57 protein-coding genes, 2 tRNA genes, 2 pseudogenes and 1 other annotated feature (1 of these 62 running past the window's edge) are annotated in these 57,671 nt (G+C 41.8%); of the genes and pseudogenes, 51 read left to right on the plus strand and 10 right to left on the minus strand.

Annotated features, from left to right (window positions below):
- Positions 1–69: 69 nt before the first annotated feature.
- Both KTE19_RS01065 and KTE19_RS01070 read left to right on the plus strand, forming a co-directional pair.
- Positions 70–249 (plus strand): annotated as a pseudogene (locus KTE19_RS01065) (ATP-binding protein); the annotation flags it as partial.
- Positions 250–287: 38 nt separating this feature from the next.
- A complete protein-coding gene (locus KTE19_RS01070; protein ID WP_217341416.1) occupies positions 288–1,622 on the plus strand; it encodes a glucose-6-phosphate isomerase in 1,335 nt (444 codons plus the stop codon).
- Positions 1,623–1,832: 210 nt separating this feature from the next.
- Here the strand turns inward: KTE19_RS01070 and KTE19_RS01075 are convergent.
- A tRNA-Glu gene (locus tag KTE19_RS01075) sits at positions 1,833–1,906 on the minus strand.
- Positions 1,907–2,027: 121 nt separating this feature from the next.
- Here KTE19_RS01075 and KTE19_RS01080 point away from each other — a divergent pair.
- Positions 2,028–2,099 (plus strand) — tRNA-Gln (locus KTE19_RS01080).
- 80 nt (positions 2,100–2,179) lie between these two features.
- Here the strand turns inward: KTE19_RS01080 and KTE19_RS01085 are convergent.
- Both KTE19_RS01085 and KTE19_RS01090 read right to left on the minus strand, forming a co-directional pair.
- Entirely contained in the window at positions 2,180–3,535 is a 1,356-nt protein-coding gene (locus tag KTE19_RS01085; protein ID WP_217341417.1) for a matrixin family metalloprotease, read from the minus strand.
- Between the two features lie 134 nt (positions 3,536–3,669).
- On the minus strand, positions 3,670–3,999 hold the full coding sequence (locus KTE19_RS01090) for a hypothetical protein (protein ID WP_054746521.1): 330 nt from the start codon (positions 3,997–3,999) through the stop codon (positions 3,670–3,672).
- A gap of 195 nt (positions 4,000–4,194) precedes the next feature.
- Here KTE19_RS01090 and KTE19_RS01095 point away from each other — a divergent pair, with 195 nt between their 5' ends.
- Positions 4,195–5,202 (plus strand): serine hydrolase domain-containing protein, encoded by a 1,008-nt coding sequence (locus KTE19_RS01095; protein ID WP_217161860.1) that lies wholly within the window; start codon positions 4,195–4,197, stop codon positions 5,200–5,202.
- A 138-nt stretch (positions 5,203–5,340) separates the two neighbouring features.
- On the opposite strand, the gene KTE19_RS01100 is transcribed toward KTE19_RS01095, so the two are convergent.
- Together KTE19_RS01100 and KTE19_RS01105 are read right to left on the minus strand one after the other, a co-directional pair.
- Positions 5,341–6,045, minus strand: coding sequence for a type 1 glutamine amidotransferase (locus KTE19_RS01100; RefSeq protein ID WP_217161862.1), 705 nt, complete (start codon positions 6,043–6,045; stop codon positions 5,341–5,343).
- A complete protein-coding gene (locus KTE19_RS01105; protein WP_217161863.1) occupies positions 6,045–7,391 on the minus strand; it encodes a Mur ligase family protein in 1,347 nt (448 codons plus the stop codon). Before KTE19_RS01105 ends, KTE19_RS01100 begins: the two co-directional genes overlap by 1 nt.
- A 176-nt stretch (positions 7,392–7,567) precedes the next feature.
- Between KTE19_RS01105 and KTE19_RS01110 the strand changes: the two genes are divergently transcribed.
- The 34 genes from KTE19_RS01110 (at position 7,568) to KTE19_RS01275 (ending at position 38,679) form a co-directional block, all read left to right on the plus strand.
- Positions 7,568–8,140 carry a thymidine kinase gene (locus KTE19_RS01110; RefSeq protein WP_054746524.1) on the plus strand — a complete coding sequence of 191 codons (573 nt, stop codon included), beginning with the start codon at positions 7,568–7,570 and terminating at the stop codon, positions 8,138–8,140.
- A gap of 19 nt (positions 8,141–8,159) precedes the next feature.
- Positions 8,160–9,245 (plus strand): peptide chain release factor 1, encoded by a 1,086-nt coding sequence (prfA, locus tag KTE19_RS01115; RefSeq protein WP_217161865.1) that lies wholly within the window; start codon positions 8,160–8,162, stop codon positions 9,243–9,245.
- A complete protein-coding gene (gene prmC, locus KTE19_RS01120; protein WP_217161870.1) occupies positions 9,238–10,092 on the plus strand; it encodes a peptide chain release factor N(5)-glutamine methyltransferase in 855 nt (284 codons plus the stop codon). The genes prfA and prmC overlap by 8 nt, the downstream gene beginning before the upstream one ends.
- Positions 10,093–10,102: 10 nt before the next feature.
- Positions 10,103–11,125, plus strand: a complete 1,023-nt coding sequence (locus KTE19_RS01125) for an L-threonylcarbamoyladenylate synthase (RefSeq protein WP_217161872.1) — start codon at positions 10,103–10,105, stop codon at positions 11,123–11,125.
- A 28-nt stretch (positions 11,126–11,153) separates the two neighbouring features.
- Positions 11,154–12,404 carry a serine hydroxymethyltransferase gene (gene glyA / locus KTE19_RS01130; protein WP_217341418.1) on the plus strand — a complete coding sequence of 417 codons (1,251 nt, stop codon included), beginning with the start codon at positions 11,154–11,156 and terminating at the stop codon, positions 12,402–12,404.
- A gap of 104 nt (positions 12,405–12,508) precedes the next feature.
- Positions 12,509–13,138, plus strand: a complete 630-nt coding sequence (gene upp / locus KTE19_RS01135; protein WP_056982980.1) for a uracil phosphoribosyltransferase — start codon at positions 12,509–12,511, stop codon at positions 13,136–13,138.
- A gap of 393 nt (positions 13,139–13,531) precedes the next feature.
- Entirely contained in the window at positions 13,532–14,245 is a 714-nt protein-coding gene (gene atpB / locus KTE19_RS01140; protein WP_217161877.1) for a F0F1 ATP synthase subunit A, read from the plus strand.
- Between the two features lie 37 nt (positions 14,246–14,282).
- Entirely contained in the window at positions 14,283–14,495 is a 213-nt protein-coding gene (gene atpE / locus KTE19_RS01145) for a F0F1 ATP synthase subunit C (protein ID WP_008858078.1), read from the plus strand.
- Positions 14,496–14,537: 42 nt separating this feature from the next.
- Entirely contained in the window at positions 14,538–15,047 is a 510-nt protein-coding gene (atpF, locus tag KTE19_RS01150; RefSeq protein ID WP_217161879.1) for a F0F1 ATP synthase subunit B, read from the plus strand.
- On the plus strand, positions 15,044–15,586 hold the full coding sequence (gene atpH / locus KTE19_RS01155; RefSeq protein ID WP_217161881.1) for an ATP synthase F1 subunit delta: 543 nt from the start codon (positions 15,044–15,046) through the stop codon (positions 15,584–15,586). The genes atpF and atpH overlap by 4 nt, the downstream gene beginning before the upstream one ends.
- A gap of 27 nt (positions 15,587–15,613) precedes the next feature.
- Positions 15,614–17,179: a F0F1 ATP synthase subunit alpha gene (gene atpA / locus KTE19_RS01160; protein ID WP_054746529.1), complete on the plus strand. Its 1,566-nt coding sequence runs from the start codon at positions 15,614–15,616 to the stop codon at positions 17,177–17,179.
- 19 nt (positions 17,180–17,198) lie between these two features.
- Entirely contained in the window at positions 17,199–18,113 is a 915-nt protein-coding gene (locus tag KTE19_RS01165; RefSeq protein ID WP_054746530.1) for a F0F1 ATP synthase subunit gamma, read from the plus strand.
- A 25-nt stretch (positions 18,114–18,138) separates the two neighbouring features.
- Complete coding sequence (atpD, locus tag KTE19_RS01170) at positions 18,139–19,572, plus strand: F0F1 ATP synthase subunit beta (RefSeq protein WP_217161886.1); 1,434 nt, start codon at positions 18,139–18,141, stop codon at positions 19,570–19,572.
- Positions 19,573–19,588: 16 nt separating this feature from the next.
- Positions 19,589–20,005 (plus strand): F0F1 ATP synthase subunit epsilon, encoded by a 417-nt coding sequence (locus KTE19_RS01175; RefSeq protein ID WP_054746532.1) that lies wholly within the window; start codon positions 19,589–19,591, stop codon positions 20,003–20,005.
- A gap of 613 nt (positions 20,006–20,618) precedes the next feature.
- Positions 20,619–20,849, plus strand: a complete 231-nt coding sequence (locus KTE19_RS01180; RefSeq protein ID WP_056982976.1) for a DUF1146 family protein — start codon at positions 20,619–20,621, stop codon at positions 20,847–20,849.
- A gap of 16 nt (positions 20,850–20,865) precedes the next feature.
- The gene (gene murA / locus KTE19_RS01185) at positions 20,866–22,179 is read left to right on the plus strand and encodes a UDP-N-acetylglucosamine 1-carboxyvinyltransferase (RefSeq protein ID WP_217161887.1); all 1,314 of its coding nucleotides are present in this window, start codon (positions 20,866–20,868) and stop codon (positions 22,177–22,179) included.
- A 126-nt stretch (positions 22,180–22,305) separates the two neighbouring features.
- Entirely contained in the window at positions 22,306–23,310 is a 1,005-nt protein-coding gene (mreB, locus tag KTE19_RS01190) for a rod shape-determining protein (protein WP_217341419.1), read from the plus strand.
- A gap of 15 nt (positions 23,311–23,325) precedes the next feature.
- Positions 23,326–23,601, plus strand: a complete 276-nt coding sequence (yidD, locus tag KTE19_RS01195) for a membrane protein insertion efficiency factor YidD (RefSeq protein ID WP_082622239.1) — start codon at positions 23,326–23,328, stop codon at positions 23,599–23,601.
- 22 nt (positions 23,602–23,623) lie between these two features.
- Positions 23,624–23,848: a DUF2969 domain-containing protein gene (locus tag KTE19_RS01200; RefSeq protein ID WP_217161891.1), complete on the plus strand. Its 225-nt coding sequence runs from the start codon at positions 23,624–23,626 to the stop codon at positions 23,846–23,848.
- A gap of 26 nt (positions 23,849–23,874) precedes the next feature.
- Positions 23,875–25,077, plus strand: a complete 1,203-nt coding sequence (locus tag KTE19_RS01205) for an FtsW/RodA/SpoVE family cell cycle protein (protein ID WP_217161893.1) — start codon at positions 23,875–23,877, stop codon at positions 25,075–25,077.
- Positions 25,078–25,090: 13 nt separating this feature from the next.
- Complete coding sequence (locus KTE19_RS01210; protein WP_217161894.1) at positions 25,091–25,387, plus strand: glycine cleavage system H family protein; 297 nt, start codon at positions 25,091–25,093, stop codon at positions 25,385–25,387.
- Positions 25,388–25,733: 346 nt separating this feature from the next.
- The gene (locus KTE19_RS01215) at positions 25,734–26,768 is read left to right on the plus strand and encodes a methionine ABC transporter ATP-binding protein (RefSeq protein WP_217341420.1); all 1,035 of its coding nucleotides are present in this window, start codon (positions 25,734–25,736) and stop codon (positions 26,766–26,768) included.
- Entirely contained in the window at positions 26,761–27,456 is a 696-nt protein-coding gene (locus KTE19_RS01220; protein WP_217161897.1) for a methionine ABC transporter permease, read from the plus strand. Before KTE19_RS01215 ends, KTE19_RS01220 begins: the two co-directional genes overlap by 8 nt.
- A 15-nt stretch (positions 27,457–27,471) precedes the next feature.
- Positions 27,472–28,302: a MetQ/NlpA family ABC transporter substrate-binding protein gene (locus KTE19_RS01225; RefSeq protein WP_217341421.1), complete on the plus strand. Its 831-nt coding sequence runs from the start codon at positions 27,472–27,474 to the stop codon at positions 28,300–28,302.
- A gap of 75 nt (positions 28,303–28,377) precedes the next feature.
- Positions 28,378–29,247, plus strand: coding sequence for an SPFH domain-containing protein (locus tag KTE19_RS01230; RefSeq protein WP_217341422.1), 870 nt, complete (start codon positions 28,378–28,380; stop codon positions 29,245–29,247).
- A 352-nt stretch (positions 29,248–29,599) separates the two neighbouring features.
- Positions 29,600–30,352, plus strand: coding sequence for an ABC transporter ATP-binding protein (locus tag KTE19_RS01235; RefSeq protein WP_217161903.1), 753 nt, complete (start codon positions 29,600–29,602; stop codon positions 30,350–30,352).
- Between the two features lie 21 nt (positions 30,353–30,373).
- A complete protein-coding gene (locus KTE19_RS01240) occupies positions 30,374–32,203 on the plus strand; it encodes an FtsX-like permease family protein (RefSeq protein WP_217341423.1) in 1,830 nt (609 codons plus the stop codon).
- Positions 32,204–32,235: 32 nt separating this feature from the next.
- Complete coding sequence (locus KTE19_RS01245) at positions 32,236–32,604, plus strand: GntR family transcriptional regulator (RefSeq protein WP_217341424.1); 369 nt, start codon at positions 32,236–32,238, stop codon at positions 32,602–32,604.
- Complete coding sequence (locus KTE19_RS01250; protein ID WP_217161908.1) at positions 32,601–33,479, plus strand: ATP-binding cassette domain-containing protein; 879 nt, start codon at positions 32,601–32,603, stop codon at positions 33,477–33,479. The genes KTE19_RS01245 and KTE19_RS01250 overlap by 4 nt, the downstream gene beginning before the upstream one ends.
- Positions 33,469–34,239, plus strand: coding sequence for an ABC transporter permease (locus KTE19_RS01255; protein WP_217161910.1), 771 nt, complete (start codon positions 33,469–33,471; stop codon positions 34,237–34,239). The genes KTE19_RS01250 and KTE19_RS01255 overlap by 11 nt, the downstream gene beginning before the upstream one ends.
- Before the next feature lie 108 nt (positions 34,240–34,347).
- Positions 34,348–35,481 (plus strand): D-alanine--D-alanine ligase family protein, encoded by a 1,134-nt coding sequence (locus KTE19_RS01260; RefSeq protein ID WP_217341425.1) that lies wholly within the window; start codon positions 34,348–34,350, stop codon positions 35,479–35,481.
- A gap of 78 nt (positions 35,482–35,559) precedes the next feature.
- A complete protein-coding gene (locus KTE19_RS01265) occupies positions 35,560–37,065 on the plus strand; it encodes a glycerophosphodiester phosphodiesterase family protein (protein ID WP_217341426.1) in 1,506 nt (501 codons plus the stop codon).
- Positions 37,066–37,112: 47 nt separating this feature from the next.
- On the plus strand, positions 37,113–37,658 hold the full coding sequence (locus KTE19_RS01270) for a DNA-3-methyladenine glycosylase I (protein ID WP_217341427.1): 546 nt from the start codon (positions 37,113–37,115) through the stop codon (positions 37,656–37,658).
- 109 nt (positions 37,659–37,767) lie between these two features.
- Positions 37,768–38,679 (plus strand): helix-turn-helix domain-containing protein, encoded by a 912-nt coding sequence (locus tag KTE19_RS01275; protein ID WP_217341428.1) that lies wholly within the window; start codon positions 37,768–37,770, stop codon positions 38,677–38,679.
- A 319-nt stretch (positions 38,680–38,998) separates the two neighbouring features.
- On the opposite strand, the gene KTE19_RS01280 is transcribed toward KTE19_RS01275, so the two are convergent.
- The 5 genes and pseudogenes from KTE19_RS01280 to KTE19_RS01300 all read right to left on the minus strand — a co-directional run bounded on the left by KTE19_RS01280 (position 38,999) and on the right by KTE19_RS01300 (position 42,505).
- Positions 38,999–39,478 carry a universal stress protein gene (locus KTE19_RS01280; protein WP_217341429.1) on the minus strand — a complete coding sequence of 160 codons (480 nt, stop codon included), beginning with the start codon at positions 39,476–39,478 and terminating at the stop codon, positions 38,999–39,001.
- A gap of 73 nt (positions 39,479–39,551) precedes the next feature.
- A complete protein-coding gene (locus tag KTE19_RS01285) occupies positions 39,552–39,845 on the minus strand; it encodes a hypothetical protein (RefSeq protein ID WP_217161920.1) in 294 nt (97 codons plus the stop codon).
- Between the two features lie 13 nt (positions 39,846–39,858).
- On the minus strand, positions 39,859–41,136 hold the full coding sequence (locus KTE19_RS01290; RefSeq protein ID WP_056982956.1) for a replication-associated recombination protein A: 1,278 nt from the start codon (positions 41,134–41,136) through the stop codon (positions 39,859–39,861).
- Between the two features lie 102 nt (positions 41,137–41,238).
- Positions 41,239–41,850, minus strand: coding sequence for a 30S ribosomal protein S4 (gene rpsD, locus KTE19_RS01295; RefSeq protein ID WP_040471928.1), 612 nt, complete (start codon positions 41,848–41,850; stop codon positions 41,239–41,241).
- A 191-nt stretch (positions 41,851–42,041) separates the two neighbouring features.
- Positions 42,042–42,505 (minus strand): annotated as a pseudogene (locus KTE19_RS01300) (GAF domain-containing protein).
- Positions 42,506–42,668: 163 nt separating this feature from the next.
- Here KTE19_RS01300 and ezrA point away from each other — a divergent pair.
- The 13 genes from ezrA to KTE19_RS01365 form a co-directional block, all read left to right on the plus strand.
- Positions 42,669–44,402 carry a septation ring formation regulator EzrA gene (ezrA, locus tag KTE19_RS01305; protein WP_217341430.1) on the plus strand — a complete coding sequence of 578 codons (1,734 nt, stop codon included), beginning with the start codon at positions 42,669–42,671 and terminating at the stop codon, positions 44,400–44,402.
- A 201-nt stretch (positions 44,403–44,603) separates the two neighbouring features.
- Positions 44,604–45,749, plus strand: coding sequence for a cysteine desulfurase family protein (locus KTE19_RS01310; RefSeq protein ID WP_217341431.1), 1,146 nt, complete (start codon positions 44,604–44,606; stop codon positions 45,747–45,749).
- A gap of 8 nt (positions 45,750–45,757) precedes the next feature.
- Entirely contained in the window at positions 45,758–46,975 is a 1,218-nt protein-coding gene (thiI, locus tag KTE19_RS01315; protein ID WP_217341432.1) for a tRNA uracil 4-sulfurtransferase ThiI, read from the plus strand.
- An 81-nt stretch (positions 46,976–47,056) separates the two neighbouring features.
- A complete protein-coding gene (gene tpx / locus KTE19_RS01320; protein WP_217341433.1) occupies positions 47,057–47,566 on the plus strand; it encodes a thiol peroxidase in 510 nt (169 codons plus the stop codon).
- Between the two features lie 27 nt (positions 47,567–47,593).
- Positions 47,594–47,802 (plus strand) — a binding site (T-box leader).
- Positions 47,803–47,862: 60 nt separating this feature from the next.
- Positions 47,863–50,544, plus strand: coding sequence for a valine--tRNA ligase (locus KTE19_RS01325; RefSeq protein WP_217161933.1), 2,682 nt, complete (start codon positions 47,863–47,865; stop codon positions 50,542–50,544).
- Between the two features lie 94 nt (positions 50,545–50,638).
- The gene (locus KTE19_RS01330) at positions 50,639–51,961 is read left to right on the plus strand and encodes a bifunctional folylpolyglutamate synthase/dihydrofolate synthase (RefSeq protein ID WP_217161936.1); all 1,323 of its coding nucleotides are present in this window, start codon (positions 50,639–50,641) and stop codon (positions 51,959–51,961) included.
- A gap of 146 nt (positions 51,962–52,107) precedes the next feature.
- A complete protein-coding gene (locus KTE19_RS01335; RefSeq protein WP_347339388.1) occupies positions 52,108–53,115 on the plus strand; it encodes a rod shape-determining protein in 1,008 nt (335 codons plus the stop codon).
- 58 nt (positions 53,116–53,173) lie between these two features.
- A complete protein-coding gene (gene mreC, locus KTE19_RS01340; RefSeq protein ID WP_217161939.1) occupies positions 53,174–54,022 on the plus strand; it encodes a rod shape-determining protein MreC in 849 nt (282 codons plus the stop codon).
- A 14-nt stretch (positions 54,023–54,036) separates the two neighbouring features.
- Positions 54,037–54,561, plus strand: coding sequence for a rod shape-determining protein MreD (gene mreD / locus KTE19_RS01345; RefSeq protein ID WP_217341435.1), 525 nt, complete (start codon positions 54,037–54,039; stop codon positions 54,559–54,561).
- A 14-nt stretch (positions 54,562–54,575) separates the two neighbouring features.
- Entirely contained in the window at positions 54,576–55,259 is a 684-nt protein-coding gene (locus tag KTE19_RS01350) for a septum site-determining protein MinC (protein WP_217161943.1), read from the plus strand.
- Positions 55,252–56,058, plus strand: coding sequence for a septum site-determining protein MinD (gene minD, locus KTE19_RS01355; protein WP_054746552.1), 807 nt, complete (start codon positions 55,252–55,254; stop codon positions 56,056–56,058). The genes KTE19_RS01350 and minD overlap by 8 nt, the downstream gene beginning before the upstream one ends.
- 445 nt (positions 56,059–56,503) lie before the next feature.
- The gene (locus KTE19_RS01360) at positions 56,504–57,148 is read left to right on the plus strand and encodes an amino acid ABC transporter permease (RefSeq protein ID WP_217161944.1); all 645 of its coding nucleotides are present in this window, start codon (positions 56,504–56,506) and stop codon (positions 57,146–57,148) included.
- Between the two features lie 18 nt (positions 57,149–57,166).
- On the plus strand, positions 57,167–57,671 hold the 5' portion of the coding sequence (locus tag KTE19_RS01365; protein WP_217161946.1) for an amino acid ABC transporter ATP-binding protein. 131 nt of this gene lie beyond the right edge of the window; the window shows 505 of its 636 coding nt (coding positions 1–505); its start codon is at positions 57,167–57,169; the stop codon falls past the right edge of the window.

The raw sequence follows: 57,671 nt of genomic DNA on the forward strand, positions 1-57,671 counted from the left end.
GCTGGGATAATTTTTCATAGCTTAAACTCGCTTTTTACATAGAAGTATATCAAAAATCATAGATCTTGGACAGCTTCTAAGTACGGCGAATCTGGTTTAGGATTAGCGATCGTTCATCAGCTGGTTAAGTCACATGGTGGTAAAATTTCAGTAGCATCCAAAAAGGGGAAGGGGTCGACATTTACGATTATTTTCTTTGACCAGACGGCTGCTGAAAAGAAAAAACACACGTCTGGGAGCAGTGATTAATTAGGTATCATATTTTATTAAAAAGGTGAGGTTTTACAATGTCTTATATTAAATTTGATAGCTCTAAACTTTCCAAGTTTGTCCATGAGAATGAATTACCTGAATTGCAAGCAATGATCAATGCTGCAAACGACGAACTTCGTCAGGGAACCGGAGCCGGAAGTGACTTCCGCGATTGGCTGGAGCTGCCAACCAAGTACGATCATGAAGAAGTTGATCGGATTCAAAAGGACGCTAAAAAGATTCAAAGTGATTCAAAGTATCTCATCACTATCGGAATTGGTGGGTCATATTTAGGCGCCCAAATGGCCGTTAACTTTTTACACAAGAACTTTTATGAACGTAAAAATCAAGCTACTCAAGTTGAATTTGTTGGTAACTCTCTGAGCTCATTGTATATGAACGATTTGCTGGAATTAGTTGGTGACGATGATTTCTCCATTAACATGATCTCTAAGTCTGGAACGACCACAGAATCAGCAATTGCTTTTCGGGTTTTCAGAGAGAAACTGATTGAAAAGTATGGAGAAAAAGAAGCCAATCAACGAATTTATGTAACAACTGATAAAGCTCATGGGGCATTGCGTCACGAAGCTGATGTGAATGGCTGGGAGTCATTTATCATTCCAGATGGTGTTGGTGGCCGTTATTCTGTTTTGACGCCGGTTGGCTTGCTACCAATTGCCGTTTCAGGCGGTAACATTGTTGATATCCTAAATGGGGCTGCTGATGCTCAAAATGCGTATACAGATCCTGATTTGAAGAAGAATGATGCGTATCGTTATGCGGCTTTACGAAACATTTTGTATCGCAAAGGCTTCACAACGGAGATTCTTGAGAATTATGAACCGAATCTGCGGATGTTTGCCGAATGGTGGAAGCAACTTGCTGGTGAATCAGAAGGCAAAGACAATAAAGGGATTTATCCGTCATCAGCTAACTTTACGACCGATCTGCATTCATTTGGTCAATACATCCAAGAAGGTCTGCGTAACTTATTTGAAACTGTCGTTAAATTGGATTCGCCGGTTAGCGATGTTACGATTCCAAGCGCAGAGAAGGATCTTGACGGTTTGAAGTACCTAGAGGGTAAGGATCTCGATTGGGTTAACACAAAGGCCTATGAGGGCGTTGTATTGGCTCATACAGACGGTGGTGTGCCAGTGATGACTGTTCATCTGCCTGATGAGAGTGAATATTCCCTTGGTTACTTGATTTACTTCTTCGAGGTCGCCATCGCTATTTCTGGTTATTTGAATGGCATTAATCCATTTAATCAACCCGGTGTGGAAGCTTACAAGACTAATATGTTTGGCTTGCTGGGTAAACCTGGATTTGAAGAAATTGGGAAGAAATTGAATAAACGGCTTTAATCGAAAGGCACTGATGAGAAATCATTGGTGTTTTTTCAATTTGGAAAAAAATAGACCCAAACTAGACCTGGACTTTTGATTGGAAAATTCTATCTGGATTTGGCCCGATCGTTTTGCATATGAAAGGTTTTTGAGTGCATAAATATAGCCACCAAACATTGAACTATCAACGTTTGGTGGCTTCTCTGTACTTGCATATTCATCAATCTATCACCCGCACGGGGCTCGAACCCGTAACTCCGCCTTGAGAGGGCGACGTCTTAAACCAGTTTGACCAGCGGGCAATGCTATCAAACTCACTTAAATAGTTTATCTAAATTGGCGGGGTTTGTCAACTAAGAAAGAATAAATATAATGTTGACAAAAAGCCAAAAAATCGATAAACTATTTAGTTGTGATGTTCATTGGGTATTCGCCAAATGGTAAGGCAACGGACTCTGAATCCGTAATTTACTGGTTCGACCCCAGTATACCCAATAAGTGCTTTAGCTCGAATTTCATCTAAGCAGTGTAAAATAACGCCAACCCAATTTGGGAAGGCGTTATTTTTATGCCGCTTACCAATAACCTAATAACTTGGTCAACTTTGCCCGGTTGATATCTCGTGATGACAACTCGGCGGTTTCGTAAGACCTGGCTGCATCCGGATCCTTGGGCTCGCTCCAAGAGTACTTGACTGGACTGGGCGTTGACTCAGATTCGTTGTCTGTTGGGGCATACATGATATCGCTCTGATAAGGGGTGTGGTATAGGCCCAATGCATGACCCAACTCATGGGTGACAACCGTTGTCCAATAATTAGTTTCCAAGCTTGTTGAGGTGGATTCTTGTTCAGTATTGTAGTCGTCTTTAATTTGCTGGCGAATTTGATCAAGTTGCGTGTTGTAGTCATTTCGAATTTGTTGATCGGTGGTATGGTGATGATTCTTCAAATCATTTATTTGTTGATTAATTTGATCTCGTTGGCTATCAGAATTTGCATTGTCCAACTGGGAAGTAAGTTGTTGCAGTTGATCTTCATATTGTTTCCGGTTAGCCTTCAGGTCTGCGTTCGTAGTTGCAAGAAGTTGGCTGGCTTGATCAGAGAGTGCTTTGATCTTCTGCTGGAACGCTGGGCTGAGGGTATTTGCACTCACGTAAGACTGATCATTGAAATGGCTTTGATCCACTTGTATCGAGGTACTGTTGAACAAGCCGTCCCAACCTGCCGCTGTGCCGTCACCAAATCCAACGGTCAGGGTGTTATTAGTTTTGCTGCCAATTGAAAATACGTCGGCGCCTAAAGCACTATTCCATTTATCAATTGCTGAGTTGACATTGCTTTGAAGGGCACTATCCTCAACGTAAATCGTTGCGTGATCGTGGAAAAAAACACCAGGAGCCGCAAAATTACCAACATTGTACTGCTTATTAAAAATAGTGGCATATTTACTGTAAGCATCTTTATTGAGACTTAACACCTGCTTGTCTGGTTGCAGATCCGGGGTAGCTGAGATGAGTTGGTTCAGCTTTGATTTAGAAATCAAATTTGTTTGTTTGTTGCTGACTTTGGTTAAGTAGCCGCGCCAAACCCAGCCAGAGATTTTATGGTTAACGGTATTTTTGGCATAGTAATAAACCCGATATTTGCCGTGAACCTTAACTTTCTGTTGATAGGTGACCGTAAATTGTTTGTGGGCATATTTTAATAACCGAAACTTCTTATGAGCGAGTTTGGCTGAGTATGCATACGATCGTTTTGACTTGATCCCTTTCATTTGATAGGTGGCGGCGGGCCGAACCTTATGGCGCCAAACGATTTTGACGCTCGTTTTTGCCTCGGCAGTCGTTGAATGGATGCTCGTTGCCGCAAAACCCATTGTGAACAAGGCTGTCAATAGCGTTGTTGAAATGAATTTAGTCCTGATTATCAACTTGATACCTCCTATTGTTAGATTAATACGGATTATTTTATCGCTCATCATAGCAAAAGCAATGTATCTGATTTGCCAGTTAAGTGTGGCCATTGGTTTTGAGTAAAAAAATATTCGCTATTCGCGGACAGTGATTATTCAAACGACAGATCAACTAAAAACTTATTTCGTTTCGCCAAGTGAGAAGTTGTAATCCATAACTCATGATAACTGGAATCCTTAACCCTGGTTTGATCATGAAAATAATCGAGCAGTTCATTATTCATTGACATGAACTCTGGGGCCATTCGATTAACCATCAGTTTGTGGGATGGAAAATAAATTTCAGGGTTGCCCAGCTTAACGTCATCATCTAAATACATAACAATTGCATTGTCATACTGGCCAGGTTCGACGATCACCTTGTCAGGGTGGGCTTTGATATATGAAAGAACGTGGTAAAGTGTATCAGAATTGCTTGCCACAGTGGGGTGCCTCCAATTCGATTGGGATTTCTAATTCCATTGTATCAAATCTGATCGGTTCATGATGAATTTGTTTTGATTTTTTAAAGCCCTGCGTTGTTAACGGCATTTTCTGATATGATTGGGTTATTAAAGTTCGATCTACCAGCTATTTCTAATTTAGAATGGCGAAATGGTCTTGAAAGGATAATGTCGATGAAATACAACGAAACAATTGCGAAAATGCATCAATTTGTCGATGATCAAATTGTGCCCGGGGTAACCTATGGCATTATCAATCAACACTCAGTTCTTTCCAGCTACTTTGGTAATCAGGAGCTGGTCCCCGAAACACTCCCCTTGGAACAGGGGGAACTGTACGATTTGGCATCTTTAACAAAAGTAGTCGGGACGACCAATTTGATTATCAGACTGTTGGCACTGGGAAAATTGTCATTGGACGATTCATTGAGTCAGTATTTACCGCAATGGCAGTCACCACAGGTTACGGTCAGACACTTGCTCACGCACACTTCAGATATTGTTGGGTACATTCCCAACCGCAATCAGTTACCGAAAGATGAACTTATTCCAGCATTATTGAATCTTAAGAGTGGGCCCGATATCGGCAAAGTCGTTCACTATCAGGATTACAATTTTATCTTCTTGGGGTGGATTGCATCTACAATTATGGGCGAACCGGTGCAGCAATTGGTTTCAGAATACGTCTTGCGGCCTTTAGAATTACGACAAGCAACTTTTCATCCCCAAAATCCATTGGAGGTCGTTCCAACTGAGAAGTTACCTCAAGAAGGCCTGTTAAGGGGAAGCGTCCATGATCCAAAAGCTCGGATATTAGGCGCTGATTGTGGATCAGCCGGGTTGTTTGCAACATTAACCGACTTGGTTCACTTTTCGAAATGGTTACTGGGTCAAATTCGTTACCCGGATTTCTTGTCAAAGACGTGGCTGGATCAATTGTTTGTCGATCAAACTCCAGACCACACCAAGAACCGCTCGTTTGGGTGGATTTTACGTGAGTATAATGGGCATCCATATATTTTGCATACCGGCTTTACAGGGACGCTGATTGTGATTGATCGAACCGCCCAACAGGCACTTGTGTTTCTATCAAATCGAGTTCATCCAAACGCCCTCAATAAGGCTTTTTTCCCATATCGCAGTGAGTTGATTCGGACATTCATCAGGGAAGCAAATGCATGACGCCGTGATTGCCGCTAACTGGTATTTAGAACGGTTCTTGCAATATCGATTGCGAAAACAGGGGCCATTACCATAGCCCAAGATCAGGCTGTAGTAATGAACCCCTTATATTAATCACATCAGAATGTTTTTCGGGTGCTAGAATGTTTCGGCTACCTTCAACTGTTCTTGCTTGGAAATGTCAGCGTCCGGATACTTTCGTTTCAGCGCGTTAATCAAAACGTGTTTTGCAATTTGATTGTTTCTGGCTAAGATTGGTCCGTGGAAGTAAGTGCAATAAACGTTTTTATAGATCGCACCCTCGGTTTTATCCTGACCATTATTCCCATGGCCTTCCAACACTTTTCCGAGTGGCCGTTCATCTTGGCCTAGGAAGGTGATACCTTGATGGTTTTCGAAGCCGTGGTATTGTTCACCGGTTTCTTCGTTTTCAATGACAACGTTTCCGATAAATCGATGGTCTTTTTGCTTGTCTGTGTAATGGTCCAAAGCGCCAATGCCCAGCAGTTTTTCACCATTTGCGCCAATGTAGTAGTGTCCCAATAGTTGATAACCACCACAAATTGCGACAACTGAGCCATTGTCCTCAATGAAGTCAGTCAGGCCAGCTTTCTTTGTTTGGATGTCTTTTGAAACAATTGACTGTTCAAAATCTTGACCACCACCGAACACGATGATGTCATATTTGTCAGGATCAAATGCTTGATCCAAACTGATTACTTCGGAAGTGAGCTCAACGCCCATCTTTTCAGCTAAATAATTGAGTACCAAGATGTTTCCCAGATCGCCGTAAGTATTCATCAAGTCACCATAGAGATGGCAAACATTCAGTGTATAAGCCATTAGTCAAGACCTCCTTTGATAAAACCTTTTGTAGCAAAGACTTTTCGCAAGTGCAGCATAGCCGTATAAGTGGCTAAAATATAGACTTTCTCGGTTGGGGCATTTGGAATCATCTCAACGACCTTGTCCAGATCTGGTTCAACCAAGTGTTTAGCCGGATCTACCCCAGCAACTTGAAGCCGGTAGGTGATGTCTTTGTAGCGCTCGCCACCTGTAATGAATTGTTTGATGTTCATTTTGGGAAGTCGTTCGAAGTCGCCATCCCAAATCCAACTGGTATCAATTCCGTCTGCGTAATTGGCATTCAGTAGACCAATAAACGTGAAAGGATCTTTATCGGTCGAAATCATGTCGATCACTTGATTTAAACCAACAGGATTTTTAACTAGAATTAAAGTAACTTTCTTGCCGTCGACGTTGATCTCTTCTTGGCGGCCAAAAATGCTTTTTCCTTGGTGGAAGGCCTGCTGGGTTTGAGCAGGAGTGACCCCCATGAATCGGCCGACCGTGTATGCGGCTAATGCGTTATAGATGTTGTAGACCCCGCCAATCTCAATTTTGATTGGCTCGCCATCGATTTCGAATTTTGACGACTTTGGGGTGAGTTCTACAATTTTATTGAGCGCGAAGTTTAATTCTGGCCGTTGATACCCGCAATTTGGGCAGAAATACTTGCCCAAGTTTGAATAACTGATGTAGCGATAGTGCAAAATGTGTTGGCACTGGGGACAAAGTACACCATCAGTGTTTGGGGTCGCCTTAATGTCGCCCTCGGGCTGATTAGCAAATCCATAATAGATCATGGGATTTGGGAGTTGTTTTGAATGGAAAATTGGGGCGTCACCATTGGCAATAATCGTGGCATTTGGCGCCAACGCAACCCCGTTTAAAATCTTTTGGTAAGTCGTGTAGATTTCACCATAACGATCCATTTGGTCTCTGAAAATATTGGTGAAGACGAATGCTTTTGGTTTAATGTATTTTGTTACCATGATCACGTTGGCTTCATCAACCTCTAGAACTGCCAGCGGGCGCTTGTTTTTTGTCCGGGGCGCATGAAGAAAGGTCGTGATAATTCCCTGTTCCATGTTTGATCCAGTCGGATTAGTCAGAATGTTTTCATACTTTTCCTTGAGAACTTGAACAGTCAAAGCGGTGGTTAGTGTTTTGCCGTTGGTTCCTGTGATGACGATCACATCGTAATTTCGAGCAAGATTTTGTAAAATATTTGGATCAATTTTTTTGGTGATTTTTCCAGGAAGCGAACTGCCACCCTTTAAGAACGTGTGTAAGAACCAGTAAGAAGACTTGCCGGCTGCAGTTGCAATTGAACTTTTCAATGACATAAGATTTACTCCTTAAACTAAGTACATATCGTACTAATCAAAGACTAAGTTTATCATACGGATGGCGGTTTGAACACGGTTTGGCTCTTTGTGGCTGAAAATTTTGATTAATATCGATATTCAAAGGGAATTTCTGTATAATGGAATAGAAGCTTTCAAGGAAAAAGGTGGAAATATTGGCTCAATTATTTTATCGTTATGGTGCTATGAATAGTGGCAAAACGATCGAAATCATTAAAGTTGCTCACAATTATGAGGAGCAAAATAAAAGTGTTATTATTATGACTAGTGCCTTGGACACACGTGAGAAACAGGGGATGATTGAATCTCGAATTGGCCTGGAACGAAAGGCGGATCCAATTTCTGAAAAGACAAATATTTTCGAACGGGTTCAAGAACTCGATCCCCATGCCAGTTGCGTCCTAATTGACGAAGCCCAATTTCTAACAAAGAAGCATGTGTTTCAATTGGCAGAAATTGTTGACGAATTGAACATACCAGTCATTGCATTTGGCCTCAAGAACGACTTTCAGAACCATTTGTTTGAAGGATCCGAATACTTATTGCTATATGCAGATAAAATAGAGGAAATGAAGACAATTTGCTGGTTCTGCGGCAAAAAGGCCATTATGAATCTCAGATTTCACGATGGTAAGCCTGTGTATGAAGGCGAACAAATTCAAATGGGTGGTAATGAATCTTACTATCCAGTGTGCCGAAAGCACTATTACAATCCACCGATTAAGTAACAAAGTGAGGAATTATTAAATGGATGAAATTTTCGACAAATTACAAGCTGTAGTTGATCGTTATGATGAACTGAATGAATTGATCAGTGATCCAGAAGTGATTGCGGATACTCAAAAGTTCATGAAACTGTCAAAAGAAGAGGCAGATCTGCGGGACACCGTGGCGGCCTTCAAGAAGTATCAAAAAGTGACGGGTCAATTAAACGACGACAAAGAGATGCTGCGAGAAAAGATCGATGATTCTGACCTGGAATCAATGGTTAAAGATGAAATTTCCGATTATACAGAACAGAAGGAAAAGCTTGAGAGTGAATTAAAGGTTATGCTGCTTCCAAAGGACCCCAATGATGACAAGAATATCATCATGGAGATCCATGGAGCCGCTGGTGGGGATGAAGCCAGCTTATTTGCAGCCGATTTGTTTAGCATGTATTCCAAGTATGCTGAGCGCCAGGGTTGGCAAGTTGAAGTGGTTGATAAGAATGAAACCGAAGTCGGCGGATTCAAAGAAATTGCCTTGATGATTACCGGCGACAAGGTTTATTCAAAGCTGAAGTACGAAAATGGTGCCCACCGGGTTCAACGGGTGCCAGTGACTGAATCAGCCGGCCGAGTTCATACTTCCACCGCGACTGTTGGGGTGATGCCTGAAGAAGAGGACGTTGATATTGATATTGACCCTAAAGATATTCGAGTGGATGTTTATCGTTCATCTGGTGCTGGTGGTCAGCATATCAACAAGACGTCATCTGCGGTTCGAATGACCCATTTGCCCACAGGAATTGTTGTTGCCATGCAAGACGAGCGTTCGCAACAGCAGAACCGTGCCAAGGCAATGAAAATTTTGAAGGCCCGGGTTTACGACTACTATTCACAACAAGAACAAGATCAATACAATGCTGAACGAAAGTCTGCTGTGGGAACGGGTGACCGCTCTGAACGAATTCGGACTTATAATTATCCTCAAAACCGGGTAACCGATCATCGAATTGGATTGACCCTTAACAAATTGGATCGAATCATGAACGGTGAACTTGGTGAAATCATTGATGCGTTAATTTTGTCTGATCAAGCCAAGAAACTTGAGAATTTGACCAATGAATAATGCAGATAATGTGACTTATTTTGAAGCCCGGAAATGGGCTTCTTTTCGTGTTAAAGGGAATTCAAATATCGATATGTACGATGTGGATTTCATTCTTCGCCACCGCGCACACTTATCTGCGACCCAATTGTTAATTGATTATCAGCACAAAATGCCAAATGATCTGTGGCACACATTCCAAGAGGATATCAGTAAACTGATTGCAGGAATGCCACCTCAATATATTGTTGGCCAGGCAGCCTTTTATGGACTTACACTCACAGTTGGCCCAGCAGTGCTGATTCCCCGAGTTGAAACCGAAGAGTTGGTTGACTGGATTTTAGCCGAAACTCAGCAGAAATCTGGTCAACTTTCTGTGTTGGATATTGGAACTGGAAGTGGGGCAATTGCCCTTGCGCTTAAAAAGGAACGATCCCAGTGGCAAATGACTGCTAGCGATGTCTCTGATGCCGCATTGCAAGTCGCCAAAAGCAATGCTGATCGGTTGAGCTTAAAGGTGAAATTTATTAACAGTGATGTGTTTGAGCAGATTGATTCACAATTTGACGTGATCGTCTCAAACCCACCGTATATTTCCCACAGTGAGACCAATTATATGGATCAAAGTGTCATCCATAATGAGCCGGATTTGGCTTTGTATGCTGAGGAAAACGGTTTGGCGATTTACAAGCAGATCGCTGCCGGTGCTGCCGCCCATCTAAAACCAGGTGGCCGACTTTTTGTCGAGATCGGGTTTCACCAAGAGGATGCAGTGGTCGCGATTTTTTCTGAAGCGATGCCAACCGCGACAATCAGTGTTAAGCATGATGCAGCTGGGCATCAGCGAATGGTTCAAGTAAGGAAATGAGGTTAATAAAATGGAAACTTTAATGTTGAACGGCGATCAATTGGATACCGCCGCCAAAATCATTCAGCAAGGTGAATTGGTCGCTTTCCCAACCGAAACGGTATATGGGTTGGGAGCAGACGCAACCAATGAATCAGCCGTTAAAAAAGTTTATCAGGCAAAGGGCCGGCCAAGCGATAACCCATTAATTGTGACCGTGACAAGTGTTTCAATGGTGGGAACATATGTGGCTGGTTTTAGCGATGATGCCAAAAAGCTGATCAAACAATTCTGGCCAGGTTCCTTGACAATGATTTTTAAGCTCAAACCGCATGCTCTTTCCAAAACGGTGACGGGTGGTCTTGACACTGCAGCTTTCCGTTTTCCGAATAACCAACTCACCTTGGATTTGATCACCAAAGCGGGGGTGCCAATCGTTGGCCCCTCAGCCAATACTTCCGGCAAGCCAAGCCCAACAACTGCCCAGCATGTTTATCATGATTTGAACGGTAAAATTGCAGCTATTTTGGATGATGGCCCAACAACGGTCGGAGTTGAGTCAACCGTCTTGGACATGTCAGTTGACACGCCATCAATTTTACGACCAGGGGCGGTCACTAAAGGAGATATTGAAGCGGTGATTCAACGGCCAGTGATGGATGAATTGCATCATGTGGGCATGAGCCAGACGCCTAAAGCACCTGGGATGAAATATAAGCACTATGCCCCTGATGCTCAGGTCTATATCGTGGACCCGGACGATAACTGGCAGGAGGTTGCCGACTGGATTGGTGCCCATCATCAGCCAGTCGGTGTGATGGCGTTCAATGATGTGATCAATTCGATTGATTGGCCGAAAAACACCGATGTCATTTCGTTAGGGGATGACGCAAAATCCGCTGCCCACGATCTTTTTGCAGAGTTGAGGGATTTTGATAATCACAAACAATATAAAACTGTATTTGCGCAAGGCCTTAAACCAACTGGGATTGCGGAGGCCTACATGAATCGATTGAATAAATCAGCTGGGCAAATGCATTTTAAGCAGTTATAATCAATCTGTACCACAATAAAATAGTGAGGTGTTGCAGTTGAATTACGATTACAAACAGCAGGATCCTGAACTTTGGGATGCATTTGCGAACGAAGAAAACCGTCAGGAACATAACATTGAACTGATTGCTTCCGAGAACATCGTATCAAACGCCGTTCGGGCAGCTCAGGGATCAGTGTTGACCAACAAGTATGCTGAGGGTTATCCGGGCCGTCGGTATTATGGTGGCTGTGAATACATTGACATCGTTGAGCAGTTAGCCATTGATCGGGCTAAGGAACTGTTTGGTGCTGAATACGCCAATGTTCAACCTCACTCAGGCTCTCAAGCCAACCAGGAAGTTTACGCTGCTTTATTGAAGCCTGGTGACAAGATTTTGGGAATGGGATTAGATGCTGGTGGTCATTTAAGTCATGGGGCCAAGGTCAGTTTTTGTGGTAAGTTGTACGATTCTTATTCGTATGGACTCGATCCGAAGACCCAATTAATTGATTATGACGAGGTTGCTAAAATTGCCAAGGATGTTCAACCTCAATTGATCATTGCCGGTGCTTCAGCATATAGCCGAATTATTGATTGGCAGAAGTTCCGCGACATTGCCGATTCCGTTGGTGCCTACTTGATGGTTGATATGGCACATATTGCCGGTCTTGTAGCAACTGGTTTGCATCCAAGTCCAGTTCCTGTAGCCGATGTTGTGACCACAACGACTCATAAAACATTACGGGGCCCTCGTGGCGGTATGATCCTTGCCAAAGCTAAGTATGCTAAAAAGCTCAACTCAGCCGTATTCCCCGGCAGCCAAGGTGGACCGTTGGAACATGTCATCGCTGGTAAAGCTGCTGCTTTTTACGAAGATCTGCAACCCTCATTTAAGCAGTATGGTGAACAAGTTATTAAAAATGCGAAGGCGATGGCTGATGAACTTCAAAGTTCAGCCAAAGTGTCAGTATTGACGGGTGGTACTGATAATCATTTGATGACGATTAATCTCACTCAAACTTCTTTAAATGGAAGAGATTTACAAAATATCTTGGATTCGGTCCACATTACGACCAATAAAGAGTCCATTCCAAATGATCCATTGCCACCTTCAAAAACAAGTGGTCTTCGTTTAGGAACGCCCGCCATAACAACTCGTGGATTTGATGAAGAAGATGCCCGTCAAGTTGCCAAGTTGATTCTTCAAGTGATCGATAATCCAGAAGATGAAAGTAATTTACAAGATGTTGCTAATAAAGTAGAAGCATTAACTCAAAAACATCCAATTGAATCGTGATTTAGTGAAGCTCGAAACTAATTGTGGTTTCGGGCTTTTTTGTGAATTTAGCGACCACATGTGTGATACAATTATTTAGAAATATAAATAAGGAGTGGGAAATAATGGGTAAGTTTCAAGTTATGGATCATCCACTGATTCAGCATAAGTTATCAATGATTCGGGATAAAAATTGTGGGACGAAGGAATTTCGTGAAATTGTGAATGAAATCGCAACTTTGATGGCGTTTGAAGTCTCGCGTGACATGCCCCTTGAAGATATTGATATTCAGACTCCTGAAGGCATTGCACATGCCAAACAAATTTCAGGCAAGAAGGTTGCCATCGTGCCAATTCTTCGGGCTGGAATCGGAATGGTCGACGGCATTCTGGACTTAATTCCTGCAGCTAAGGTTGGTCACATTGGGATGTATCGAGACGAGAAGACACTGGAACCTCACGAATACTTTGTCAAATTACCTTCTGATATTGAGCAGCGCCAAATTTTTGTTGTTGATCCGATGCTTGCAACCGGTGGTTCTTCCATCATGGCCATTGATGCCCTCAAAAAACGTGGTGCCTCAAATATCAAGTTTGTTTGTTTAGTTGCCGCTCCAGAAGGGGTAAAAGCATTGCAGAAAGCTCACCCCGATGTTGACATTTACACGGCAGCCTTAGACGAGAAGCTAAACGATAAAGGCTATATTGTACCTGGCTTGGGCGATGCAGGTGACCGGTTATTTGGTACTAAGTAATTCGAAAATGATGATTGTTGTGGTGGAGCGAATGTAATCGCTCCATTTTGTATTATCCAGGATTTAATTTAGTAAAAAGCTGGCAAATATGATTCAAAGTCGTTTGATTTTATTAATGTTTTGTCAGCTCTTCGAGTTTGGTCGGTTGTGATTTCACGTTCATAAACCTGACATGAGGTTGATAATTGTGTTAAGGGCGCGCTTTAAAAGGTGCGAAGATTACTAATATTGTTTTGAATTTTGTGATGATTGGTGGTATAGTTTCAATTGTATTTGGACAATATTGTGTGTCCATTACCATCGCAAAGTTTCACTTTGGTAATCATGTCTTCTTGACCAATAACCAGATTGATTTACTTGCGTATACTGTATCTTGGAAAGAGGTGAGATTTTGTGAGTGGAGGAACTCCTTCGACTTTTGAATTTTTGGGTCTGACGTTTAACGTGGGGAACATGATCTCCATTTTAATCGCTTGTGCAGTTGTATTAGGCCTTGTGTATGCATTGTCAAGGCACCTTACTATGAAACCGGGTAAGGGTCAGAACGTTCTAGAATATGCTGTTGACTTCACTAATGGAATCGTGAATAGTTCGATTCCGGGTGCCACAAGCAAGTTTTTAGGGCTCTGGGGGTTTACCTTGTTTATGTTCATCATAATTGCGAATTTAGAGGGTCTATTTTTGCATATTGATGTATCAGGTGTAGCATATGTCAAAAGTCCAACTTCCGATCCGGTGGTGACGATGACTTTGTCTCTGATGACGATGACGCTTGCACAATTCTTAGGAATTCGAAAGCTGGGTTATAAGGGACATTTTGAGAATTACTTGAAGCCATTTGTATTTTTCTTACCAATTAATCTGTTCGAGGAGTTTACTAATTTCTTGACGTTAGGTTTGCGACTATTTGGTAACATTCTTTCAGGTGAAATGCTTCTTGGCATCATCGTTGGCATGGCTCATGGTGGGCCGGTCATTTGGATCGGTGCATTCATCCTGGAATTGGTTTGGACTGGTTTTTCAGTCTTTATTGGATGTATTCAGGCCTATGTTTTTGTAACATTGTCCTCAGTTTACATTTCTCGAAAGATAGAACTAGAAGATTAACAAAATTTTTTTAGATTATTAAGGAGGATTTATTATTATGGGAGCAATTGCTGCAGGTATTGCAATGGCTGGTGCCGCTATTGGTGGAGCTATTGGTGATGGTATTTTAATTTCTAAGATGTTGGAAGGTATGGCACGACAACCAGAATTGTCAGGTCAACTTCGTAGTAACATGTTCATTGGTGTTGGTTTGGTTGAAGCTATGCCTATCATCGCCTTCGTTGTTGCTTTGCTGGTTATGAACAAGTAGTGACTAGTATCGCTAAATATACAAAGAAGGAGGTGCCAATTGATGTTTTCATATTCGATAGTTGGAGCTCAGCTTTATGTTGGTGACATGCTGTTTGTGATGCTTAGTTTTCTTGTTTTAATGTGGTTGATCAAAATCATTGCATGGAAGCCAATCACTAAGATGATGCAAAACCGTTCAGATAAAATTGCCAGTGATATTGATTCTGCAAAAGAGTCACGGACTAAGGCTGCTGAATTAGCAGCAACCCGTCAAGCTGAATTGCAGAAAACCCGTGAAGATGCAAACAGAATTATTAACACCGCAAAGCAAAATGGACAACAACAACGTGAAAAGATCGTTGAAGATGCACGAAATGAAGCATCTAATCTTAAGAGTTCTGCTGAGAAGGATATTGAACAACAACGACAAGAAGCTTTGGCTAATTCTCGAAAAGATGTGGCAAGCCTGTCTATTGAAATTGCAACTAAGATTATTTCAAAAGAATTAAACGCAGATGATCAAAAAGGGCTTGTTGATTCTTATATTGAAGGGTTGGGTAAGCAGAAATGACATTAGATAGTATGACAGCTTCAAAAAAATACGCTAAAGCCATGTTCGAAGTTTTGACGAATACGAATGAACTCGAATCTGGTTACGCTGATTTGCAAGAGCTCAGAAAAGTGTTTGCTGCTAATCCTAAGTTGATTGATATTCTTGATGATATTCGAGTTGCCGATAAGGACAAACAGTCCCTCCTCGCTCCTATCACCGAAAATGCTTCAGATTTTATTAAAAACTTTTTAAAAGTCGTTGCTGATTATCGTCGCTTTCCACAAATTTTGGATATTATTGATCAATTCCAAAAAGTATATGAAGATGATAAAAAGATCGTCAGGGCAGAAGTTGTTTCAGCAACTGAACTCAGTGATGATCAACGTGATCGATTAGCAAAGGCGTTTGAAAAACGGGTTGGAGCTGCCAAGGTTATTTTTGATACGAAAGTCGATTCATCACTCATTGGTGGTGTTATGATTAAGTCTTCTGATATGACAATTGATGGCAGTGTTAAGACACGAATTAATAAAGTTAAGGAATTATTGTTAAATTAACGATATCTATTTAAAGAGGTGAAACTTATGAGCATTAAAGCTGAGGAAATCAGTGCTCTTATTAAGCAACAGTTACAAGGCTATAAGAACGAGCTCGACGTTCAAGAAACAGGTATCGTTACATATGTTGGTGATGGTATTGCTCGCGCTCATGGGCTCGAAAATGCGTTGTCTGGAGAGTTGCTCGACTTCGGCCACGGCGTTTATGGAATGGTACAAAACCTTGAAACCAATGATGTTGGTATCATGATTTTGGGTGATGACACAAATATCCGTGAAGGTGACTCTGTAAAGAGAACCGGCCGAATTATGGAAGTTCCCGTTGGGGACGATTTGATTGGACGAGTTGTTAACTCACTCGGTCAACCAGTAGATGGTAAAGGCCCAATTAAAGCCGCAGATCACAAGGCGATTGAACACAAAGCGCCTGGTGTTATGGATCGACAATCAGTTTTTGAACCATTACAAACAGGTATCAAAGCGATTGATTCATTGATTCCAATTGGTCGTGGACAGCGTGAGTTGATTATCGGTGACCGTAAAACCGGTAAGACTTCAATCGCCATTGACACGATCTTGAATCAAAAAGGTCAAAATATGAAATGTATTTACGTTGCCATTGGACAGAAACAATCAACTGTTCGAACGGCCGTAAGTACACTTGAAAAGTATGGTGCCATGGATTATACAACAGTTATTTCAGCTGGACCTTCTGAACCAGCATCACTGTTGTACATTGCACCATATGCTGGCGCTACTATGGGTGAATACTTCATGCATAATGGTGAGCATGTCTTAATTGTGTATGATGATTTATCAAAGCAAGCTGACGCTTACCGTGAATTATCACTTATTCTTCGTCGTCCTCCTGGTCGTGAAGCTTATCCTGGTGATATTTTCTATACCCACTCACGTTTGTTGGAACGTGCCGCTAAGTTGAGCGATAAGTTGGGTGGCGGTTCAATGACTGCTCTTCCTATCGTTGAAACCCAAGCCGGTGACGTTTCAGCTTATATCCCTACCAACGTTATTTCCATTACTGATGGACAGATCTTCTTGGATGCCGATAGTTTCTATTCTGGTGTTCGTCCAGCCGTTGATGCTGGTACTTCTGTTTCTCGTGTTGGTGGTGATGCGCAGGTTAAGGCAATGAAGAAAGTTTCTGGTACCTTACGACTTGATTTGGCTTCTTATCACGAACTGGAATCATTTGCACAATTTGGTTCTGATCTTGATGAAGCAACACAAGCCAAGTTGAATCGTGGTGCTCGAACGGTTGAGGTCTTAAAACAACCACTTCATTCTCCAATTCCTGTCGAAAAGCAAGTTGTGATTCTGTATTGCTTGACTCACGGATTCTTGGATAAGATTGCCATTGATGACATTTTACGTTATCAGAACGAAATTTTTGATTTCTTCGACCATTCACACAAAGATTTGCTTGATGAAATTACAAAGACTGGTCAATTACCTGATACCGGCAAATTAGATGCTGCAATTAAGGAATTCGAACAGACATTCCAACCAAGTAAATCAGACGACCAACAAGCCGCACCAAAGAATGATCAAAATTCAGCTGCTTCAAATGACTAGTTAAGGAGGGTGAGATTACATGGGTGCTTCGCTAAACGATGTTAAACATCGGATTACTTCTACAAAGAAGACGCGTCAAATTACGAATGCTATGGAAATGGTCTCACAAGCTAAGCTTAACCAGATTCAGAAGCATACGAAGAGTTATGCGGAATATGCAAGCCAAATCAAATCTGTTGTATTACATTTAGCCCAGTCTCACATTTTGGATGGGTTAAGTCAGTCCTCAGGTCATGCAGCCGAAAATGATCAGTCTAAAGCTAAGAGAACGGCGTATTTGATTATAACTTCCGATCGAGGAATGGTTGGCAGTTATAACAGTAACGTTATTCGAGAAACCAACCAATTTATTGACGGCCATTCGGGTTCGAATGACTATCAGATATTAGCCGTTGGTGGAACCGGTTCTGACTTTTATCGGAAACGGGGAACTAACGTTGCATACGAATATCGTGGTGTGAGTGACGTGCCGACGTTTAATGAAGTTCGCCAAATTGTAAAAATGGTTACAACCATGTATAACAAAGGTGAATTTGATGAATTATACGTTTGTTACGAACATTTCGTTAACCGTTTGATATCTCGGTTTAGAGCTGAAAAGATGCTTCCAATTGATGATGAAGCTATTCAAAGCCAAGCTAGCCAGGATATCGAGGTTAAGCCAATGACTGCTGAGTATGATGTTGAACCATCCGAAAAGGAAGTTTTAAATGTAATTCTTCCTCAGTATTCTGAAAGCTTGGTATATGGGGCAATTCTAGATGCCAAGACGTCAGAACACGCTTCTAGTTCAACTGCCATGAAGTCTGCATCTGATAATGCGGATGATTTGATTTCGTCACTGGAATTACAGTATAACCGGGCTCGGCAAGCTGCAATTACCACTGAAATTACCGAAATTACCGGTGGTCAAGAAGCTCTTAGTCAACAATAAAATTTAGATGGAGGAATTAACTAACATGAGTACTGGTAAAGTTATACAAGTTATCGGACCTGTTGTTGATGTTGAGTTCTCCTTGGACGATAAATTACCTGAAATTAACACCGCTTTGAATATTCACGTCACCGACGACAAATTCCTTGTCGTTGAAGTTGCCCTTGATTTAGGTGACGGTGTTGTGCGTACAATTGCGATGGATGGAACCGACGGTCTTCGTCGAGGGATGGTTGTAGATAATACTGAATCATCTATCAGTGTTCCAGTTGGTAAAGATACTCTTGGTCGAGTATTTAATGTTCTCGGAGATCCAATTGACGGTGGTCCAGAATTTGGACCAGATGCAGAACGCTGGCCAATTCACCGTGATGCACCGAAGTATGAAGATTTAAATCCATCAACTGAAATTCTTGAAACTGGAATTAAAGTGATCGATTTATTGGAACCATACACGCGTGGTGGAAAAGTTGGATTGTTTGGTGGTGCCGGAGTTGGTAAAACCGTTCTAATTCAAGAGTTAATTCACAATATTGCGCAAGGACACAATGGTATTTCTGTATTTACCGGTGTTGGTGAGCGTACTCGTGAAGGTAACGATATGTACTTTGAAATGAAGGGTTCAGGAGTTCTCGCCAAAACGGCCATGGTTTATGGTCAAATGAACGAACCTCCTGGTGCTCGTATGCGGGTTGCTTTGACTGGTTTGACAATCGCTGAATACTTCCGTGATCGTGAAGGTCAAGATGTTTTGCTGTTTATTGATAACATCTTCCGATTCACACAAGCTGGTTCAGAAGTTTCCGCCTTGCTTGGCCGGATTCCATCAGCCGTTGGTTATCAGCCAACTTTGGCTACTGAAATGGGTCAATTGCAAGAACGAATTACTTCAACAAAGAAGGGCGCTATTACATCTATCCAGGCTGTTTACGTGCCTGCCGATGATTATACCGACCCTGCTCCTGCAACGACATTTGCCCATTTGGATGCGACTACTAACTTGGAACGTTCATTGACTCAACAAGGAATCTATCCAGCCGTTGATCCATTAGCATCAACATCATCAGCTTTGGATCCCGCAATTGTTGGTCAAGAACATTACGAAGTTGCTACTGAAGTTCAACACGTTTTGCAACGTTACCGTGAACTTCAAGATATCATTTCTATCCTTGGTATGGATGAACTGTCTGACGAAGAAAAGACGATTGTTAACCGTGCCCGTCGAATTCAGTTCTTCTTATCTCAAAGTTTCTCAGTTGCTGAACAGTTTACTGGTTTACCTGGTAAATATGTGCCAGTTGCTGAAACTGTTAAGGGATTCAAAGATATCCTTGCTGGTAAGTACGATGACATTCCTGAAGATGCTTTCAGAAACTGTGGCCCAATCGAGGATGTTTTGGAAAATGCCAAGAAGATTAATCAAACAACAGACAATGAAAAGCAGAGTGCAGCAAACTAAAGGAGGAGGATTCTAATTGGCTGATAATTCAGTTCTTACCGTTAGTATCGTTACTCCTGATGGAAATGTTTATGAGCATACTGCAAATATGTTAGTGGTTTCAACAAAGTCAGGACAAATCGGAATCATGGCTAACCATGTCCCGATCATCGCAACCTTGGCTGTTGATGAAGCTCGAGTTAAGTATGATGATACTGAAGACAATATTGCTGTTAACGGTGGATTCCTTGAGTTTTCCAATAACATGGCAACCATTGTCGCTGATAGTGCCGAGAATCAACAAGATATCGATATTGCACGGGCTCAAAAGGCTAAGCAAAACGCTGAACAGCGGATTGCTGCCGCTCGTCAACGCCAAGACAAAGCTGCTTTGGATCGTGCCCAAGTTGCTTTGCGGCGAGCAATTAATCGAATCAATGTTGCTAAAAAGTAATTTTGAAAGACTGTGTTCAAGTTTAGGCTTGATGGCGGTCTTTTTTTGTTGTTTAAAGAATTAGAGATTGGAACAATAGACGTTTTGATCCCAGAATTTATCTAAGTGGCTATGGCGATCTATGCGAATGATTACAAATTGGCAATTCATATATGTCCAAGCTGTTCGCATAAGGTGCTTGGTCAATGCAATTTTGGCTTTACATAATGGATGTGAGCAGTCCGTTGTAAGCAGCAGTTGGAGGAACATAGCCAACGGTACCCCTACTGGCATCGATTGAACAGAGAAGAGAAACTCACGTTATCTGATCATTTAGGACAAACAAGCCACTCTCAGCATTAACGCCGGGGTACGAAAATAGTCAAATTTTAGCCGTAAATTCTTCGTATTGATTTGATATTATTTGGGACATCAGTTTTAGAAACATGGGGCTTATTGATATTGTGGATTCTATAACATAGTTTGCGGTTGATTGAAAATATGATTTCCGGGTTCTCCTAATTATGTCGGTGATTTGTAGGCGTTAATTGACTTTTTTTTCTAAAAGGAACCGAAAAGTTAAGACAAGTTTGCGTCTTTATGATATAGTTGACTTTGAATTGGGGGAAGATGCATGAGAACAATTGGAATTCAAGCTGTAATTACACTTGTTACATATTTTCTTTTTATTGCGATGGCATTTTGGAGTGTTCAAGAAATCCACATCGAACGATATATCCCAATGAGAGCTTTACCCGGCAAACTCCTGATCGTTTTACTTGCAGTCGCGATTGGGTATGGAGCCAGCTCTTTTTTCCTTTCTTTTATTGATAATATTCGTAATTTAATATACTTAGTAAAGTGATGTAGGAGGCGTTCTTGTGGAAAAGATTATTGTGCATGGTGGTAATCCACTGAAGGGAACTGTACATATTGATGGTGCTAAAAATGCGGTATTACCGATTCAAGCAGCTACTATTTTAGCAAGCGAAGGTCAGACAACCATTTCAAATGTACCGTTGTTATCCGACGTTTATACGATGAACAAGGTATTGCGATTCTTGAATGTTAAGACGCATTTTAATGAAGATGCCAATGACATTACGTTTGATGCATCTTCTCAACTTTCAAGTGAAGCACCTTTCGAATATGTTTCAAAGATGCGAGCATCGATTGTGGTGATGGGTCCGTTGTTGGCCCGGCTTGGCAAGGCAAAGGTTGCTTTACCAGGTGGGTGCGCGATTGGTTCGCGACCAATTGATTTACATCTGAAGGGATTTGAAGCATTAGGTGCTCAAATTGAACAACATGATGGTTACGTTGAGGCATGCGCTCCCAACGGACTTGTTGGTACAGATATCTATCTTGATTTTCCAAGTGTTGGTGCTACTCAAAACATCATGATGGCTGCAACCCTTGCAAAGGGTAAGACGGTGATTCAAAACGCCGCCCGCGAACCAGAAATTGTTGATTTGGCAAACGTCTTAAACAAGATGGGGGCAACCGTCATTGGTGCTGGAACTGAGCAGATTCGAGTTCAAGGAGTGGCTAAGCTCCATGGGACTGAGCATGCAGTTGTCCAAGATCGCATTGAGGCTGGGACCTTTATGATTGCAGCCGCTGTGACTAAAGGTGACGTCATGGTTGATGGCGCGATTGCAGAGCATAACAAGCCGTTGATCTTGAAAATGCGTGAGATGGGTGTTCAAGTGATCGAAACTGATGAGGGTGTTCGGATTATTGGACCAGATCAACTTAAACCGGTTGACGTTAAGACCTTACCTCACCCAGGCTTCCCAACCGATATGCAGCCACAAATGACTATCCTTCAGCTCTGTGCCAATGGTAGTAGTTCAATGACCGAAACGGTGTTTGAGAATCGTTTCATGCACATGGAAGAATTACGCCGGATGAATGCGCAATACACAATTTCCGGGCGAACAGTTGTGATGCAGGGTCCAACCGACTTCAATGGCGCCGAAGTGGCAGCCAGTGATTTGAGAGCCGCTGCTGCCTTGGTGATTGCCGGATTGGTTGCATCAGGCTACACACAAGTTCGCAATTTACAATACTTAGATCGTGGATATCACGATTTCCACAAAAAATTAGCAAGTCTTGGCGCTGAAATCAAACGGGTTGACGTTCAAGATGACGACTCAATTATTCTTAATCAATCATTAAAGAATCGCTTATAATTAATCAAATGGGGTTGAGATCGTTATTGATCTCAACCCTTTATTGCCTGAGATGGCATTCGAATCGTCATTTTTATGTGGTATAATGTTTTTTTGAGATAAAAGTTTTCAGGAGGAAGTACACAGATGGCAAAAGACATTGGAATCGATTTAGGAACTGCCAACGTTTTAATTTACGTTGCAGGAAAGGGTATTGTATTAAATGAACCATCAGTTGTCGCGATTGACACACGGACCGGAAAAGTTCTTGCGGTCGGCTCCGAAGCCTATCGAATGGTCGGTAGAACCCCAAGTAACATTCGCGCAATCCGGCCACTCAAGGATGGGGTAATCTCTGATTTTGACATTACTGAAGAAATGCTGACTTACTTCATCAACAAACTGGATGTAAAGGGATTCATGTCTAAGCCAAAGATTATGATCTGTGCGCCGACTAACGTTACTGAAATTGAACGAAACGCCATTATTCAAGCAGCAGAGAAGGCCGGTGGCGGCCAAGTTTATCTTGAAGAAGAACCCAAAGTTGCCGCAGTTGGTGCCGGAATGGATATTTTTCAGCCCCGTGGCAACATGGTGATCGATATGGGTGGTGGTACCAGTGATATTGCGATTATTTCTCTCGGTGATATCGTTGCCAGCAAGTCAATCCGGGTAGCCGGTGATCGGATGAACGTTGAAATCGCCAACTATATTAAACAGAAGCATAACTTGATTATTGGTGAACATACTGCTGAAAAAATTAAGATTGAAATTGGAACTGCCAAGAAAGACAAAGATGACGTTAAGAAGATGGAAGTTCGTGGCCGTGATGCCGTTTCTGGCATGCCTCGCGCAATCACCATCGACAGCAATGAGATTGCTGAAGCCATTCATGACACCGTTCAATTAATCGTAGACGGTGCAAAAGAGGTCTTGGAAGTTATTCCACCCGAATTAGCTTCTGACATCGTTGACCGTGGCATCATGTTGACTGGTGGCGGCGCATTATTACGCAAGATTGATCAAGTGATTTCTGATGCGCTGACGGTCCCAGTGATCATTTCTGAAAAGCCACTTGATAATGTGGCTAAAGGAGCGGGGGTTCTGTTGGAACATTACATCAAGAATCCGAAGTTAAAGAGCAAAGAATAGATTTTAGGTGTCGCATTGAAAAAAATTCTGATTGTTATTGTTCATGGTTATCAGCGCTTTATATCACCTTTATTTCCCCCTACATGCCGTTATTACCCAACTTGCAGTAGTTATATGGTGACGGCGCTACAAAAGCATGGGGCACTCAAGGGAGCCATTATGGGGATTGCACGGATTCTTCGCTGCCATCCTTTTGTTAAAGGTGGATATGATCCCGTGCCAGATCATTTCACAATTTTTAGGAATAAAGCTGCTCGGGACGAGTATCGTAAATCAATGCACTTAAAGTAATCTGTGAACAAGGAGAATAGAATTGAGCAAAGCTAACAAGAGTATTAATGTTGAAATTAAAGATCACGCAGATTCAACTGGTCAAAACATCTCTGAGTTATTTATTGGCAAAAAGTTGATTGGGACACTTAAAGAAGTGAGTGCCAATAAATTTGAAGCAGTTAATACCCATCAAGAACAATTCCACGTGAAAAGTTTCGAAGAGGGCGTGACGCTGTTAATTAAAGAATTCCATCTTCATCATTAAAGTTTTAAATTTAAGGAGGGTCTATTTTGGATACCAGTCGTAGGACGTCAAAAGACGATCAATCCCGGATAGACTGGGGAATAATCTTCTGTGTTTTAATGTTGGCCTGTATTGGGTTGGCTTCTATTTATGTTGCCGCAACTCATGATTCCAGTGCTACCAGCGTTTTAAGACAAGTGGTTTCCCAATTAGTTTGGTATGTGATCGGAATTGTGGCCGTTGTTGTCATTATGCAGTTTGATTCCGAGCAGTTATGGAAAGTGGCCCCAATTGTGTATTGGGGTGGGATTGTCCTTTTAGCCAGTGTTTTAGTTTTGTATAGCCGGGCCTATTACGCTAATACTGGGGCAAAAAGTTGGTTCTCCATTTTTGGGTTAACATTTCAGCCTTCAGAAGTCATGAAGCCAGCATACATTTTGATGATGGCGAGGGTTATTGTTCAGCATAATGATAATTATCCCATCAGAACGGTCCGAAGTGATTGGTTGCTGTTGGGCAAAATGATCCTCTGGACAATTCCAGTTGCGGTTTTATTAAAACTGCAAAATGATTTCGGAACGATGCTGGTCTTCTTTGCAATTTTAGGTGGGCTGATCATCGTTTCTGGAATTACCTGGCGGATTATTCTACCGTCAATGATTGCGATTTTTGGCGTTGCCGGAACGGCACTGGCGCTCGTTATTCCTGAAGCTGGTCGCAGAATTCTTGAAAAAGTCGGTTTCCAAGCTTACCAATTCTCGCGGGTCGATACCTGGCTTCATCCATCCGCTGATACGAGTAATCAAGGGTATCAGCTGTGGCAAAGTATGAAAGCTATCGGGTCGGGTGGTATTTTTGGCACGGGGTTCAACCAATCCCATGTATATGTACCAGTTCGTGAATCAGATATGATTTTTTCAGTAATTGGTGAAAACTTCGGCTTTATCGGTAGTTGTATTTTAATTCTACTGTATTTCTTACTGATTTATCAGATGATTAAAGTCACTTTTGACACGAGAAACGTTTTTTATGCGTACATTTCAACCGGTGTCATTATGATGATCCTCTTCCATGTTTTTGAAAATGTGGGAATGAGTGTTGGCTTACTTCCGTTGACTGGTATTCCACTTCCATTTGTCAGTGCCGGGGGATCAGCGTTGATCGGAAACATGATTGGGATTGGATTGATCATGTCGATGCAATATCACAATAAGAGTTATATGTTTGGTGAAGATAAAGAATTTTCTTAAGGGGCGAATTATCATGGATAAGAATTATTATTGGACAGAAGAAGATAAGAGTGGGGTTGTAACAATTGGTTTAACTGATGAAGGCCGAAATGAGCTTGGCAACATTACGTTTGTTTCTTTGCCAAAGGTTAACGCCCAATTGACAACTAGCGATACCTTGCTGAATGTTGAAGCAGATAAAGCTGTTTCGGATATTGAGAGTCCAGTTGCCGGAACCGTTGTCGCCGTGAATAAACAGGCTGAAGACAACCCAGCACTTTTGAATGAATCTGCTAAGGACAAATCGTGGATTGTTAAAGTTCAGAAATAATTTCCTTGACGGTTAATGTTTTTCTAGGTAAACTAGGATTCAATGAGTAAGAGATTAGATCCAAGATGAGTAATTAATCGAAGCTGCAAAGAGAGCTCCTAATGGTGAGACGGAGTCAGTGAAGATTTTTGAAGATGGTCTTGGCAAAATAATTGTTGGTGAGCGTCAGTGAACCAATAATGGGTGACGTCCATTATTTCGTTGAGTATGAATCATACTCGTAGAGATTATCGTTGAGAAGCGATAATGAACTAAGGTGGTACCGCGAAAAGCTTTTCGTCCTTGTTAGCAATTAGTTAATTGCTAATGTGGACGGAAAGCTTTTTTATATTTAGGAGTGAAAACGATGATTCGATTTAAAGATGTATCTAAACAATATAGTACAAAAGACGGTGGGTTAACGGCCGTTAATGATGTAAACATCGAGATTAATGACGGTGAGATTTTTGGGATTGTCGGATACTCCGGAGCAGGTAAAAGCACATTAGTCCGAATGCTGGATGGACTGGAAGCCCCCTCGACAGGTGAGATCGATATCGATGGGACTGATATTGCCAAGTTAAATGGCAGTGCCCTTCGAAAACAACGTCAAAAAATTGGCATGATCTTCCAGCATTTTAATCTGTTATGGTCACGGACGGTAATCGATAACGTTGCCTTGCCACTAGAGATTGCTAAGGTTCCCAAAGCCAAGCGGGTTCAACGCGCTGAGGAGTTAATCAAGTTGGTCGGTTTAGAGGGCCGCGAGCATTCTTATCCCTCTGAATTATCAGGTGGACAAAAACAACGGGTTGGCATTGCCCGGGCGCTGGCCAATGAACCGACAATTCTAATTTCTGACGAAGCCACGAGTGCTCTGGATCCTGATACGACAAACGAGGTATTGGAATTGTTGTTGAAGATCAACAAAGAAATGAACTTAACCATCCTTTTGATTACCCATGAGATGCATGCGATTGCGAAGACATGTGACAAAGTGGCAGTGATGGATAGCGGCCGAGTCGTTGAAAGCGGGACAGTGTTTGAAGTCTTCCGTCATCCACAGCAACAGGTTACCAAAAACTTTGTCAGCGAAGAATTTACAACCCAAAAGGGTGACACAACGATGACTTTGGAAGAATTGGTAAAGAAGTATCCTGAAGGGCAGTTGATCCGGTTAGTCTTTCACGGGCCGCAAGCAGAGCTGCCAATCGTGTCAGATGTTATCAAACGTTACCCGGATCTCACAATCAGTATTATTTCTGGTGCCATCCATCAAACTCAAGAAGGGGCACTAGGATCGTTGGATCTCCAATTTGTTGGGGACGAGACCAAAATTAATGATGCGCTTGAGTACCTTAAAAAAATGAGAGTTGGAACCGAGGTGATTCATCATGAGTAATACAACCGGCCTTAAGTCATATTTTCAATTCCATAATGTGGATTGGTCGGCAATGATGTCAGCCACTTGGGAAACAATTTGGATGACATTGTTATCGATGGTTGCCGTGGTTATTTTTGGTATTATTTTAGGCCTCATTCTCTATGAAACCCGTAGCAAATCAGGTTGGGGCTTTAAAGTTATTAATTGGGTCGTTGGTTTACTGGTTAATATTTTTAGGTCAATTCCATATATTATTTTGATTATTTTGCTGTTGCCGGTATCCAAGACCCTGGTTGGGACAATCATCGGGCCCAAAGCTGCGTTGCCGTCCCTAATTGTTTCCGCAGCGCCATTTTATGCTCGGATGGTCGAGTCGTATTTCCGAGAAGTGGATTCCGGAGTTATCGAAGCCGTTGAATCGATGGGGGCAACAACTTGGGGTGTGATTACCAAGGTGTTGCTGCCCGAGAGTAAACCGGCGTTGATCGCAGGCGCTACGGTGACCACAATTTCGTTAATTGGCTATACCGCCATGGCTGGGGCAATTGGTGCTGGTGGTCTTGGCAACCTTGTTTACCAAGAAGGGTTCCAAGCATATAACAACACCGTGACGTTAGTTGGAACGGTTATTATTTGTTTATTTGTTTTTGTTGTTCAATTCGTTGGTGACCGGTTCGTGAAGTGGACCGATAAACGGACATTATAATTTGGAGGTTTTCGTATGAAGAAGAAATTATTGAGTTTAGTTGCAGTATTATTCAGTGCGGTGTTGTTAGTTGGGTGTTCTTCCTCAAACAGTCAGAGTAAGAAAACAACGACCTTAAAGATTGGTGCCTCAGCAGTTCCTCATGCTCAAATCTTGAGACATGTTGCGCCACAACTTAAAAAGGAAGGGGTTACGCTAAAAATTACGACCTTCCAAGACTATGTAATGCCTAATAAAGCACTGGCCAATGGGGAATTGGATGCGAACTACTTCCAGCATGTGCCGTTTTTGGATCAGTGGAACAAGGAAAATCATGGTTCTTTAGTGAATGCCGGTGGGGTTCATTTGGAGCCGATTGCCGTTTTCTCTAAGAAAGTTAAGAAGCTTCAAGATCTTAAGAAAAATGCCACAACTATTGTCAGCAGTAATACCCCCGATTATGGCCGAGTTTTGACATTGTTTAAAGATGCCGGTTTAATCACAATCAAGAAGGGCGTCAATATTACATCAGCTAACTTCAGTGATATTGCTTCAAACCCTCGTCACTTGAAGTTCAAGCACAGTTACGAACCAAAGCTGTTACCAACTATTTATAAGAACGGTGAAGGCGATGCGGTTGTCATCAATGCCAATTACGCTGTTCAAGCTGGGTTGGATCCACGAACTGATTCAATCACCATTGAAAAGAGCAGCTCGCCATATGTCAATATTATTGCAACTCGCAAGGGTGACCAAAACAAGCCAGCCATTAAGAAGCTTGTTAAAGCCCTCCAGTCAAAGAGTACTCAAAAATGGATTTACCACCATTACAAGGGTGCCGTTCTACCAGTTAAGAATGTAAAGTAATTCGCTTTCAATTAAGAGCCGACCACTATATACTTGATTTGTAACCGAAATCATTTAATAGAGGGGGCGGCTTTTTTGAAAGAAAAAAATGTATTTCATGTAAATGGCTTTATTGGATTGATTTGTGTTCTGATTCTGCTGATTTTGGGCGGTTACATGTTATGGAATGGCAGCCAGTCCAGTTCGGTATTGACCGTCATTTCGGGTAGTGTTGTAATCATTCTTGATTTATTATTTGCAAGTTCGCTGACAATTATCCAACCAAATGAAGCCAAGGTACTCACCTTCTTTGGTCGATATATTGGTACAATCCGCACGTCTGGATTATTCATGACGGTGCCTTTAACAGGCAAGCAGACAATTTCTTTGCGGGTGCGTAATTTCAATAGTTCAATTATTAAAGTGAATGATTCAAAGGGTAATCCAGTTGAAATCGCGGCCGTTATTGTTTATCGAGTCGTTGATTCAGCCAAAGCAATTTTTAGTGTTGAAGATTATGAACAGTTTGTGGAAATCCAAAGTGAATCAGCGATCCGGCATATCGCAAGCCAATACCCATATGACAGTTTCGATGAGGATACGGATAAATTGACGTTACGTGGCAATTCAACTGAGGTCTCAAAAGCCCTTCAAAAGGAGTTGCAGGAACGGTTGGACGTGGCCGGTCTGGAAATTGTTGAAACCAGATTGACGCACTTGGCTTACGCAACGGAAATTGCCAACGCAATGTTACAAAGACAACAAGCAACCGCAATTCTGTCAGCCCGAAAGATTATTGTCCAAGGAGCGGTTGCCATTTCAGAAGATGCCGTATCCCAGTTGCAGCATGATTTAGGAACCAGTGTGACTGATGAAAAACGGATGCAAATGATTAATAATGTCCTGGTATCGATCATTACCGAACGAGGAACCCAGAATGTCATTAATACTGATAATCTAGAGTAACGGCAACCACTTTGTTGGCAATTTAATTTATACGACGAGATTGAGACGAAAGGCGATTTGATCCCAGCATTTAACGGAAAGGATCAATTATTCCTAATTTTGGAATAATTGATCCTTTTTGTTAAATGACGGAGATCAGCCGTTTGTCACAAGTTTTATCAGAAAGTTAAGTTGCATTTATAAACACTTTGCCGACTCATGTCTCAACCTCGCCATTTTTTGTCAGATAATCATTGTCATGACGGCTTCTTACAGAGAGGACCGCCACAATTTGATTTGGTAGTGTTGACAATTTATAGCTCTGCATATATAGTTAGTTACATAAGTAATCAACCAACGCGGGAGGAATATCATGACAACCGAAATCGTACGCACAAAAGATTTGCATAAAATATATGATCAAAACGGCCCCAAACCATACGAAGCACTGAAAGGGATTACCTTTTCCGTCCAACAAGGTGAATTTGTTGGAATCATGGGAGCTTCCGGTTCTGGGAAAACCACTTTGCTGAATATTATGGCAACCTTAGACCAGCCAACCAGCGGATCTGTTGAAATTGATGGTAAAGATGTGACTAATTTAACCGCTAACCAAATGTCAGATTTCCGTTCAGAAAAATTAGGGTTCATTTTCCAAGATTTTAACTTGCTAGAAACTTTGACAGCTCAGGAAAATATTGCTTTGCCGCTTTCGTTGCAAAATAAAAAACCAGGCGAAACGAAACAGGCAGTTGAAGCAGCCACCAAGAAATTAGGGATTGATGATCTGTTGTCCAAATATCCAACTCAGTTGTCAGGTGGTCAAAAGCAACGGGTGGCCGCTGCCAGAGCTTTGGTTGCCAATCCATCAATTATTTTTGGTGATGAGCCAACCGGTGCCCTTGATTCAACCAATGCTCGGGAACTCCTGGATACCTTGACGAACATCAATCAGCAAGGGGTCTCAATTCTCCTAGTGACTCATGATCCGTTTTCAGCTAGTTTCTGTAAGCGAATTTTGTTTATTAAAGACGGCAAGATCGGCGACGAAATTGATGCTGATGGGAAGAGTCGAAATGAGTTCTACCAACAAATTCTCGAAAAGCTTGGAACTTTTGAACAATAATTAACTTCTAAGGAGCACATTATGTTATTTAAAATTTCATTATCAGGTGTCAAATCTCGGTGGAAAGACTACCTGGTCCTTTTTTCAGGCATGATGATCACCACTGCCATTTTCTACATGTTCGAGGCCATCTCGACCAATGATAAGTTCACCACCAGTAGTCCGGTTGGTCAGAATGCCAAATTTGTCTTCATTTTTGGGTCAATTCTATTGGCAATTATTACACTGGTGTATGTGTTCTACGCCAACAACTTTTTGATGAGTATGAGAAAACATGATTATGGTCTCTTCATGATGCTGGGAGCCAAGTCAAAGGTCATCAGCAAGTTAATTATTTTGGAAACTTTAGTGATTGGGTTGGCTTCTACTTTTGTTGGCATTATCCTGGGAGTTGGGTTTACCAAAGGACTCAGTGGCCTATTGAGTAGCCAAATCCATGTTTCATTAACTAACTTTTCTGCTTTTTATATGCCAGCCGTGTGGGCAACCTTGATTTTGTTTTTGGTGTTGTTTGTAATCGCCGGGTTGGTCAACGCCCGAACTTTCACGAAGACATCTGCTCTTAATCTGTTACGGTCTAATCAAGAAAGTGACTGGAAAGATCCAAAGAAACGGACGCTTTTCGTTCAAGCCGTTGGCGGATTAGTCTTGCTGGCGATCGGTTATTACGCTATGTATGATATTAATCACCTTCAACTGTTGGCAATCGGGATTGGGTTAATTACCATTGTCCTTGGTACCTATTTTGTGTTCAATTCCTTCTTTGTCATGATTTTGGAAGCCGTTCAACGCTCAAACACCAGCTACAAAGGTCTTAACAACTTTACAATTTCTCAGTTAAAGTTTAGAATTCGTGACTATACGAAGATTCTTTCAGTCGTTTCGTTACTGTTTGCTTTGGCACTCGGGGCAATTACGGTTGGAATTGGTTTTCAACGAATGGTACCGATGATGGCCGCCGGTAACAATGCCTATGCGGTTGGTCTGACTAATCCATCTCCTAAAATGAAATCATTAGTTGGCGACATTGACGGGAAGGCTCAGGTCACTTATCAGCAAAAAGTTGATCCCGGAAGCAAAAGTGTTTATTATCGGGCAAGTCAGTTTGAAGCGCAGCCATTCAAATACGCTCACTTTACCAATCAGGCCCAGTTAAAATCAAAAATTGATAATGCCAGTCTGACTCAACTGAAAGACCGCGCATCCACAGCCTATGCCGGCCTTAACAATTTACAGGCACCGTTAACCAGAAATTTACGGATTAGGCTGGTTTCTGATACCACTTTTAATCGGATTAATGCCAAGGCCAATACTTTGTTATTAGTTCGGGTAAATGACATGGATGCGGCTGCCACGACGCTTTCAAAAATTACCAATCTCCAAACCCGGCAATACGGCAAGAAGGTCAGTGAAGGTCTTGGCGTTGGTGGGGCGTATGAAACCTACCAGCTACTGAAGGGTGTCTTTGGGAGTTTGGAATTCATGGGCATTTTCCTTGGGATTGCTTTTCTTGCAATGCTGGCCAGTTGCTTAATGTTTAAGATTTTAAGCGGGGCAGCCAGTGATAAAGCCAGGTTTGAGATGCTCAATAAGATTGGGGCCAGGAAATCCGTTCTTAATCGTTCCATTGCCGTTCAGATCCTGGGACTGTTTATTCTTCCGGCTGTGTTAGGCATTATTGACGTGGCCTTTGGCTTACAAATGTTTATTAAGGCCAATCTGTTACACGGCGCCTATCAAACATTTGGCTGGTCGGTCCTCGGGTTTAGTATTCTCTATCTAATCTACTATGGGATTACAGTGATGATCTATAGCAAAATTGTCGTACCGAAGACAAAGGTGGAGAAATAACGTGATGAAAAGAAAAGGTGGGACGATGTGGAATGCAATTTGAATTTAACAGTTCAGAACCGATTTATCGTCAGGTTGCCGAACAGATTGAAGATGCAATTGCTTCTGGCGGATTTGAAGAAGGGGCGCAAATTCCATCGACAACCGAGATTTCAAAAGAGTTCCATATTAATCCGGCAACTGTCCTGAAAGGGATGAATATTGCCGTTTCAAAGCAGTTAATTGAAAAGCGGCGAGGATTAGGAATGTTCGTCAAGCAGGGATCCAGACAGCGGATAGTAGAAGCTAAACGCGATGGCTTCTTTGACGCGTTTATCGTTAATTTGGTTCGTGAGGCGCGTAATTTGAATATTTCTGAAGAAGAGCTACTAGATTTAGTGAAACGAGGTTATAGTCAATGAGTATGTTGGAAGTCAATCACGTCTCCAAGTCATATGGGTCCAAAAGTGTCATTGCGGATGTGAATTTAGCCTTTGAGGAAAATAAAATTTATGGGCTTTTGGGCCGCAATGGGGCTGGGAAAAGCACATTGCTCAATATTATTACCGACCGGATTTTTCCCAGTTCCGGCGAAGTTAAAATTGATTCAGAAAACGTTGCCGACAATGATTCAAAGCTCGGCTTGATGTACTTAATGAGTGAAGTTGATTTGTATCCAAATGGCGCGAAGCTTTCCCAGATTGTTAAGGACAGTGAGTTGATATATGGCGGGTTCAATCATAAATTAGCTGACAAAATGATTGCCGAATTTAAAATTGATATGGGACAAAAGTTTGGTAAATTATCGACTGGTTATAATTCAATCTTTAAGCTAATCCTTGCACTGTGTCTGCCAGTCAAATTTGTCATATTGGATGAGCCGGTTCTTGGGTTGGATGCGAATCATCGAGAACTATTTTATACAGAATTACTTGATTCCTATGCTGACAATCCACGGACATTTATTTTGTCGACTCACTTAATTGAAGAGGTTGCCAATATTATTAGTGACGTGATTATTCTCGATCAGGGTCGAATCATTTTAAATCAGCCGGTTGAAGATGTGTTGGCAAAGACTCATTCAGTTGTTGGCCAAAAAAATGAGGTCGAAGAATACACGAAGGGGCTCAATGTTGTTGGTCATGATGATATGGGAAATATCCGTGCTAACTATGTTTATGGCGACCTGGATGATCGCCGGTTACCTGATACCGTTCAGCTATCTAATTTTGATCTCCAAAAACTTTTTGTCTTTTTAACTAATCAATATGAGGGGAGCAAGCGACATGAAAACTAAGCAAGTGATTAAATATCTTTTCAAGAAGCAGCTCCCCTTGATTGGGGTGGTTTATTTAACACTAATCGCCTTGATCATTATCTTGCCATTTCTGTTGTCGGTCATCTCAGGAACCCTTTCAAGCTTCTCAATTGTGGATCAATTACGGGGAGGCTCGGTTTCGGCCGTATTTGGATTTTACATTTTCGTGATCTCGACGTTGTCATATGAGAACTTCAAATTTCTTATTCAAAATGGCGTTTCCAGAAGCACCTTTTTTGAGGCGCAGTTAAGCGTTAACGGGTTGTTAATTTTGATTGGGAATACGTTTAATTTACTGTACGGCTATTTATTCCTGTCGCCAATCACCGATAACGCGCCCTTTAATCTATTCACGAGGGTATATGATACCTACTTTTCGAACCCCTTCGTCAATGGGGTGCTCAACTTTGTGATGAGTGCTTTAATGCTGGTGGTTGGCTCATTGCTTGGAATGGTCATTGGTAATTTTCTGACGCTGTTTTCAAAGGTTGCGCAACGGTTAATTTTAATTATTGCCCCAATTACTGGTGGCGTTGTTCTGTTATTTATCTTTAAAGCGATGATTGATTACCGATTCCGAATGAGTTGGGTGGTCAATTTTGCGAAATTGGTATTAGGATACCAAAGCAGTGGTGCATACAATCCCTTTGCCCTGATTATCTCGTTGATCATTTTTGGCGCCATTTTGATTGCCATCACTCGGCTCTTGTTTGCGAGGAAGCAATTAAAGCGGGACTAATGGTTAATTAGCCAATAAAAAACCAGTTTTCAATATATCCCGTGACCGGTTTCCATGTTATAATTAAGTTTCTGGAAACTATACGAATATACGAATAGGGTGGAAATCATGGCAAAGAACAAAAAGCAACACGTTGGCTTGATCTTTGGTGGCAATTCTTCTGAGCACGATGTTTCCAAACGATCAGCCCACAACATCTTTGACGCTATGGACAAAGATAAGTACAAAGTGAGTCTCTTCTTAATGACTAAAAGTGGCTATATTTTAGGCAACGAGGCATCTGCAAGGGTATTCAATGGTGAACCTGAAGATGTCGTGGCCAAAGAGGAACTTGCAAAGCTTGATCACAAGAACCCACTTGCTCCGGTGATTAATTTAGGGGAAGTGTCAAATATCGACGTTTTCTTCCCAATTATTCATGGTAACTTAGGTGAAGACGGAACGATTCAAGGATTGTTACGGTTACTTCAGAAGCCATATGTTGGCACCGGCGTCTTGGGATCCGCAATGTCATTTGATAAAGACATTACCAAGAAAATCCTGCAGCTCGTTGGCGTTCGGACGACGCATTATGAAGTCATTACGCCAATGACCAGTGAACAATATACTTATCAGAAGTTGAGTGATGAGCTTGGCAAGACATTGTTTGTAAAGCCAGCCAATCAAGGGTCTTCGGTGGGGATTCATAAGGTTGAAAATGAAACCGACTACCTTGAAGGCGTTCGCGATGCTTTCCGTTATGACAGCAAAGTTCTGGTCGAAGAAGCTATTGAAGGGCCTGAGGAACTGGAAATTTCCGTGCTGGGGAATCATCACCCAATTGTCTCTAAAGTAGGGGCAATTAAAGTGCCGAAAAGTGATGCATTCTATACTTATGACAACAAGTTTGTGGACGCAAGTCATGTGGAATTTGATGTTCCTGTTGATATTTCTGATCGATTAGCTGAAGAAATCACCAAGATGGGATTGGAGACTTATCGCGCTTTGGGGCTGAAAGGGATGGCCCGAATCGACTACCTTGTTTCTCAGGATAGTGTTCCATATGTCAGTGAAGTCAACACATTGCCTGGATTCACCAACATTAGCTTGTATCCACAGTTATTTGCTGCTTCAGGGATTTCATACACTGAATTGATTGATCGTTTGATTCAATTGGCAATCGAAGAATTTGAACGTCAAAGTAAAATCTTATATGATTTCAAACCATTGGATCCAAAAGACCAGATTATCAAAAAGAATTAATAAGTTGAATAAATGAAGCTGGCCGACGATGAAACAGTTTGTTTGATCGTGACCAGCTTTTTTATATGGGATGGGAATATGAATAGTGATCGATGGGTACCTTTCTTAACAATATTATTTGTTTGCGTCATGACCATGCTCAAATGGATTCAAAACGGCCTTCACAGTAGCTGGTTGTTGATGATCTTGCTGTTAATCTTTATTGGGATGTTGGGTTCAGTCATATTTATCAGCTTGCCGAGAGGGTTTAATCAACCCAAACTAACATTAAAAAAGTTGATCGGCCTGTACTTAGCGGTTATTTGGTTGGCAATTCTTTGGCTGCCACTGGGGCTGTTTGGGTTCACCAATTTTATCAAAGCCGCAATTCCAGTTTCGGGGGCAATGTTTACCTGGATTACGGTTAATCGCCAGGCGATCATCATTTTCTTAGTGTTCTTATACATACTCGCGTTCGGGTTGACGATGAAGGTTCACAAGGTTCTAGTTATTTTACTTTCAGGAAATGAAGCCAGCTTCATTAGAGCCCTCAAGTTAGCATGGCGGGATGATTCCTTTGGCGATTGGGTTCGCTCTTGGTTGGTAATTCTAGAAATGGTGATCACTGTTTTTGTGATCATTACTGGCGTAACTGTCGTTAACCAATTGATATCCAATCAGATAATTTGGTTCGTTTCCAAAGGGCTCATCAATTTGGTGGTACCGTTAGTCGAATTGAAGACGATGTTGAGATTGTTTGCCAGCTCGATCCATTTCGATTGGAAGTCTGGCCGGTTGTGGTTATTTGGTGGGGCCAGCCTCTTGTTGATCACCGTCATTGGGGCCGCAAATGTTAACAATGGCCGGCAACCGCAGCCTCAAACGATTATCGTTCATCGGGGTGTCATTGATCACAACGGGACTGGGAATACGATTGCAGCGTTGAAAAAAAGTAGTCAATTTCATTTCCCATACGTCGAGATGGATATTCAAGAAACCAAGGATCATTACTTTATTTGTGCCCATGATGATACCGTTTCGATTCCTCATAAAGGTCCGCAAGAGATTAATACATTAAGTCTTAAAACGGTGAAAAAATACCATCGAGTTGAGCTGTTTGGCGATTATTTAAAGACCGCCAATCGATTAAAGCAACCCTTGATCATTGAACTAAAAGTGACCAATCAATCTGACGAACAAATGGGAACCAGGTTTGCTGATCAATATCGCGCTGGACTGCAACGGTTACCTCATCGCGTGCATTCAATCGGTTATTCATATCTCCGCCAAATTAAACGGCAACTGCCACATACTCAAGTTGGGCTGGTCACAATGCTGAACTTTGGTGACATGTCCAAACTGAACGTCAATTTTTATACGTTAGAACATTATACGGTGAGTGACTATCTCATTCAGTCTGCTGACATCGATCAGCGGCAAATATATACCTGGACGGATAATAGCCGGTTGGGAATGTTTCGGTCGGCAATTATGGGCGCTAATGGTCAAGTGACGGATCAAGCACAAAAGCTGGCCCACTTGAAGATCAATTTAGATCGTGATCGTTGGGTCCTCTTATTAAATTATTTGTTGGATTATCTATAATTTTGCCCCTCTTTTACGTATTTCCTATATAGGAGGTGCAATTTAATATGACAAAACGATGTGCCTGGGCGACCAAGAGCCCAGAATTGATGATTTATCATGATACAATTTGGGGTAAACCAACCAAGGAGTTAAATGAGCTTTTCCGTGGCTTTTGTCTCGAAACGATGCAGGCCGGATTAGCATTTCAAACGGTTCTTAAATTTGAAGATGGCATGAATGAGGCCTTCCATCACTTTTCAATTGATTATCTCGCCGGCTTGACTGATCAAGACGTTGCCCGGTTATGCGAGAATCCAAAGATCATTAGAAACCATTCAAAAATTGCCGGGATGATTCATAATGCAAAAGTGATTCAACAAAACTCGCAGCAGTTTATTGACAATACGTGGGAACCTGTGAATTACATGCAACTGGACCACCTGTTGTCGGAAGAAGATCCTGTCCCAGATTTTCACGAGTTCACTAAACAGTTTGTGAATAGCTTCAAAAAAATGGGCTTGAAGCGAATTGGACCGGTTACGGTTTATAGCTACTTGCAGGCGGTCGGCGTGGTTAATGACCATATTCTCCAATGCAGATTTCGGTCGTGACTTTTTGCTGTTATTGTGAAATTTTGGTTGATATCTGCATGTGAATATAATATGATATCTAGGTTGTGTAGTCAGCGCATCAACTTAAAATCGGGGGTAAAAGTTAGATATGACTATGAAAATTTCCGGATCGATGATTAGAAAAGCCAGGAAGCAAAGGGGGCTCTCTCAAGTTCAACTTGCTGAAGGTATTTGTACGCAAGCAACCATCAGTGGGATCGAGACACAGAATACTTGTTCCAGTTTTGAAATTTTATGTAAGGTGTGCGACCGATTAAAATTGGATTTGACGCAGGTGACCAGTAATCCTGAGTATGGTGACAAATTATTTTCACTAATTGATGAAAGTATGCGTCACAATCGGTTTCAAAAAGCAAATCAATTCATTAAGCAAATTTCTTTTGACAAATTAACTAGCAAGGCATCCCGAGGTCGCTACTCTTGTTACCTTGGTTACATCAACTTGTTCATTGATGACGATATGAATGAAGCGATTTACAACTTTAACGTCATGTTAACGCGATATTCAGCCACTGACTATACCTTTTATCAAGCTTGGGCAAATTTAGGGCTGGGTCTGGCTTATCAGAATCAAGGCAAGCCGTTGCGAGCACAAGAATATATCGAAGTTAGTACCGAAATTCTAAAGAAACTCAAGAGTGACGAAAAACAGGACCTGTTTGCAATTGTGGACTTGTATGTCAGAATTATCGACTTGTATTTAGATATTGAGAATTACGATTGTGCGCTAGAATTAATTAAGGACATTTCAGGTAAACTCACCCAAGCTGATTTGATTTATAAATTAGATGTTTTAGCTGAACAGGAGTCCAAATGTTACTATGCGAAAGGGCAGGTTGTCTGTGGAACCATGAAACAATTTGCTGCATTTTTTATCTCCCAACTAAGGGGAAATACTGAATTGTCTGAAAAAATCGTTAAGCATAATCAGGCGCATATTGTTGAAATAGTTAAGCAGGAATTGGCTAAAACTGAAGGATTACCAACACTCATTAAATGAGACTGCGATAATCGGCGTTTTGATCTCAGAATTTAACGAAGAGGACCAACTATTCCAAAATCAGGAATAGTTGGTCCTCTTCGTTAAATGGCCGAGATCAGCCGTTTGGCGCAGCTTTTATCTAGGTGGCTACGACGATCCAAGTGGATGATTACGGATTGAAAATTGATATAAATCTCAGCCTTATTTGGGCCTGATATTTTTTTGCTGAATGGTGTTTTGAAAATCATGGCTTATCTGTCAAACCAGAATCATTAAAATTCAAATAGCTGATCCTCATGACTCCAATCAACCGACAGTGGCCACCTCAACTCATATCCTAAACTCGTTTACTTGGGTTCTTCGCGGGCTTATTATCCAAATCGGTTCGGACAACTAACACATCACAAATTGCGGTTCTAGTGACATACTCAGTTACTGAACCAATCAATAACCGTTCAACGGCATTTAAACCAGTTGCGCCGATCATGATTAAATCGATGTTTAGATTCTGTGGCAAATCACGTGCAATTACAGTCTTTGGTGCGCCATATTCAATTGAGTAGTCAACGTCCTTGATGCCAGCTTGTTTAGCTTCATCAATGTACTTGTCTAGTGTTTGTTTGGCAGTATCAGTCACTTGTTCAACCATTGAGGTATCAAAACTGGAAATGTTTTGGAAAGCCCTGGTATCAACAATGTGAACAAGGTGAAGTGATGCATCATTTCGTTTTGCAACTGCAACGCCTTTTTTGAAAGCTAACTCCGCTTCGTAGGAACCATCAACGGGAACTAGAATTTGTTTGTATTGTTGTAACATTGTACCCACCCCACATTCATCTATTTAATTCAATTGTACGTTATTTTTTCTAAAATACAAAGAAATAAATATGCTAACGATTGGGATGGTTGATAATATTCATGATAACTGCCTCTAAAATCGTCCCGGCGGCAGTCCCACAGAGCAGCACGACCAAGGTAAAAATATCATTTTGCCAGAACAAGGCGACAACACCCAGAATGGCAACAATGATAAATGTGATGCCACCCGTTTTTGCGGCCGAGGTCATGCGTTTGTTCTCGCGAACGTTGATGCCAAATAATTTTTGATTCAAGTGAGATAGTAAATAGTAGGCGATAAATGCCGCGATAACAATAACCACGACGACTAACAAATTAATAATCATTTTTTACTCCAAATTATTTTCGGCCAGCAGACTGGCGTAGTTTTTTGTATTGTTCTTTAAAAGCCGTTTCAATCCGACCATTGCTCTTTGGCCGATAGTACTGGGCATTCTTGATCTTATCTGGGAGATATTGTTGCTTGACCCAATCATTAGGAAAGTCATGCGGGTATTTGTATTCGACTCCACGCCCTAATTTGGCAGCACCCTTGTAGTGGGCGTCCTTTAAGTGGAGAGGGACATCTCCGTAGTTGCCGGAACGAACATCTTCCAACGCACTGTCAATCGCCGTCATAGCCGAATTGGACTTGGGGCTTAAGCAGAGTTCGATGATGGCATTTGCCAGAGGGATCCGCGCTTCAGGAAGCCCTAATTGCTTTGCAGCAGTGGTCGCCTCAACGGTTCGCTCACAAGCACCAGGGTTTGCCAAACCGACATCTTCATATGCAATGACGAGTAACCGCCTGATTAATGAGATCAGGTCACCGGATTCAATTAACCGGCTGGCATAGTGAAGGGCCGCATCGGTATCCGATCCTCGGATGGATTTTTGAAATGCAGAAATCACATCATAGTGGGCATCACCATCTTTATCTGAACTAAGTGCTTTTCGTTGCAAACATTCTTCAACAATTGGCCGGGTGATGTGTATTTTAGCGTCCTTATTCGGTTCCGTTGACTTAACTGCTAATTCAAGTGCGTTTAGCGAACTTCGCAGATCCCCGTTAGTTGCCGTTGAGAGGAATTTGAGCGCGTCATCGTCAATCTCTACCTTGAAGTTGCCGAGACCGTTGTCAGTGTCTGTCAGTGCGCGATGAAGGGCCTGCTCAATATCGGCAGGAGATAGAGGATGAACTTCAAAAATTTGAGCTCGACTTCTAATGGCAGGATTGATATTGATATAGGGATTTTCAGTTGTCGCCCCAATCAGGATGATTGAACCATTTTCCAATAATGGCAATAAGAAATCCTGTTTCGTTTTATCGAGCCGATGAATTTCATCCAGTAGTAACACAACGGTCCCGCTCATTTTGGCCTCTTCGGCTACGATTTGAAGATCCTTCTTGGTATCTGTGGCTGCGTTCAGCATTCGAAATGCGTACTTAGTTGAGCCGGCAATTGCGCTGGCAATACTGGTTTTTCCAGTGCCCGGGGGACCATATAAGATCATTGAGGACAGCATTTTGGCTTTAACCATTCGGCTGATAATTTTTCCAGGGCCAACTAAATCCTGTTGACCGACGATATCTTCAATTTTAGTTGGCCGCATTCGATAGGCTAACGGTTGTTGCATAAGATACCTCCTAAGTGATAACAAAGATGACTCTTAACCATTATATCAGTAAAAGAGGGCATAAAAAAAGCGCTTTGCAATCGCAAAACGCTTGGTGATGAATTAACCCAACTTGTTGTAGTATTCAACAATAAGTGATTCATCGATTTCAGCATCAAGTTCTTCTCGTTGTGGGAGACGAACTAATGAGCCTTCAAGCTTATCAGCATCGAAGCTAACGTATTGTGGACGACCCACAACAGCTTCAACAGCATCCTTGATAACTTGGAGATCTTTAGACTTCTCACGAACAGAGATTACTTGACCAGGTTTAACTTCGTATGATGGAATATCAACACGCTTGCCATCAACGGTGATGTGACCATGATTTACAAGTTGACGAGCTTGGCGACGAGTTGTAGCCATACCCAAACGGTAAACCATGTTATCCAAACGTTCTTCAAGCATAATCATAAAGTTAACACCATGCTTACCTTCACGAATTTTACCGGCACGAACGAATAAGTTACTGAATTGACGTTCAGTAAGTCCGTACATGTAACGTAATTTTTGCTTTTCGTGTAATTGTAAACCATATTCTGAAAGCTTTGAACGACGGCCTTGACCGTGATCACCAGGAGCATAAGGACGACGATCGAGTTCCTTACCAGTACCTGATAAAGATACTCCTAAACGACGTGAAATTCTCCAACTTGGACCTGTATATCTAGACATAAGTAATCCTCCAATATTTTTTTGGAGTAAAATAAGCCGTTGCAAACTTAGTATTCGTGCATGTTGCTTTGCTCTTTCGCTCAAGCAGCCGATTGAGTTACTTGCAGAACCAATTAAATGGCAACAACATGTTGACGAGCTTACCGTCTACTGCTGCGTTATTTTACACAAACACCATTGTATAAAGAATTCTATCCTAAGTCAACATGTTTAACGAATATCTCAGCAAATTCGGCGAGCATCTCTTCGTCATCCCCAATGAAACGGTTGACGATGGGAGAATCGATATCCAACACGCCAATTGGCTGCTTATTTTTAAATAACGGGACGACGATTTCTGAACGTGAGTTGGCATCACAGGCAATGTGGCCTGCAAATTGATGCACATCAGCCACTCGTAATGGTTTTTTCTGAGTTAATGCTGCTCCACAAACACCACTGCCATTTTAATGTGCATGCAGGCAACGTTACCTTGGAAGGGACCCAGGATTAATTCATCGTTGGCTGGCATATATCGATAAAAGCCGGCCCAATTAATGTCTGTGAGTGACTGATTTAGGAGAGCTGACGCATTGGCCATGTTGGCAGTCAAATCCGTTTCGCCGGTTAATAACGCATCCAGTTGCTGATTCAGTAAATTAGTTGTTTTTTGCATAAGTTCCTTCCTCACTTTAAAAAAATCTGGTGAAACGTATCTACTATGATATAATTCAGGTTAGATCACTTTTAATTAATTATTAATACATAATATATTGTTTTGTGGATTTTTTCCATATTAATGGTCATTTAATATCTTTATTTCTGAAGGATGGGATCGAATGCTTACTTTGCTGATTGGAATTATTGTGGTGGTTGGGGCTTGTTATCTTGGATTTGTATTTTATCAACGACGAACAATCAAGATGGCAACGGACGTTTATGAGAACAAACGAGATCTGAATAAGATTCCGCTGGATGATGAATTTGCCCTTGCTAAAAAGCTTAACTTAACGGGTGAATCGCAAAAAAAATATGATCAATTGTACAACAAATACCAACATTACAAGAATCAACTATTACCCAGCATTGATGAGGGGATTGCTGAGGTTAAAGATGATGGCAAAGGGATTAATTTTATCAAGACCAGAAATGACTGGCAAAACGCCAACCAAGCGATTGAAGACGCTAATTCCGAATTAAAAGAAATTCAGGCTGGCTTAGCCCAGTTATATGATCTTAACAAGCAGCATTATCTGGCACTTGAAGAGCTTGAGAAAAAATATAAGCGACTTCGCGAAGAACTGCTGAACAAAAATGAATCATTTGGGACCAGTATCGATCATTTGGAAAAGACACTTGCTGATATTGAAGGGACGTTTGATGAATTTACTCAACTGACTAAAAGTGGGGATCCCAACAGTGCTGAGGAAGTCTTATCTGATTTAAATGCTTCGACCTCAAAGCTAGAATCTTATATGGAACGGATTCCAAAGCTGAATTCCATGTTGACCAAAGAATTCAACGATCAACTGCAAGAAATTCAAACCGGTTATCACGAGTTAAAGACTAAACATTACAACTTTCCAAAGGATAACTTCCCACAGACAATCGAGCGGGTTCGTACGCAGATTAAAACGAGCCTCAAACAGTTGGAGAATCTTGACGTAGATGTTGTTGCTAAGTCAGTTGATGATATTGCCGATTCAATTGATCACTTATATGACGCGTTGGATCTTGAACTAAAAGCCCGGCCACACGTTGAGAAGAATACCAAAGTGATTGGCGAATACATTGCGCATGTCCGCAAGCAAAATAGCGACTTGGCACTCCGACTGGAAAGTTTGAATAAAAGTTACGTGTTGAATCACCAAGAAATTGAGAATAATCATCAGTATGACCAACAGATTGCCATAATTGAAAAGCAATATGCCAAGCAGACTCAGGCAATCAAGACCAGTCAAGCTGTTTTTTCAGTGATCTATCAAGAGCAACAAAAAATGATGAAAGATCTTGGCCAAATTGAAGCCTTACAGAAACAGTTATTTCAGTCAACAATTCAATTGCCAGGCAAAGAAAAGCAGGCCCGTAGCTCACTTGCCAAATTTGATCTGGAAATGCGCAACAAAAAGCGGCGGATTGACAATCATAATTTGCCAGGACTTTCTGACGACTACCAAGACGCCTTTGCGGCAGTTGTTCGGGAAATCAATCATTTAAATGATGCAATGAGCCAGCCACAAATTGACATGGATGATATTTCCAAGCAAGTGATCATTATTCGGTCAGACATGGATACGTTGGACGATAAGACAAATAAGCTGATTGATGATGCAACATTGGCTGAACAGACCATTCAGTATGCTAATCGGTTTGTCAGCTCTAGTCCAGAAATCGCCTCTGCCAGCAAGCAGGCCCAACTCTATTTTGATCAGAAGTATGACTATCAAAAGAGTTTGGATACGATTTCAAAAGCGCTTGAAAAACAGTCATCTGGGATGTTTACGAAGATTCGGGACGACTATTTTGCGGCTAAAAAGCGGGTTGGATCGACAAAGAAAAGGGACGATCATTAACATCGATGATTTGGATATGAGGACCCCTGGTAAAAGGTTGATTTGCCAGGAGGTCTTTTTTTGTTTCCAATATCATGATGATTACTGATAATTGCTAAAAGTTAGGGCACACCTGGCTTGTTCCGAGCCCACTTTGGGTGTATCATCATGAGAGTTATATTTGTTGGAGTCGAACCAATAAATTAGAGAAGAAGGTTTCAAATGATTTATTTTGACAATAGTGCAACAACCCAAGCACTGCCAGAAGTACTTGACACATACAATAAGGTGAGTGAGAAAGTTTGGGGGAATCCCTCCAGCCTTCACAATTTTGGTGAACAGGCATTTAATCTGCTTGAACAATCCCGGAAGCAAATCGCTGATTTATTGCATGTCCATTCAGATGAAATCTATTTCACGAGTGGTGGCACTGAAGGCGACAATTGGGTGATTAAAGGAACGGCAATTGCTAAGCGGGAATTCGGAAAACATATCATTACCACTTCTGTTGAACATGCAGCTGTTCATAATTCAATGGAACAGCTGAAGCAATTGGGTTATGAGATTACGTATTTGCCAGTTGATAAAAATGGTCGCGTTTCAATTGACGACTTGAAGCAGGCAATTCGTCCCGACACAATTTTGGTCTCTATTATGGCTATTAATAATGAAATTGGCACGATTGAGCCCATCCAAGCCGCTGGTGAATTATTGAAAAATTATCCAAAGATTCATTTTCACATTGATGCTGTCCAAGGCTTGGCTAAAGGGATTCAAGAGATGATCTTTAACGATCGCGTGGATTTTGTTGCCTTTTCCGGGCACAAATTTCACGCACCACGGGGAACGGGCTTCATTTACGGTCGCCGAGGTCGACGGATCGCCCCACTTATGAATGGTGGTGGTCAGGAAAAGAATCAGCGTTCAGGAACTGAGAATTTACCCGGAATCGCTGCCATGGCTAAGGCAGTTCGGCTTGTATTGGAAAAGGAGCCGGCTGCCATTAAGATAGAACGGCAAATCAAGCAACTTATCATCGATCACATTAGTCAATTTGATAAAGTCGTCATTTTTTCAAAGAATGATGCGACCTTTGCTCCCCACATTTTGTGTTTTGCAATCAAGGGTGTCCGCGGTGAAACAATCGTGCATGCGTTTGAGAAGTACAATATTTTTATCTCAACCACGAGTGCTTGTTCGTCGAAGAGTCATGATGAATCCGGTACTTTAAATGCCATGAATGTTCCAGAAAATATTGCCACTAGTGCTGTCAGAATTTCACTAGGTGACCAGAACACTCTCGAAGAAGCCAAACAATTCATTAAAGTATTTGATCAGTTGTATGAAGAATTTGACAAATTAAGTTAGGAGCAGCTATGCACTATACAGAAATTATGGTTCGTTACGGAGAACTTTCAACCAAGGGTAAGAATCGAAAAGACTTTATCAAACAGCTTGGTAGAAACGTTCGGGCCGTTTTGCATCCATTCTCAACATTGGAAGTCAAAGCACAACGAGATCGACTGCACGTTGCGTTACATGATGAAAATGACAAGCAAGTGATTGCCGCCCTTCAAGGGGTGTTTGGAATTGAAAACTTTTATCCTTCTATCCAGATCGATAAGGACATGGATGTGATTAAAAAGACAGTCGTCCAAATGGCCCAAGAACAGTACACACCCGGGGCAACATTCAAAATTAATACCCGCAGACAAGATAAGAGCTTTGAATATGATACCAATCAGATTAACAATATTTTAGGTGATCATGTACTGTCAAATATTGATGGGATTTCTGTTGACGTCAAGCATCCAGACATTTCAATTCGCGTCGAGATTCGGATGAATGGTGCCTTCATTTCCTCAGAAATTATTCATGGTGCCGGTGGGTTACCAGTTGGTACCGGGGGCCGGGCAACAATGATGCTTTCAGGCGGAATCGACTCCCCAGTTGCTACTTATTTGGCAATGAAGCGCGGTGTTAAAATTGATATGATTCATTTTTACAGTCCGCCATATACCAGTGAGCAGGCCCTTAATAAGGCCAAGCAATTGACCTCGGTTTTGGCCAAGTATTCGGGTAATATTCAATTTATTCAAGTGCCATTTACAGAAGTGCAAGAAACAATTAAGGAGAAGGTTCCAGAGGGCTACTTAATGACAATCCAACGGCGGATGATGCTGCGGATTGCTGCTAAAATTACTCAGAATCGCCATTGTAGCGGTGTATTCACTGGTGAAGCTTTGGGTCAGGTGGCTTCACAAACACTGGAGAGTATGCAGGCAATTAATGACGTAACGACACTGCCAGTTTTGCGGCCGCTGGTTTCGATGGACAAGGAAGATATTATTAAGATCTCAAAGAATATTAATACCTTTGATTTATCCATTCTACCTTTCGAAGACTGTTGTACGATCTTTACACCACCAGCTCCCAAAACGCGTCCTAGCTTAGAAAAATCTCGGAAGTTCGAAGGCTATATTGATGTTGACGGTCTGATGAAACGGGCAATCGATGGCATTCAAATTACCGATATCAAGGCTGGGCAAGAGTTCATGAACCAAGATCAAGATGTCTTTGCTGAACTGCTATAATTATTTTAGATACTTGCGCATTAGCGATGATTGGGCTACATTAGTCAGTAAGATTAGTTAACCATCAAAGGAGTGTTCTTGATGCAAGTCACGATAAATGGTAAAGAAGAAGATATGTATGGCAACCCACCGGAAGTTGGTGAACAGTTGCCGAAGTTTAAGCTGGAAGATGCCAATGGTAATAAAGTGAAAACAGCCGACATTATTGGCCGGATCACATTGCTATCAACTGTGCCAGATATTGACACACCAGTTTGTTCAGTTGAGACCCGTAAATTCAATCAAGAGGCTGACAAATATCCTGATGTTAACTTTTTGACTGTTTCAAATAACACAGTGGCTCAACAAAAAGATTGGTGTGCTGCTCAAGGTGTCGAGAATTTACAAATGTTGTCTGATGAAAATCTTTCATTAGGTTACGCAATGAAGTTGTACTTACCTAACTTTGGCGCACTGGCTCGAACCATTTTCATCACGGATGCAACTGGTAAGATTGTTTACCGACAAATCGTACCAGAAATTGGCGATGAACCAGATTATCAAGATGCACTGGACGCTTTAGGAAAAATTGCCAAGCGTGTTGACGATTAGTCAATAGTTCGGTAAGATTAGAGTTAAATTAAAGCATTGAGCAAGAGAGTAGCTCACAATTCAGTTTCAGAAAGAAAATCGTTGATGAGAGATTTTTACTGATTGTTCCGTGAAAGTAACTTGCAAGCTACCCGTTCGAATTTTGAGGGCGGGTCGGTTAATCGACCGTTAACATGATCATTAAGTGGGGCATAATTGCCCAATTTAGGTGGTACCGCGAACGCTTCGTCCTAATTGTAGGATGAAGTGTTTTTTTGTTACATAAGATATCAAGAGACCAAGAAAGGGGTAACAACATGGCAGAAACAAACGACAAGCGATCAACTGAACAAACAGAAATGTCAACTAAATATGATCCAACCGCCATTGAAAAGGGCAGATATAACGAATGGTTGGACGAAGGGGTATTCAAACCAAGTGGGGATAAGAAAGCGAAACCATTTTCAATTGTTTTACCACCACCAAATGTTACTGGAAAGTTGCATCTTGGCCATGCCTGGGACACAACTTTGCAGGATATGATTATTCGGCGGAAGCGAATGCAGGGTTATGACACCCTCTGGTTACCAGGAATGGATCATGCCGGTATTGCCACCCAAGCCAAAGTTGAAGCAAAATTACGTGAACAAGGAATTTCCCGTTATGACTTAGGTCGAGAAAAGTTTATTGAAAAGGTTTGGGAATGGAAGGATGACTTTGCTGCGACTATCAAGGAACAGTGGGCTAAGTTAGGCCTCTCCTTGGATTATAGTCGTGAACGCTTTACTTTGGATAAGGGATTATCCAAAGCCGTTCGCCGTGTATTTGTGGACCTTTACAACAAAGGGTTAATTTACCGTGGCGAGTATATCATTAACTGGGATCCTCAAGCCCGGACTGCATTGTCTGATATTGAGGTTATTCATAAAGACGATAAAGGTGCCTTCTATCACGTTAAATATCCATTTACTGATGGCACAAAATTTAATGGTAAAGATTATATCGAGATTGCAACCACCCGTCCCGAAACGATGATGGGTGATACTGCCGTTGCGGTTAACCCGAGCGATGAACGTTATAAGGACTTGGTTGGTAAAAAGGTGCTCGTCCCACTGATTAACCGGGAAGTACCAATTATTGCCGATCAATACGTTGACCCTGATTTCGGAACTGGGATGGTTAAGATTACGCCAGCCCATGATCCAAATGACTTCAAAGTGGGTAATCGGCACGACTTACCCCGGATCAACACGATGAATGAAGATGCAACCCTGAACGAAAATGCTGGTAAGTACGAAGGCATGGATCGTTTTACCGCTCGAAAGGCGATGGTGAAAGACCTTCAGGATCAGGATCTAATGATTGCCATCGATCCGATTGTCCATTCCGTTGGTCATTCTGAGCGAACTGGGGTTCAGGTTGAGGCCCGTTTATCGACTCAGTGGTTTGTGAAGATGAAGCCATTGGCAGAACAAGCGCTGAAAAACCAAAATACAGACGACAAGGTTAACTTCTTCCCAGACCGGTTTGAAGGGACGTTTGAAACTTGGATGGAAAACGTTCATGACTGGGTTATTTCCCGTCAACTGTGGTGGGGGCATCGGATTCCTGCCTGGTATAACAAAAAAACTGGGGAAACCTATGTTGGTATGGAAGCTCCAAAAGATTCTGAGAATTGGCAACAAGATCCAGATGTTTTGGATACCTGGTTCTCATCAGCATTGTGGCCATTTTCAACCATGGGTTGGCCTGAAGATACTGAAGACTTTAAACGTTATTTCCCGACCGATACGTTGGTCACCGGTTATGACATCATTTTCTTCTGGGTTTCTCGGATGATTTTCCAAAGCTTAGAATTCACGAAACGTCGACCCTTTAAAGATGTCCTCCTTCACGGATTGATTCGCGATTCCCAAGGCCGGAAGATGTCCAAATCGCTTGGAAACGGCATTGATCCAATGGATGTCATTGATAAGTATGGTGCTGATGCTCTCAGGTGGTTCTTATCAAATGGTGGCACGCCCGGACAAGACCTCAAGTTCACTTACGATAAGATGGATTCCGCTTGGAACTTCATCAACAAGATTTGGAATGCAAGCCGCTATGTTATCATGAATTTGGATGGCATTGATCAACCAACGCTTCCTGACAAATCTGAATGGCAATTATCTGATCGTTGGATTTTAAGCCGATTAAATGCGACTGTTAACAAGGTTAATGAACAGTTTGAAAAGTATAATTTTGGTGAAGCTGATCGGGCACTTTATGATTTCATCTGGTTTGATTTCTGTGACTGGTATATTGAGATGAGTAAGGAAGCCTTGAACAGTGATGATGCTAAGCTCAAAAAGAATACTCAAAACATTCTAGCTTATGTTTTGGATCAAACTTTGCGCTTATTGCAGCCAATTATGCCGTTTGTAACTGAGTATCTTTGGCAGAAAATGCCACATGTTGGCAAATCACTTGTTACGGCAGCCTTCCCTGAAAACCACGCTGAGTTTGATGATGCTCAATCAGAAAATGAAATGCAGTCGCTGATTGACTTGATCAAGGCTGTTCGGAATATTCGGAGTGAAGCAAATGCCCCACTCTCTTCACCAATTGATATGTTGATTCAAACCGATAATCAAACGCTTCAGGAAATCTTTGAAACCAATCGTGATTACATTGATCGGTTCTGTCACTGCAAGGAACTCAAGATTGGGGCCACAATTGACGCACCTAAGCTGTCAATGTCTGCTGTGATTACCGATGCGACAATCTTTGTTCCATTGGCCGAGTTGGTTGATTTGAATGAGGAAAAAGTTCGGGTTCAAAAAGATGTTGATAAATTTGAAGCCGAGGTTGCCCGTTCAGATAAGAAATTGGCTAACAAGAAATTTGTTGAAAATGCTCCTTCCGCTGTTGTCGATGAAGAAAAGCAAAAGAAAGCTGATCATCAATCAAAATTGGATGCTGCTAAGGAACGGTTGACGCAGATTACAAATGAGTTATAAATTTGGATAACCTACTGACTAAGTGGGAATATGCAATGTCGAGGCTGGAAGCAAAACGGTGGTTTTGCACCAGCCTCGTTTTGAGGAGAAATCGATGATTAACACTTATGAAGATGCACTCAAATTTATTCATGGACGCAGTAAATTCAAAAAAATTCCCACGTTAAAACGTATGAGAACCTTTTTAGATGAATTAGGGTCTCCCGATAAAAAGGTGAATGCGATCCATGTTGCTGGAACGAATGGTAAAGGATCAACAGTTGCCTTTCTGCGAAACATTTTACAGGCCGACGGTAACGTGGTTGGCACTTTTACGTCACCATTTTTGGTCAAGTTTAATGAGCGAATCAGCGTTAATGGGATACCATTACCTGATGCGGAGATCCTCAGATTGGTTCAAAAAATTTACCCAACTGTTCAGAAGTTGGATCAGACTTTGCCGGAAGGTGGCCCAACGGAATTTGAGATCATTACTGCCATGATGTTTTCGTACTTTGCTGAAGGACATGCGGATGTTGTGATTGTGGAAGTTGGATTGGGTGGCTTATACGATTCGACGAATGTCATCGTTCCCAAGGTTTCTGCGATTGTGACGATTGGCTGGGATCACATGCATATATTAGGAGATACCCTTCCTAAAATTGCCTATCAAAAAGCTGGCATCATTAAGCCGAGGGTTCCGGTGGTGGTTGGCCGGATCGATTCTGAGCCGTTAAAAGTGATCAAGGGTGTCGCCCGAAAAAAGAAGAGTCCCATTTCAATATTAGGAGACGGTTTTAAGGTCGCTGCATTAAAAGAGCATGATTGGTTGCAGTCATTTAGCTTTAATTCTGGCAAATACCGGTTCGCCAAACTTTCAACCACTTTGATTGGTGATTATCAAGCTGATAACGCTGCGGTGGCTATTCAAGCTTATCTAGCTTATCAAGAAGTAATGGATCAAGCTGTCAGTGAATCGAGCATTATTGACGGAATCGGAAATACCCAGTGGGCTGGGCGGTTTGAACGGGTTTCTACTGATCCAACTATCGTGTTAGACGGGGCCCATAACATTTCTGCCGTTGATGAGATTGTCAAAATGCTCCAAAATGATTTTGCTGATCACAAAGTGTATATCTTGATGGGGATTTTGGCTGACAAGCAGGCTGATAAGATGGTTCGTAAAATGGCCACTTTTGAGAATGCCGAAATCATCCTGACTCATTTTGCCGGTCCAGGAAAACGCCAAGCGGCTGATCCTGAAGCCTTAGAGCAAAAAGTGGGTCAAACGCCGGATGATATTTTGACAATTGCGGATTGGTGGCAGGCCATTGAAACGATCAAGCCCAAGCTTAACGCCAATGATATCCTTTTAATTACGGGTTCTTTATACTTCATTTCCGATGTTCGAGAGTACCTCAAATTGAATTCCAAATAATATCTTAAATAAGTCTTTGATTAAATGGATTTCATTTATTTTTTGATACGGTATGATATACTTGTTTCGTTAAACAATAATAATCAATAAATCTATAATAAATAAACTAAAAATTGTGAATGATAGACAACGAAGGGATGGATAACGTGTTCGGATTTGGGGAAAAAAACATAGGAATTGATCTTGGAACCGCAAATACAATTGTGTACGTCGAAGGTAAGGGCATTGTGCTTCGTGAACCTTCAGTGGTTGCTAAGAGTACTAAAAACGGTGAAATTATTGCCGTAGGAGAAGAGGCTCGGGCCATGATTGGGCGAACGCCAGCAAGTATTCAGGCAGTTCGGCCAATGAAAGATGGTGTGATTGCTGATTATGATACCACCGTTGCCATGATGAAATATTTCATCGAAAAGGCACTTGGTCATTCATCCGGCAAGCCTTACGTTATGGTTTGTGTTCCAACTGGAATTACCGCCGTTGAAAAGCGGGCAGTGATCGATGCCACTCGGGTTGCCGGCGCAAGAGATGCATACGTGATTGAAGAGCCGTTTGCTGCCGCAATTGGTGCTGGATTGCCCGTAATGGATCCGACCGGAAGCATGGTTGTTGATATTGGTGGTGGAACCACTGACGTTGCCACAATTTCACTTGGTGGAATTGTTTCAAGTCGGTCTGTTCGAATGGCTGGCGATAAATTAAACGAGGCAATTTCTCAGTATGTCCGGCAAAAGTACAATTTACTGATTGGTGAACGGACTGCCGAACAATTGAAAATTGATATTGGTTCTGCTTCTCCTAAGGCTGCCAAAGAAATTGAAGCCGTTCCTATTCGTGGTCGGGATTTAGTTACTGGTTTGCCAACCACTGTTGAAATTAGTGGCACTGATGTTAACAAGGCCATCAATGAATCCGTTGCGGCGATTATTGCAACGATTAAGGAAACCTTGGAAGAAACATCTCCCGAAATTGCCGCTGATGTAATTGATCACGGGATTGTTTTGACCGGTGGTGGTGCATTGCTCAAAAATATCACGGATGTGATTGCTGAAGCAACCCAAGTTCCCGTCTCAATTGCTACTGATCCACTTGACTGTGTTGCGATCGGAACTGGAGAATCACTTAAGAGTATTAACGTTATGAAGAAAAAACAATAGTAACGACGCCTAATTTTTGTTAGGCTTGTTTGTTAATGAATAACGAATGGAGGCAATTATGCAAAAATTTTTCTCCAGTCGAAAGCTTGTTATTGTCATAGTATGTTTAATCATTAGTTTTGGCTTGATGACTGTATCAGTCGCTATTCGAAACAAACGGAGCACTCCGCCAATGATCCAGCAATTCGGAAATGACATTGTTGGATTTGCGGATAGAGTTGTTGCTGTCCCAATGAATGGGGTTCAGCACGGTTTTGTCTCAGTTAAAAACTTATTGAACACATACCAGGAAAATCAACGACTTAAGTCAAAGGTTGACCTGCTTGCTCAAACACAAGTCAAGGATCAAACGCTGGAACGAGAAAATAAACAACTAAAGCGTCAACTCAATGTTGGGAGTACCTTAACCGGCTACGAAAAGATTAATGCAGCTGTGATTACAAGAACCCCATCTTCATGGGCAAGTCAGGTGATCATCAATAAGGGACAGGCAGCAGGTGTCAAGAAAGATATGCCAGTTATTGCAGGTCCCGGCTTGATTGGAACGATTGCCGAAGTTAACAAAACCAACAGTAAGGTGGTATTGATTTCAAATACTGCTGAAAATTCCAACCGGTTTGCTATCCAAATAGTTGGATCAGATTCAAAGGTGGTCAATGGGATCATCACGTCGTATGATTCCCAGTCTAATCGGATCATCATGGGAAACATTACTTCTAAAGCCAAGCTGGCCAAAGGCGATCGTGTTTCAACCAGCGGGCTCGGCGGTACGATTCCTAAGGGTATCTATGTTGGAACGGTTTCTAAGATTGCTGAAGATGATTATGGCCTAGCCAAGAAAGTTTATATCAAACCAGCTGCCAACCTGAACGACATCGAAGTTGTTTCGGTTGCAGTTCGAGAGTGATAGGGGGCAAATCAATGAAACGAAAGATTCCTATCGCGATCATTTTTGTTGTCGGCCAATTTTTAGCTTTCTTTATGGACGGTTCTATCAGTCAAATCTTGTCTGGTACCTTGTTCAAATATCCCAACACAATGGTTCCGTGCTTGACGATGATGTGGTTGATATTAGCTGCATTTTTCGGCAATAGTAAGAAGCTTCATTTAAGTGTCTGGGCAGCAATTATTGGGTTTATTTTTGATATGTATTATACTGGCATTTTGGGCGTATACGTTTTCATTTTTCCACTGGTTGTCTACCTTTGCCAGGTAATCTATCAACAATTACCGTCAAGCTTCATGAGTGGTTTCTTGGTCTATTTCATAGGAATCACTGTATTAGTAACTTTGGGATTTGTTGCGAATGCTTTCATTGGCCAAGCGTCGACTTCGGTCTCACAATTTTTGGTAAATACGTTAGCACCTACGCTGGCTCTCAATCTTGTCTTTTTAGCGATTCTGTATTTTCCGATTGAGACATTGTATAGGACTCATAGGCGCTAGGAGGGGTTTAAAGCATGCAAGATGCAGCAGTGTTGAAGGGTACAAAGGATGGTTATGAAATCGTTCTGGATGAGAATTCAAATGCTGAAGATATTTTTTCTTCGTTGAGAAAATTATTGAATAGCTTGAAGACTCAAACAGCATCAACTCATCCGCAAACAATTTCATTCGATATTTATACTGGGATGCGGTTATGGTCTGCAGATGATCGGTCAAAAATCGAGACAATCTTTTCGGATTATCCCTACTTTTCCGTGCATAAGATAACATCGGATGTGATTACCAAAGATCAATCTGCTCAGATGTTGGAACAACTCAGCGTCCACGTGATTGACCGGATCATTCGAAATGGCCAAGAGGAGCATATTCAAGGCGATGTCTTATTCCTGGGTAAAGTTCACGAGGGCGGTAAATTACTTGTCAGTGGTAACATCTATGTTCTTGGTGACGTCAAAGGAATTATTCAAGCCGGAGCACCCGATTTTGAAGATAAAATGATTATCGGGGATGTACATAATGCACAACAGGTTCGAATTGGCGAACAATTCGAGATTTTAGACGATACAAAGCGTAAGATGAATAGTGGAACCGTTATTTACGTCAATGATTTGCACGTGCTCGATTACGGAAACGTTGAGGACTTAAAGCAGATTAACCCTAAGTTCTTTAATCAGATAGGAGGAGTCATTAATGGGTAAGGCTTACGTTATAACTTCAGGTAAGGGAGGGGTTGGCAAGACCACATCTTCTGCCAACATTGGAACCGCCCTGGCAATGCTTGGCAAAAAAGTATGCCTCTTAGATCTTGATATTGGGTTGCGTAACTTGGATGTTGTTCTTGGTCTGGATAATCGGATTATGTATGACATTGTTGACGTTGCAACCGGTCGAGCTAAGTTGGCTCAGGCGTTGGTGAAGGACAAACGGTTCGACGATTTGCTTTATCTGTTACCTGCTGCTCAAAATACTGATAAGTCAGCATTGAATCAAGATCAAGTCAAAGAAATTGTGGATGAACTAAAACCGGATTTCGACTTTATTTTGATCGACTGTCCTGCCGGAATTGAGCAGGGATTTATGAACGCAATTGCCGGAGCAGACAGTGCAATTATTGTCACAACCCCTGAAATTTCGGCTGTCCGAGATGCCGATCGGGTGGTTGGCTTGCTAGAACAACACCCATTACAAGAACAACCGCGTTTAATTATCAACCGAATTCGGCAGCATATGATGAAGGATGGTTCAGTGATGGACGTGGATGAAATTACTCACCATCTAGGCGTTGAATTGTTGGGCATTGTTTTAGATGATGATGCGGTCATTACCACGTCAAACAAGGGTGAACCGGTTGTCTTGCAACCAGAAAATCCTGCCGGTCAAGGTTATCGAGATATTGCCAGACGTCTTGTAGGCGAATCAGTCCCTCTGATGGAGCTTAAGGATGAAGTTAAGCCAACGTTCTGGCAAAAAGTCACTCATTGGTTCAAGAAAAGCTGAAAACAACTTGACGATATCTAACAAAACGTTTATCATGAGTTTTAATTAATTAAAGAGTATTAAAGACTGTGATCAGAACCGTGAATTGGATTAGTTTACAGAGAGCTTATCAAGGTGGAAGTTAAGCAACTAACCAATTTGCCTCACGTCTGGGAGTCGTTTTTCTGAATTGAGTAGGAAAAAGCGGTAAGCGCGTTATTGCTGGAGTTTAGTATTAAACTCATTGAGGTCTTTCACACGAGTGGGAGACGAAATTGAGGTGGAACCACGATCACAATCGTCCTCTTAAGTCATTTTGTTGGCTTAAGAGGATTTTTTTATGATTAATACTAAACCCCGTGAGACGGCAACTGTGAAGTTGTTGCAAACTGAGGTGGAACCGCGAAAACCATCGTCCTCTTGAGATTAATTTCTCGAGGGGACTTTTTTATTGGAGGAATGTCAAATGATTCAATATATCGAACAAATTTTACCAGCATTGTTATCAGGTACCAAAATGACGTTATTGATCTTCTTTTGGACATTAATTGCCTCAATTCCATTGGGTGCCTTGGTTGGCTTGGGGTTGATCCAAAAATTCAAGCCGTTGGTTTGGCTGCTAAATATTTATGTTTGGCTAATGCGTGGGACGCCGTTGTTATTGCAATTGATTTTTGTATTTTATGGATTACCAATTTTAGGAATTATTTTCCAACGTTATGATGCCGCCTTGTTTGCTTTTATCCTTAATTACACTGCTTATTTTGGTGAAATTTTCCGTGGTGGTTTCCAATCTGTTCCAAAGGGTCAATTTGAAAGTGCTCGAGTTCTCCGATTGAGTTATGGCCAGACCATCCGCAAGATTGTAATCCCTCAAGTTTTCAAGATTGTCTTACCATCAATTGGAAATGAAGTTATCAATTTGGTGAAGGATTCCTCATTAGTTTACGTTATTGGTTTGGGCGACCTGTTGAGAGCCGGAAATGTTGCAACTGCAAGGGATGTCACTCTGCTGCCTCTGATCTTAGTTGGGATCATTTACTTGGCACTTACAGCAGTTTGCACGATTGTTTTGAAAATGATTGAAAAACGCGAAAATGTTTGGCAATAACTTGAGGAGGGAATTTAAATGTTAGAAATCAAAGACTTAACGAAAAAGTTCGGCACCAAGACTGTGATTGATGACCTCTCGATGACTGTCAAAGATAATGAAATCATGGCAATCGTTGGACCCTCTGGAGCTGGGAAAACGACGCTATTGCGATGCATCACTGGACTAGAGTCGGTGAACCAAGGACAGTTTTTCTGGAATGGGACCCAGTTTGATCCGACCAACACGGATCAAAAAGAAACGATTATTGGCGTTGTTTTCCAAGATTACCAACTGTTTCCCAACTTGACCGTGATGGGCAATATCACACTGGCCCCGACGATGGTCAAAAAGTTACCGTTGGCTGAAGTTCAGAAAACAGCTCGCGAGCTGTTGGCTAGATTGGGGTTGGAAGGTAAAGAAGACTTATATCCGTTCCAATTATCCGGTGGCCAAAAGCAACGGGTTGCCATTGTTCGGGCTTTGGCAATGAATCCTAAAATTCTTTGTTATGATGAACCTACATCAGCCTTGGACCCAGCCT

Source organism: Lentilactobacillus dabitei (assembly GCF_019061365.1).
Classification (GTDB): Bacteria; Bacillota; Bacilli; order Lactobacillales; family Lactobacillaceae; genus Lentilactobacillus; species Lentilactobacillus dabitei.

Bases quoted from the DNA above. Each gene is read 5' to 3' on its own strand.
- KTE19_RS01070 (WP_217341416.1), top strand. From the start codon at position 288: ATGTCTTATATTAAATTTGATAGCTCTAAACTTTCCAAGTTTGTCCAT.
- KTE19_RS01095 (WP_217161860.1), top strand. From the start codon at position 4,195: ATGAAATACAACGAAACAATTGCGAAAATGCATCAATTTGTCGATGAT.
- KTE19_RS01100 (WP_217161862.1), bottom strand. From the start codon at position 6,045: ATGGCTTATACACTGAATGTTTGCCATCTCTATGGTGACTTGATGAAT.
- KTE19_RS01105 (WP_217161863.1), bottom strand. From the start codon at position 7,391: ATGTCATTGAAAAGTTCAATTGCAACTGCAGCCGGCAAGTCTTCTTAC.
- prfA (WP_217161865.1), top strand. From the start codon at position 8,160: ATGGATGAAATTTTCGACAAATTACAAGCTGTAGTTGATCGTTATGAT.
- prmC (WP_217161870.1), top strand. From the start codon at position 9,238: ATGAATAATGCAGATAATGTGACTTATTTTGAAGCCCGGAAATGGGCT.
- KTE19_RS01125 (WP_217161872.1), top strand. From the start codon at position 10,103: ATGGAAACTTTAATGTTGAACGGCGATCAATTGGATACCGCCGCCAAA.
- upp (WP_056982980.1), top strand. From the start codon at position 12,509: ATGGGTAAGTTTCAAGTTATGGATCATCCACTGATTCAGCATAAGTTA.
- atpE (WP_008858078.1), top strand. From the start codon at position 14,283: ATGGGAGCAATTGCTGCAGGTATTGCAATGGCTGGTGCCGCTATTGGT.
- atpF (WP_217161879.1), top strand. From the start codon at position 14,538: ATGTTTTCATATTCGATAGTTGGAGCTCAGCTTTATGTTGGTGACATG.
- atpH (WP_217161881.1), top strand. From the start codon at position 15,044: ATGACATTAGATAGTATGACAGCTTCAAAAAAATACGCTAAAGCCATG.
- atpA (WP_054746529.1), top strand. From the start codon at position 15,614: ATGAGCATTAAAGCTGAGGAAATCAGTGCTCTTATTAAGCAACAGTTA.
- KTE19_RS01165 (WP_054746530.1), top strand. From the start codon at position 17,199: ATGGGTGCTTCGCTAAACGATGTTAAACATCGGATTACTTCTACAAAG.
- atpD (WP_217161886.1), top strand. From the start codon at position 18,139: ATGAGTACTGGTAAAGTTATACAAGTTATCGGACCTGTTGTTGATGTT.
- KTE19_RS01180 (WP_056982976.1), top strand. From the start codon at position 20,619: ATGAGAACAATTGGAATTCAAGCTGTAATTACACTTGTTACATATTTT.
- mreB (WP_217341419.1), top strand. From the start codon at position 22,306: ATGGCAAAAGACATTGGAATCGATTTAGGAACTGCCAACGTTTTAATT.
- KTE19_RS01210 (WP_217161894.1), top strand. From the start codon at position 25,091: ATGGATAAGAATTATTATTGGACAGAAGAAGATAAGAGTGGGGTTGTA.
- KTE19_RS01215 (WP_217341420.1), top strand. From the start codon at position 25,734: ATGATTCGATTTAAAGATGTATCTAAACAATATAGTACAAAAGACGGT.
- KTE19_RS01220 (WP_217161897.1), top strand. From the start codon at position 26,761: ATGAGTAATACAACCGGCCTTAAGTCATATTTTCAATTCCATAATGTG.
- KTE19_RS01225 (WP_217341421.1), top strand. From the start codon at position 27,472: ATGAAGAAGAAATTATTGAGTTTAGTTGCAGTATTATTCAGTGCGGTG.
- KTE19_RS01235 (WP_217161903.1), top strand. From the start codon at position 29,600: ATGACAACCGAAATCGTACGCACAAAAGATTTGCATAAAATATATGAT.
- KTE19_RS01240 (WP_217341423.1), top strand. From the start codon at position 30,374: ATGTTATTTAAAATTTCATTATCAGGTGTCAAATCTCGGTGGAAAGAC.
- KTE19_RS01245 (WP_217341424.1), top strand. From the start codon at position 32,236: ATGCAATTTGAATTTAACAGTTCAGAACCGATTTATCGTCAGGTTGCC.
- KTE19_RS01250 (WP_217161908.1), top strand. From the start codon at position 32,601: ATGAGTATGTTGGAAGTCAATCACGTCTCCAAGTCATATGGGTCCAAA.
- KTE19_RS01255 (WP_217161910.1), top strand. From the start codon at position 33,469: ATGAAAACTAAGCAAGTGATTAAATATCTTTTCAAGAAGCAGCTCCCC.
- KTE19_RS01260 (WP_217341425.1), top strand. From the start codon at position 34,348: ATGGCAAAGAACAAAAAGCAACACGTTGGCTTGATCTTTGGTGGCAAT.
- KTE19_RS01265 (WP_217341426.1), top strand. From the start codon at position 35,560: ATGAATAGTGATCGATGGGTACCTTTCTTAACAATATTATTTGTTTGC.
- KTE19_RS01270 (WP_217341427.1), top strand. From the start codon at position 37,113: ATGACAAAACGATGTGCCTGGGCGACCAAGAGCCCAGAATTGATGATT.
- KTE19_RS01275 (WP_217341428.1), top strand. From the start codon at position 37,768: ATGACTATGAAAATTTCCGGATCGATGATTAGAAAAGCCAGGAAGCAA.
- KTE19_RS01280 (WP_217341429.1), bottom strand. From the start codon at position 39,478: ATGTTACAACAATACAAACAAATTCTAGTTCCCGTTGATGGTTCCTAC.
- KTE19_RS01285 (WP_217161920.1), bottom strand. From the start codon at position 39,845: ATGATTATTAATTTGTTAGTCGTCGTGGTTATTGTTATCGCGGCATTT.
- KTE19_RS01290 (WP_056982956.1), bottom strand. From the start codon at position 41,136: ATGCAACAACCGTTAGCCTATCGAATGCGGCCAACTAAAATTGAAGAT.
- rpsD (WP_040471928.1), bottom strand. From the start codon at position 41,850: ATGTCTAGATATACAGGTCCAAGTTGGAGAATTTCACGTCGTTTAGGA.
- ezrA (WP_217341430.1), top strand. From the start codon at position 42,669: ATGCTTACTTTGCTGATTGGAATTATTGTGGTGGTTGGGGCTTGTTAT.
- KTE19_RS01310 (WP_217341431.1), top strand. From the start codon at position 44,604: ATGATTTATTTTGACAATAGTGCAACAACCCAAGCACTGCCAGAAGTA.
- thiI (WP_217341432.1), top strand. From the start codon at position 45,758: ATGCACTATACAGAAATTATGGTTCGTTACGGAGAACTTTCAACCAAG.
- tpx (WP_217341433.1), top strand. From the start codon at position 47,057: ATGCAAGTCACGATAAATGGTAAAGAAGAAGATATGTATGGCAACCCA.
- KTE19_RS01325 (WP_217161933.1), top strand. From the start codon at position 47,863: ATGGCAGAAACAAACGACAAGCGATCAACTGAACAAACAGAAATGTCA.
- KTE19_RS01330 (WP_217161936.1), top strand. From the start codon at position 50,639: ATGATTAACACTTATGAAGATGCACTCAAATTTATTCATGGACGCAGT.
- mreC (WP_217161939.1), top strand. From the start codon at position 53,174: ATGCAAAAATTTTTCTCCAGTCGAAAGCTTGTTATTGTCATAGTATGT.
- mreD (WP_217341435.1), top strand. From the start codon at position 54,037: ATGAAACGAAAGATTCCTATCGCGATCATTTTTGTTGTCGGCCAATTT.
- KTE19_RS01350 (WP_217161943.1), top strand. From the start codon at position 54,576: ATGCAAGATGCAGCAGTGTTGAAGGGTACAAAGGATGGTTATGAAATC.
- minD (WP_054746552.1), top strand. From the start codon at position 55,252: ATGGGTAAGGCTTACGTTATAACTTCAGGTAAGGGAGGGGTTGGCAAG.
- KTE19_RS01360 (WP_217161944.1), top strand. From the start codon at position 56,504: ATGATTCAATATATCGAACAAATTTTACCAGCATTGTTATCAGGTACC.